We start from the raw sequence: 57,671 nt of genomic DNA, 5'->3' as shown, positions 1-57,671 counted from the left end.
CACCGCGGACGGCACGTTCAAGGTGCTGGGCTTCGACTCGTTGACCGTGGTCGAGTTGCGCAACCGGATCAACGGGGCGACGGGGCTGCGACTGCCCGCCACCCTGGTGTTCAACTACCCGACGCCGGATGCGCTCGCCGCGCACCTCGTCACCGCGCTGTCCGCAGACCGCCTGGCCGGGACATTCGAGGAACTCGACAGGTGGGCGGCGAACCTGCCCACGCTGGCCAGGGATGAGGCCACGCGGGCGCAGATCACCACCCGGCTACAGGCGATCTTGCAGAGCCTGGCGGACGTGTCCGGCGGAACCGGCGGCGGCTCCGTGCCGGACCGGCTCAGATCGGCCACGGACGACGAGCTTTTCCAACTCCTCGACAACGATCTCGAACTTCCCTGATGCCTCAGCCGGAGCCTTCGCAACTTCCTGGAGGGAAACGCCACATGTCGAATGAAGAGAAGCTCCGGGAGTACTTGCGGCGTGCGCTCGTGGATCTGCACCAGGCGCGCGAGCGGCTGCACGAGGCGGAGTCGGGAGAGCGGGAACCCATCGCGATCGTGGCGATGGGCTGCCGGTACCCGGGTGGGGTGCAGGACCCGGAAGGGCTGTGGAAACTGGTCGCCTCCGGTGGCGACGCCATCGGTGAATTCCCCGCTGATCGTGGTTGGCACCTCGACGAGCTCTACGATCCCGACCCGGATCAGCCCGGAACCTGCTACACCCGGCACGGCGGCTTCCTCCACGACGCCGGCGAGTTCGACGCGGGATTCTTCGACATCAGCCCCCGTGAGGCGCTCGCGATGGACCCGCAGCAGCGGCTGCTGCTGGAAATCTCCTGGGAGACCGTCGAATCCGCTGGGATGGACCCGAGGTCCTTGCGGGGGAGCCGCACCGGGGTGTTCGCGGGATTGATGTACGAGGGCTATGACACCGGCGCCCACCGGGCAGGAGAAGGTGTCGAAGGCTATCTCGGAACCGGCAATGCGGGAAGCGTCGCCTCTGGTCGGGTTGCGTATGCGTTCGGGTTCGAGGGCCCAGCGGTGACGGTAGACACGGCGTGCTCGTCGTCGTTGGTGGCGCTGCATTTGGCGTGTCAGTCGTTGCGGCAGGGCGAGTGTGATCTGGCGCTGGCCGGTGGAGTGACGGTGATGTCGACGCCGGAGAGGTTCGTGGAGTTCTCCCGTCAGCGTGGTCTCGCACCGGATGGGCGGTGTAAGTCGTTCGCGGCGGCTGCGGATGGAACCGGTTGGGGTGAGGGTGCCGGTTTGGTGTTGCTGGAGCGGCTGTCAGACGCCAGGCGGAACGGGCATCGGGTACTGGCGGTTGTTCGTGGTAGCGCGGTGAATCAGGACGGTGCGTCGAACGGATTGACGGCCCCGAACGGGCTGGCCCAGGAGCGGGTCATTCAGCAGGTGCTCACGAGTGCGGGGCTGTCGGCGTCCGATGTGGACGCTGTGGAGGCGCATGGAACGGGTACGCGGCTTGGTGATCCGATCGAGGCGCAGGCTCTGATAGCCGCCTATGGACAGGATCGGGACCGGGACCGGCCGCTGTGGTTGGGGTCGGTCAAGTCCAACATCGGTCATACGCAGGCGGCTGCGGGCGTCGCTGGTGTGATCAAGATGGTCATGGCGATGCGGCACGGGGAGCTGCCGCGCACGTTGCACGTGGACGAGCCGAATTCGCACGTGGACTGGTCGGCTGGTGCGGTCCGACTCCTGACCGAGAACATCCGCTGGCCAGGGACGGGTACGCGCCGCGCTGGAGTGTCGTCGTTCGGGGTAAGCGGTACCAACGCACACGTCATCCTCGAACACGACCCGCTCGCCGTGACCGAGAACGAGGAAGCAGCGCAGTCCCCAGCACCTGGGATCGTGCCCTGGGCGTTGTCCGGGCGGTCGTCGACGGCGCTGCGGGCCCAGGCCGAACGGCTGCGCGAGCTGTGCGAGCAGACCGATCCCGACCCCGTCGATGTCGGTTTCTCACTGGCCGCCACGCGCACGGCTTGGGAGCACCGAGCGGTGGTGCTTGGTCGGGACAGCGCTACGTTGCGCTCCGGGCTTGGCGTTGTTGCCAGCGGTGAACCAGCGGTCGATGTCGTTGAGGGGAGCGTCCTGGACGGCGAGGTCGTCTTCGTCTTCCCCGGTCAGGGCTGGCAGTGGGCCGGTATGGCAGTCGACCTGCTGGACGCTTCGCCGACGTTCGCGCGCCACATGGACGAGTGCGCCACCGCGCTGCGGAGGTACGTGGACTGGTCGTTGGTCGACGTGCTGCGCGGAGCGGAGAACTCCCCACCGCTGGACCGGGTGGACGTGCTCCAGCCCGCGTCCTTCGCGGTGATGGTGTCGCTCGCCGAGGTGTGGCGTTCCTACGGGGTGAGGCCGGCGGCCGTCGTCGGCCACAGTCAAGGCGAAATCGCCGCGGCCTGCGCAGCCGGGGTGCTGCCGCTGGAGGATGCGGCCAGGCTTGTCGCATTGCGCAGCAGAGCGTTGAAGGGACTTTCGGGGCGGGGTGGCATGGCGTCGCTGGCCTGCCCTGCGGATGAGGTCGCGGCATTGTTCGCGGGATCGGGCGGCCGTCTGGAAGTTGCGGCGATCAACGGCCCGCGATCGGTCGTGGTGTCCGGCGATCTGGAAGCGGTGGACGAACTGCTGGCAGAGTGCGCTGAAAAGGACATGCGTGCACGCCGTATCCCCGTCGACTACGCCTCGCATTCAGCGCACGTGGAGGTGGTTCGGAGCCCGGTGCTGGCGGCCGCCGCCGGGGTGCGACACCGGGACGGCCAGGTGCCGTGGTGGTCGACGGTGATCGGCGACTGGGTGGATCCGGCCAGGCTGGACGGCGAGTATTGGTATCGGAACCTCCGGCAGCCGGTCCGGTTCGAACACGCCGTGCAGGGCCTGGTCGAGCGGGGATTCGGCCTGTTCATCGAAATGAGTGCGCATCCGGTGCTGACCACGGCGGTCGAGGAAACCGGTGCGGAGTCGGAGACCGCCGTGGCCGCGGTAGGTACCTTGCGACGTGACTCGGGCGGCCTCCGGAGGTTGTTGCATTCGCTGGCCGAGGCGTACGTGCGCGGCGCCACCGTGGACTGGGCCGTGGCGTTCGGGGGCGCGGGCCGACGGCTGGACCTGCCGACCTACCCGTTCCAGCGCCAGCGGTACTGGCTGGACAAGGGAGCTGCCTCCGACGAGGCTCGTGCGGTCTCGGACCCGGCGGCGGGCTGGTTCTGGCAAGCCGTGGCGCGCCAAGACCTGAAAAGCGTGTCCGATGCCCTCGATCTCGACGCCGACGCACCGCTGAGCGCAACACTTCCAGCCCTGTCCGTCTGGCACCGTCAGGAACGAGAAAGGGTCTTGGCAGACGGTTGGCGGTACCGAGTCGACTGGGTACGGGTGGCCCCGCAGCCGGTCCGGAGAACGCGGGAAACCTGGCTCCTGGTCGTTCCCCCGGGCGGCATCGAGGAAGCGCTGGTCGAACGGCTGACGGATGCGTTGAACACGCGAGGGATCAGCACCCTGCGCCTCGACGTGCCACCGGCGGCGACCAGTGGCGAACTCGCAACCGAACTCCGCGCCGCAGCCGACGGTGACCCGGTGAAGGCAATCCTGTCGCTCACCGCGTTGGACGAGCGACCCCACCCCGAATGCAAGGACGTCCCGAGCGGGATTGCCTTGCTGCTGTGAAGCCGACCTCAGAATTCCTCTGTGGACCATCACGCGTGGTGCGGTCAAGGCAGGCCCCGCAGATCGGCTGCTGCGGGCGCAAGCATGGGGTCTGGGGCGAGTAGCCGCACTCGAACACCCCGAGCGCTGGGGTGGGCTGATCGACCTGCCGGATTCGCTGGACGGCGACGTCCTCACGAGGCTGGGCGAAGCGCTCACCAACGGCTTGGCGGAAGACCAACTGGCGATTCGCCAGTCGGGCGTGCTGGCCCGGCGACTGGTACCCGCCCCGGCGAATCAGCCCGCTGGACGTAAGTGGCGCCCCCGAGGGAGCGCGCTGATCACGGGCGGACTCGGCGCGGTGGGCGCACAGGTGGCGAGGTGGTTGGCCGAAATCGGAGCCGAGCGAATCGTGCTCACCAGTCGACGGGGCAACCAAGCAGCAGGCGCCGCCGAGCTGGAAGCCGAACTCCGGGCCCTTGGAGCGCAAGTGTCCATCGTGGCTTGCGACGTGACCGATCGTGCCGAGATGTCCGCACTACTGGCCGAGTTCGACGTCACCGCGGTGTTCCACGCGGCCGGAGTCGGTCGGCTGCTGCCGTTGGCGGAGACCGACCAGAACGGCCTGGCCGAAATATGCGCGGCGAAGGTCCGCGGCGCTCAGGTGCTGGACGAACTGTGCGACAGCACCGATCTCGATGCCTTCGTCCTGTTCTCCTCGGGTGCCGGGGTATGGGGCGGGGGCGGTCAGGGCGCTTACGGCGCGGCGAACGCATTCTTGGACACACTCGCCGAACAACGCCGAGCACGCGGTCTGCCGGCAACCTCGATCTCCTGGGGCAGTTGGGCCGGCGGCGGCATGGCCGACGGCGCGGCGGGCGAACACCTGCGGCGACGCGGGATACGTCCGATGCCGGCGGCGTCGGCCATCCTGGCTCTGCAGGAAGTACTTGACCAGGATGAGACGTGCGTGTCGATCGCTGATGTGGACTGGGACCGATTCGTTCCCACGTTCGCCGCGACTCGCGCCACCCGGTTGTTCGACGAAGTGCCGGCGGCGAGAAAGGCGATGCCCGCGAATGGGCCGGCAGAACCAGGCGGCTCGCCGTTCGCCCGCAATCTCGCGGAGCTGCCGGAAGCCCAACGACGCCACGAACTGGTGGATCTGGTGTGCGCCCAGGTGGCAACCGTGCTCGGGCACGGCAGTCGCGAGGAAGTCCAGCCCGAGCGGGCGTTCCGCGCGCTCGGGTTCGACTCCCTCATGGCGGTGGATCTGCGCAATCGTTTGACCACCGCCACCGGGTTGCGCCTGCCGACCACAACCGTCTTCGACTACCCGAATCCGGCCGCCTTGGCCGCTCACCTGCTCGAGGAGCTGGTGGGTGATGTCGCGTCGGCTGCGGTGACCGCTGCCAGCGCGCCCGCGAGTGACGAACCGATCGCGATCGTCGCGATGAGCTGCCGGTTTCCGGGTGGCGCGCACTCGCCGGAAGACCTGTGGCGGCTGGTCGCCGCCGGCACGGAGGTGATCGGCGAGTTCCCCTCCGACCGGGGCTGGGATGCGGAAGGCCTTTACGATCCGGATGCTTCCAGGCCTGGAACGACGTATGCGCGGATGGCGGGATTCCTCTACGACGCCGGTGAGTTCGATGCCGACCTGTTCGGCATCAGCCCACGTGAGGCGTTGGCGATGGATCCGCAGCAGCGGTTGGTGCTCGAAATCGCCTGGGAAGCCCTCGAACGGGCCGGAATCGATCCGTTGTCCTTGAAGGGCAGTGGGGTCGGCACGTACATCGGCGCTGGAAGCCGTGGGTACGCGACGGATGTGCGGCAGTTTCCCGAGGAGGCGGAGGGCTACCTGCTGACGGGTACCTCGGCCAGTGTGCTGTCGGGTCGGGTCGCGTATTCGTTTGGTTTCGAGGGTCCTGCGGTGACGGTGGATACGGCTTGTTCGTCGTCGTTGGTGGCGTTGCATCTGGCGTGCCAGTCGTTGCGTTCGGGCGAGTGTGATCTGGCGTTGGCCGGTGGTGTGACCGTGATGTCGACGCCGGAGATGTTCGTGGAGTTCTCCCGTCAGCGCGGTTTGGCGCCGGATGGGCGGTGCAAGTCGTTCGCGGAGAGCGCGGACGGCACCGGCTGGGGCGAAGGCGCGGGCCTGTTGTTGCTGGAGCGGTTGTCGGACGCCCACCGGAATGGGCATCGGGTGTTGGCGGTGGTTCGTGGGTCAGCGGTGAATCAGGACGGCGCCTCGAACGGACTGGCGGCGCCGAACGGTCCGTCGCAGCAGCGGGTGATCAACCAGGCACTCGCGAATGCGGCTCTTTCGGCGTCCGATGTGGATGCGGTGGAGGCACATGGCACCGGGACCAGGCTGGGTGATCCGATCGAGGCGCAGGCATTGATCGCAACGTATGGGCAGGCCCGGGAGCGGGATCGGCCCTTGTGGCTGGGGTCGGTCAAGTCGAACATCGGTCATACGCAGGCCGCGGCGGGTGTTGCCGGTGTGATCAAGATGGTGATGGCCATGCGGCACGGGCAGCTGCCCGCCTCGCTGCACGCGGATGAGCCCACGTCGGAGGTCGATTGGTCGTCGGGGGCGGTCCGGCTCCTCGCCGAACAGGTACCTTGGCCGGAGTCTGACCGTGTTCGTCGGGTGGGGGTTTCGTCGTTCGGGATCAGCGGCACCAACGCACATGTGATCCTCGAACAAGCTACGAATGCGCCAGATAGTACAGCGGAGACGGACAAAACAGAATCCGGATCTACTGTCGATATTCCGGTCGTTCCCTGGTTGGTGTCGGGAAAGACGACGGATTCCCTGCGGGGACAAGCCGAACGAGTCTTGTCTCAGGTCGAGTCCCGGCCGGAGCAGCGTTCGCTGGATGTTGCCTACTCGCTTGCTTCTGGCCGAGCCGCGCTGGATGAACGCGCTGTCGTGCTGGGTGCGGACCGCGGTGAGCTGGTTGCTGGACTGGCGGCGTTGGCCGCCGGTCAGGAGGCTTCTGGGGTGATCAGCGGAACTCGTGCTTCTGCTCGGTTCGGGTTCGTGTTCTCGGGGCAGGGTGGTCAGTGGTTGGGGATGGGCAGAGCGCTCTACTCGAAGTTTCCGGTGTTCGCTGCTGCGTTTGATGAGGCTTGCGCCGAGTTGGAGGCACATCTGGGGGAAGACCGCCGGGTTCGGGATGTGGTCTTCGGTTCCGATGCGCAGCTGCTGGATCAGACGCTGTGGGCGCAGTCGGGTCTGTTCGCGCTGCAAGCCGGCCTCTTGGGGCTGCTGGGTTCGTGGGGCGTTCGGCCGGATGTGGTGATGGGGCATTCGGTCGGGGAGTTGGCCGCCGCGTTTGCGGCTGGCGTGTTGTCGTTGCGGGATGCGGCTCGGTTGGTGGCCGCGCGCGCCCGGTTGATGCAAGCCCTGCCCTCTGACGGCGCGATGTTGGCGGTGGCTGCTGGTGAAGACCTTGTTCGGCCATTGCTGGCCGGTCGGGAGGAGTCCGTGAGCGTCGCCGCGCTCAATGCCCCCGGTTCGGTGGTGTTGTCGGGCGATCGGGAGGTGCTGGCCAGCATCGTCGGCCGGCTGACCGAGCTCCGAGTCCGGACGCGGCGCTTGCGGGTCTCCCATGCTTTTCATTCGCACCGGATGGACCCGATGTTGGGCGAGTTCGCCCAGATCGCCGAGTCTGCGGAGTTCGGTAAGCCAACGACACCGCTTGTGTCGACGTTGACGGGTGAGCTCGACAGAGCCGCGGAAATGAGCACACCAGGGTATTGGGTGCGCCAGGCGCGTGAACCCGTCCGTTTCGCCGACGGTGTCCAGGCCCTGGCAGCGCAGGGCATAGGCACGGTCGTCGAGCTCGGCCCGGACGGAACGCTGGCGGCACTGGTTCGGGAGTGTGCGACCGAGTCCGATCGGGTTGGGCGGATTTCGTCGATCCCACTGATGCGCAGGGAGCGGGACGAGACCCGTTCGGTGATGACAGCCCTGGCGCATCTCCACACCCGTGGTGGTGAGGTGGACTGGCAGGCGTTTTTCGCCGGTACCGGCGCTAGGCAGCTCGAGTTGCCAACGTATGCCTTCCAACGACAGCACTACTGGATCGAGTCCAGTGCGCGGCCAGCACGCGACCGCGCAGACATCGGCGAGGTGGCGGAACAGTTCTGGACCGCGGTTGACCAAGGCGATCTGGCAACGTTGGTCGCCGCTCTGGATCTTGGGGCGGACGACGACACATGCGCATCGTTGAGCGATGTATTGCCGGCGTTGTCCTCCTGGCGAAGCGGACTCCGCAACCGTTCGCTCGTCGATTCCTGCCGGTACCGAATCAGTTGGCATTCCTCTCGGGAGGTGCCGGCCCCGAAGATTTCCGGTACCTGGCTGTTGGTCGTGCCCGGTGCTGCGGATGACGGATTGGTCACGGCTTTGACGAGTTCACTGGTCGGAGGCGGCGCCGAGGTCGTCCGGATCGGCCTGTCCGAAGAGGACCCGCACCGCGAGGACGTCGCACAGCGGCTGGCCAATGCGCTGACGGATGCCGGTCAACTCGGTGGCGTGCTTTCGCTGTTGGGGCTCGATGAATCGCCTGCTCCGGGATTCTCCTGCTTGCCAACTGGTTTCGCGCTGACTGTGCAGCTTCTGCGGGCCTTGCGGAAGGCCGACGTCGAGGCGCCTTTTTGGGCGGTGACGCGCGGCGGCGTCGCGTTGGAAGATGTACGCGTGTCTCCGGAGCAGGCCCTGGTCTGGGGGCTGCTGCGTGTCGCGGGACTGGAGCACCCGGAGTTCTGGGGTGGCTTGATCGACCTGCCATCGGACTGGGACGACCGATTGGGTGCCCGGTTGGCGGGTGTGTTGGCGGATGGTGGCGAGGATCAAGTCGCCATTCGCCGTGGTGGTGTGTTCGTGCGGCGGTTGGAACGCGCTGGTGCGTCGGGTGCCGGGTCGGTGTGGCGTCCTCGGGGGACGGTGTTGGTGACGGGTGGTACGGGCGGTTTGGGGGCGCATGTTGCCCGGTGGTTGGCCGGTGCCGGGGCTGAGCACGTGGTGTTGACCAGCCGTCGAGGAGCGGACGCTCCGGGCGCTGGGGAATTGCGGGCGGAGCTGGAGGCGCTGGGTGCTCGGGTGTCGATTGTGCCCTGCGACGTGGCTGATCGTGACGCAGTGGCTGGAGTGTTGGCAGGGATCGGTGGGGAGTGTCCGCTGACTGCGGTGGTACACGCCGCCGGGGTCGGCGAGGCGGGCGACGTAGTGGAGATGGGTTTGGCGGATTTTGCAGCGGTGTTGTCGGCGAAGGTGCGTGGTGCGGCGAATCTGGACGAGTTGCTGGCCGACTCGGAGCTGGATGCGTTTGTGATGTTCTCCTCGGTGTCGGGGGTGTGGGGAGCCGGCGGACAGGGTGCGTATGCGGCTGCGAACGCCTACTTGGATGCGTTGGCCGAGCAGCGTCGGGCGAGGGGATTGGTCGGGACCGCGGTTGCGTGGGGACCGTGGGCCGGTGACGGCATGGCCGCCGGCGAAACCGGCGCACAGCTGCACCGGATGGGCCTGGCGTCGATGGAACCGAGCGCGGCGCTGCTGGCACTTCAGGGTGCATTGGACCGCGATGAGACCTCCCTCGTCGTGGCCGATGTCGATTGGGCACGGTTCGCCCCAGCCTTCACCTCGGCACGTCGACGCCCGCTGCTGGACACCATCGACGAGGCCCGAGCCGCATTGGAAACCACCGGCGAACAAGCGGGCACAGGCAAACCCGTTGAGCTGACGCAACGCCTGGCCGGACTGTCGCGGAAGGAACGCGACGATGCGGTATTGGATCTGGTGCGGGCGGAGACGGCGGCTGTGCTGGGACGCGACGATGCCACGGCCCTGGCGCCATCGCGGCCGTTCCAGGAACTCGGATTCGACTCCTTGATGGCGGTGGAGCTGCGCAACCGGCTGAACACCGCCACCGGGATCCAGCTGCCCGCCAGCACGATTTTCGACTACCCCAATGCCGAGTCGCTGTCGCGTCACCTCTGCGCCGAGCTTTTCCCAACGGAGACTACCGTGGACTCGGCCCTTGCCGAGCTCGATCGAATCGAGCAGCAGCTCTCGATGCTCACCGGCGAAGCGCGGGCACGGGACCGAATCGCGACACGACTGCGAGCCCTCCACGAGAAGTGGAACAGCGCAGCTGAAGTACCGACCGGAGCCGATGTCCTGAGCACGCTCGATTCGGCGACGCACGACGAGATATTCGAGTTCATCGACAACGAGCTCGACCTGTCCTGAGCAGTTCCTGCGGAACTTCAAGCGCCGAAATCGGGTGGAAATCACAATGGCCAATGAAGAAAAGCTCTTCGGCTATCTGAAGAAGGTAACTGCGGACCTGCATCAGACCCGGCAGCGCCTGCTCGCGGCCGAGAGCCGGAGTCAGGAGCCGATCGCGATCGTCTCGGCGAGCTGCCGACTGCCCGGCGGCGTCGACTCTCCCGAAGCGCTCTGGCAACTCGTGCGCACTGGCACCGACGCCATCTCGGAGTTCCCCGCCGACCGGGGCTGGGATCTCGGCCGGTTGTACGATCCCGACCCGAACCACCAGGGAACGTCGTACACGCGGGCCGGCGGTTTCCTCGCAGGAGCGGGCGATTTCGACCCCGCCATGTTCGGGATTTCGCCGCGTGAGGCGTTGGCGATGGACCCGCAGCAACGGTTGTTGCTGGAGCTGTCCTGGGAGGCCCTCGAACGGGCGGGCATAGACCCGACATCCCTGCGCGGCAGCAAGACCGGTGTCTTCGGTGGTGTCACGCCCCAGGAGTACGGGCCGTCCTTGCAGGAGATGAGCCGAAACGCTGGGGGTTTTGGACTCACCGGGCGGATGGTGAGTGTGGCGTCGGGTCGGGTTGCGTATTCGTTTGGTTTTGAGGGTCCTGCGGTGACGGTGGATACGGCGTGTTCGTCGTCGTTGGTGGCCCTGCATTTGGCGTGTCAGTCGTTGCGTTCCGGCGAATGCGATCTCGCGCTGGCCGGCGGTGTGACGGTGATGGCGACACCGGCGACGTTCGTGGAGTTCTCCCGTCAGCGTGGTTTGGCTCCGGACGGGCGGTGCAAGTCGTTCGCGGCTGCCGCGGATGGCACCGGGTGGGGTGAGGGTGCCGGTCTGGTGTTGCTGGAGCGGTTGTCGGATGCCCGGCGCAATGGGCACGAGGTTCTGGCGGTGGTGCGGGGTAGCGCGGTGAACCAGGACGGCGCGTCGAATGGTTTGACTGCGCCGAATGGTCCGTCGCAGCAGCGGGTGATCACCCAGGCGTTGGCGAGTGCGGGGCTGTCGGTTTCCGATGTGGATGCGGTCGAGGCACATGGGACCGGGACCACGTTGGGTGATCCGATCGAGGCACAGGCCCTGATCGCCACGTACGGGCAGGGCCGGGAGAAGGATCGGCCGTTGTGGTTGGGGTCGGTCAAGTCCAACATCGGTCACACGCAGGCGGCCGCTGGCGTTGCCGGCGTCATCAAGATGGTCTTGGCGATGCGGCACGGGCAGCTGCCCGCCACGTTGCATGTGGATGAGCCCACGTCGGCGGTGGACTGGTCGGCGGGTTCGGTCCGGCTTCTCACGGAGAACACGCCCTGGCCGGACAGTGGTCGTCCTTGCCGGGTGGGGGTGTCGTCGTTCGGGATCAGTGTGATTCTCGAACAGTCTCCAGTCGAGCAGGGCGAACCGGCCGGGCCGGTCGAAGGCGAGCGGGAACCGGATGTAGCCGTCCCCGTGGTGCCTTGGGTGCTGTCGGGTAAGACACCGGAGGCTGCGCGGGCGCAGGCCGAACGGGTGCATTCGCATATCGAGGACCGGCCGGGGCTGTCGCCGGTGGATGTGGCGTATTCGCTAGGAATGACACGCGCGGCGCTGGATGAACGCGCAGTGGTGTTGGGCTCGGACCGTGCCGCGCTCCTGACCGGGTTGAGGGCATTCGCCGACGGCTGCGATGCGCCCGAAGTGGTTTCGGGGTCTGTGGGGCTTGGTGGCCGCGTCGGGTTCGTGTTCTCGGGTCAGGGTGGTCAGTGGCCGGGGATGGGCCGGGGGCTCTACTCGGTGTTTCCGGTGTTCGCCGACGCGTTCGACGAGGCTTGCGCGGAGTTGGATGCACACCTGGGCCAGGAACTGCGGGTTCGGGATGTGGTGTTCGGTTCGCAAGCGTGGTTGCTGGATCGGACGGTGTGGGCGCAGTCGGGTTTGTTCGCGTTGCAGATTGGCTTGCTGCGGCTGCTGGGTTCGTGGGGTGTTCGGCCGGATGTGGTGTTGGGGCACTCGGTGGGTGAGCTGGCTGCGGTGCATGCGGCTGGTGTGTTGTCGTTGTCGGAGGCCGCGCGGTTGGTGGCGGGTCGCGCCCGGTTGATGCAGGCGTTGCCTTCTGGTGGTGCCATGCTCGCGGTCGCTACGGGTGAGTTTCAGGTCGATCCTCTGCTGGATGGGGTGCGGGACCGGATCGGTATCGCGGCGGTGAATGGCCCGGAATCGGTTGTGCTCTCTGGTGACCGCGAGCTGCTCACCGAGATCGCTGATCGGTTGCACGATCAGGGGTGCCGGACCCGGTGGTTGCGGGTGTCGCATGCTTTCCATTCGCCCCATATGGAGCCGATGCTGGAGGAGTTCGCCCAGATCTCCCGAGGCCGCGAATATCACGCACCGGAACTGCCGATCATCTCGACCCTGATCGGTGAGCTGGACGGTGGTCGAGTGATGGGCACTCCCGAGTACTGGGTGCGTCAGGTGCGTGAGCCCGTCCGTTTCGCCGAGGGTGTCCAGGCGCTTGTCGGTCAGGGTGTCGGCACGATTGTCGAATTGGGTCCGGACGGGGCGTTGTCGACGTTGGTCGAGGAGTGTGTGGCGGAATCCGGGCGGGTGGCCGGGATCCCGCTGATGCGCAAGGACCGCGACGAGGCGCGAACCGTGCTGGCAGCTTTGGCGCAGATCCACACCCGTGGTGGTGAGGTGGACTGGCGGTCGTTTTTCGCCGGTACCGGGGCGAAGCAAGTCGACCTGCCCACCTACGCCTTCCAGCGGCAGCGGTACTGGCTGGCATCCACCGGGCGTGCGGGTGACGTGACCGCCGCCGGATTGGCCGAGGCGGACCATCCGCTGCTCGGTGCGGTGGTTGCGTTGGCAGACGGCGAAGGTGTGGTGCTGACCGGTCGGTTGACAGCGGGTTCGCATCCGTGGTTGTCCGATCACCGGGTGCTGGGCGAAATCGTCGTCCCCGGCACCGCGATCGTCGAGCTGGTGTGGCACGTCGGCGAGCGCCTCGGTTGTGGCCGGGTGGAAGAACTGGCTTTGGAAGCGCCCCTGATCCTGCCGGATCATGGAGCGGTCCAGGTTCAGGTGCTGGTGGGACCGCCCGGGGAATCCGGAGCCCGGTCGGTGGCGCTCTACTCCTGTCCTGGCGAGGCGATCGAACCCGAGTGGAAGAAGCACGCGACGGGCGTGCTTCTCCCACCCGTGGCCGCCGAGAACCATGAGCTGACCGCATGGCCCCCGGAGAATGCGACCGAAATCGATGCAGACGGGGTCTACGCATTCCTTGAAGGGCACGGTTTCGCGTACGGACCGGCCTTTAGATGTCTGCGCGGTGCCTGGCGACGAGGCGGGGAGGTGTTCGCCGAAGTCGCATTGCCGGATGACATGCAGGCGGGGGTCGATCGATTCGGCGTCCACCCCGCGTTGCTGGACGCGGTTCTGCATGCCGCCGCAGCCGAGACGTCGGTGGTCCAGAGCGAAGCGCGGGTGCCGTTCTCGTGGCGTGGGGTGGAACTTCGCGCCACTGAAAGCGCGGTGGTGCGGGCGCGCCTCTCGTTGACTTCGGATGACGAACTGTCGTTGGTCGCAGTGGACCCGGCTGGCCGATTCGTGGCCACGGTTGATTCGCTGGTGACCCGACCGATCTCCCGGCAGCAGGTGAGGTCTGGCGCGATCGGTGATTGCCTGTTCGAGGTGGAGTGGCACCGGAAGGCGTTGTTGGGAACAACCGCCGGCGACGACCTTGCCATCGTCGGTGACGGTCCCAGTTGGCCGGAATCGGTGCGCGCAACCGCACGGTTCGCGACCCTGGATGAGTTCCGTGCGGCCGTGGACTCGGACGTTCCTGCCCCGGGTTCGGTGTTGGTCGCAGCTATGTCGGCCGAAGAGGTCGAGGGTGGATCCCTGCCGTCGCGCGCCCAAGAGTCGACCTCCGATCTGCTGGCTCTCGTGCAGTCGTGGCTTGCGGACGAGCGGTTCGCCGAATCCCAGCTCGTGGTCGTCACGCGTGCAGCGGTGTCGGCCGACTCGGATTCGGACGTCGCGGACCTGGTGGGTGCGTCGTCGTGGGGGTTGTTGAGTTCAGCCCAGTCGGAGAACCCGGGTCGCTTCGTGCTGGTGGACGTGGACGGCACACCTGAGTCGTGGCAGGCGTTGCCGGCCGCCGTGCGAGCAGGAGAACCGCAGCTGGCACTTCGGCGCGGCGTGGCGCTGGTGCCTCGGTTGGCGCGACTCACGGTGCGCGAGGAGGGCTCCTCCCCGCAACTCGACACGGACGGGACCGTCCTCATCACGGGTGGCACCGGTGCGTTGGGGGGAGTGGTTGCCCGTCACCTGGTGGAGGAGCACGGGATTCGGCGTTTGGTGTTGGCAGGCCGGCGTGGCTGGAATGCGCCTGGAGTCCACGAGTTGGTGGATGAGCTGGCGCGCGCGGGCGCCGTGGTTGAGGTGGTGGCTTGCGATGTGGCTGACCGCACCGATCTGGAGCACGTGCTGGCCGCCATTCCGGTCGACTGGCCGCTGCGGGGGATCGTGCATACCGCTGGGGTGCTGGCCGACGGAGTGATCGGGTCCTTGTCGGCGGCGGATGTGGGCACGGTGTTTGCCCCGAAGGTGACGGGGGCATGGCATCTGCACGAGTTGACCCGCGATCTGGATCTGTCGTTCTTCGTTCTTTTCTCTTCCTTCTCCGGGATTGCGGGTGCCGCAGGGCAGGCCAACTACGCGGCGGCGAACACGTTCCTGGATGCATTGGCGCGTTATCGCCGGGCGCGTGGGCTGCCTGGGTTGTCGTTGGCGTGGGGACTGTGGGCGCAACCCAGCGGTATGACGAGTGGCTTGGACGCGGCGTCGGTGGAGCGGTTGGCGCGGACGGGCATCGCAGAACTTTCCACGGAGGATGGACTCCGCCTGTTCGATGCCGCGTTCGCGAAGGACCGGGCTTGCGTCGTTGCCGCTCGATTGGACAGGGCGCTGCTGGTCGGGAACGGACGATCGCACGCGATTCCGGCGCTGTTGAGCGCGTTGGTTCCTGTTCGCGGCGGTGTGGCGAGGAAAACAGCCAATTCTCAGGCCGCGGATGAGGACGCACTGTTGGGTTTGGTGCGGGAGCACGTTTCGGCCGTGCTGGGTTATTCGGGTGCGGTCGAGGTTGGGGGCGACCGTGCTTTCCGTGATCTGGGTTTTGATTCGTTGTCTGGCGTGGAGTTGCGGAACCGCCTTGCCGGGGTGCTGGGGGTGCGGTTGCCGGCGACTGCGGTGTTCGACTATCCGACGCCGCGGGCGCTGGCGCGTTTCCTGCATCAGGAACTGGCAGGCGAGGTCGCGTCCACGTCGACGCCGGTGACCAGGGCAGCGAGTGCCGAAGAGGATCTTGTTGCGATTGTCGGGATGGGATGTCGTTTTCCGGGTGGGGTGTCGTCGCCGGAGGAGCTTTGGCGGCTGGTGGCCGGCGGCGTGGATGCGGTGGCTGGGTTCCCAGACGATCGCGGCTGGGATCTCGCGGCGTTGTACGATCCTGATCCCGATCGTCTCGGGACCTCGTATGTGTGTGAGGGCGGGTTTCTGCGGGACGCGGCGGAGTTCGATGCTGACATGTTCGGCATCAGCCCGCGTGAGGCGTTGGCGATGGATCCGCGGAGCGGGCTGGGATCGATCCGTTCTCGTTGCACGGCAGCCGGACCGGTGTGTTCGCGGGCTTGATGTACCACGACTATGGGGCCCGATTCATTACCAGAGCACCGGAGGGCTTCGAAGGGCACCTCGGGACGGGCAATGCGGGGAGCGTGCTGTCGGGTCGGGTTGCGTATTCGTTTGGTTCTGCGGTGACGGTGGATACGGCGTGTTCGTCGTCGTTGGTGGCGTTACACCTGGCGGGTCAAGCACTGCGGGCCGGTGAGTGCGAATTCGCCCTTGCCGGTGGCGTCACGGTGATGTCGACGCCGACGACGTTCGTGGAGTTCTCCCGTCAACGGGGTCTGGCTCCGGATGGGCGGTGCAAGTCGTTCGCGGCGGCCGCGGATGGCACCGGGTGGGGCGAGGGTGCCGGTCTGGTGTTGCTGGAGCGGTTGTCGGATGCCCGGCGCAATGGGCACGAGGTTCTGGCGGTGGTGCGGGGTAGCGCGGTGAACCAGGACGGCGCGTCGAATGGCTTGACTGCGCCAAATGGTCCGTCACAGCAAAGGGTGATCACCCAGGCACTCACGAGTGCCGGGCTGTCCGTGTCCGACGTGGATGCTGTGGAGGCGCATGGGACGGGCACGCGGCTTGGTGATCCGATCGAGGCGCAGGCGTTGATCGCTACGTACGGCCGGGATCGTGATCCCGGTCGGCCGTTGTGGCTGGGGTCGGTGAAGTCGAATATTGGTCACACCCAGGCGGCGGCGGGTGTCGCTGGTGTGATCGATGCGGCAGGGGGAGCTGCCGCGCACGTTGCACGTGGACGAGCCCTCCGCGCAGGTGGACTGGTCTGCGGGCACGGTCCAACTCCTCACGGAGAACACGCCCTGGCCCGACAGCGGTCGTCTTCGCCGGGCGGGCGTGTCATCGTTCGGGATCAGTGGCACCAACGCGCACCTGATCCTTGAACAACCTCCGCGAGAGTCGCAGCGCTCAACAGAGCCGGATTCGGGTTCTGTCCGCGATTTTCCGGTGGTGCCGTGGATGGTGTCGGGCAAAACACCCGAAGCGCTATCCGCCCAGGCAGATGCATTGATGTCCTACTTGAGCAATCGCGTTGATGCTTCCCCGCGAGATATCGGTTATTCGCTTGCGGTGACCCGTCCGGCGTTGGACCACCGCGCTGTCGTGCTGGGTGCGGATCGTGCCGCGTTGCTGCCGGGCTTGAAAGCGCTGGCCGTTAGTAATGACGCTGCCGAGGTGATCACCGGCACTCGTGCCGCTGGGCCGGTCGGATTCGTGTTCTCCGGTCAAGGTGGTCAGTGGCCCGGGATGGGAAGCGGGCTCCACTCGGCGTTTCCGGTGTTCGCCGACGCGTTTGACGAAGCCTGCTGCGAGCTGGATGCGCATCTCGGGCAGATGGCCCGGCTACGAGATGTGTTGTCCGGTTCGGATACGCAACTTCTGGACCAGACCTTGTGGGCGCAGCCGGGCCTGTTCGCGTTGCAAGTCGGACTCTGGGAGTTGTTGGGTTCGTGGGGTGTCCGGCCCGCTGTGGTGCTGGGCCACTCGGTCGGTGAGCTGGCGGCGGCGTTCGCGGCTGGAGTGTTGTCGTTGCGGGATGCGGCTCGGCTGGTGGCGGGCCGTGCCCGGTTGATGCAAGCCCTGCCAACTGGCGGTGCCATGCTCGCTGCGGCTGCTGGAGAGGAGCAGCTGCGCCCGTTGCTGGCCGACTGCGGTGATCGTGTGGGGATCGCCGCGGTCAACGCTCCCGGGTCGGTGGTGCTCTCCGGTGATCGGGATGTGCTCGATGACATTGCCGGTCGGCTGGACGGGCAAGGGATCCGGTCGAGGTGGTTGCGGGTGTCGCATGCGTTTCATTCGCATCGGATGGATCCGATGCTGGCGGAGTTCACCGAAATCGCCCGGAGCGTGGACTACCGGTCGTCAGGGCTGCCGATCGTGTCGACGTTGACGGGTGAGCTCGATGAGGTCGGCATGCCGGCTACGCCGGAGTATTGGGTGCGCCAGGTGCGAGAACCCGTCCGCTTCGCCGACGGTGTTGCTGCGCTCGCGGCTCACGGTGTGAGCACCGTCGTCGAGGTCGGTCCGGATGGGGTGTTGTCGGCGCTGGTGCAGGAGTGCGCGGCCGGATCCGATCAGGGCGGACGGGTGGCCGCGGTTCCGCTCATGCGCAGCAATCGCGACGAGGCGCACACGGTGACAACGGCATTGGCGCAGATCCATGTGCGTGGTGCTGAGGTGGACTGGCGGTCGTTTTTCGCCGGTACCGGGGCAAAGCAGGTCGAGCTGCCCACGTATGCCTTCCAACGACAGCGGTACTGGCTTGACTCACCATCCGAACCGGTCGGGCAATCCGCCGATCCCGCGCGCCAGTCGGGCTTCTGGGAACTCGTCGAGCAGGAAGATGTCAGCGCGCTCAGCGCCGCTCTGCACATTACCGGCGATCACGACGTGCAGGCGTCCCTGGAATCGGTGGTTCCGGTCCTCTCCTCCTGGCATCGCCGGATCCGCAACGAATCCCTGGTGCACCAGTGGCGGTACCGGATTTCCTGGCATGAGCGGGCAGATTTGCCAGACCCCTCGTTGTCGGGGACATGGCTCGTCGTCGTGCCGGAGGGGTGGTCGGCGAGTCGGCAAGTTCTGCGTTTCAACGAGATGTTCGAGGAACGGGGTTGCCCGGCAGTTCTGTTCGAGCTCGCCGGGCACGACGAGGAAGCCCTGGCGCAACGATTCCGCTCGTTGCCTGTTGCGTCAGGGGGAATAAGCGGCGTGTTGTCCTTGCTGGCGCTGGATGAATCGCCGTCCTCGCCGAACGCTGCTTTGCCGAATGGCGCGCTGAACTCGTTGGTACTGCTGCGAGCTCTGCGGGCCGCGGATGTGTCGGCGCCATTGTGGTTGGCGACGTGTGGTGGTGTCGCGGTCGGGGATGTGCCGGTGAACCCGGGGCAGGCGCTGGTGTGGGGACTGGGTCGCGTCGTCGGTCTGGAGCATCCGGCCTGGTGGGGTGGCCTGGTCGACGTGCCGTGCTTGCTCGATGAGGACGCTCGAGAACGCTTGTCGGTCGTGTTGGCAGGTCTTGGCGAGGACGAGATCGCGGTACGTCCCGGTGGTGTGTTCGTGCGGCGGTTGGAACGCGCTGGTGCGTCGGGTGCCGGGTCGGTGTGGCGTCCTCGGGGGACGGTGTTGGTGACGGGTGGTACGGGCGGTTTGGGGGCGCATGTTGCCCGGTGGTTGGCGGGTGCCGGGGCTGAGCATGTGGTGTTGACCAGCCGTCGAGGCGCGGCGGCTCCGGGCGCTGGAGATTTGCGGGCGGAGCTGGAGGCGCTGGGCGCTCGGGTTTCGATCACGGCCTGCGACGTGGCCGATCGTGACGCTTTGGCCGAAGTGTTGGCGACCATTCCGGATGATTGCCCGCTGACCGCGGTGATGCATGCGGCGGGGGTCGTTGAAGTCGGCGACGTGGCGTCGATGTGTTTGACCGACTTCGTTGGGGTGCTGTCGGCGAAGGCAGGTGGTGCGGCGAATCTCGATGAGTTGCTCGCCGATGTCGAGCTGGATGCCTTCGTGCTGTTCTCATCCGTCTCGGGTGTGTGGGGTGCTGGCGGGCAGGGCGCTTATGCGGCGGCGAATGCCTACTTGGATGCGTTGGCGCAGCAGCGTCGGGCAAGGGGGTTGGTGGGGACTGCGGTTGCGTGGGGCCCGTGGGCCGGTGACGGAATGGCCGCAGGTGAAGGCGGTGCACAGCTGCGCCGGGCCGGCCTGGTGCCAATGGCTGCGGATCGGGCGTTGCTGGCACTTCAGGGCGCATTGGATCGTGACGAGACATCCCTGGTCGTGGCCGATATGGCGTGGGAGAGGTTCGCCCCGGTGTTCGCCATGTCCCGTCGGCGTCCGCTGCTCGACGAGCTGCCCGAAGCACAGCAGGCGTTGGCGGATGCGGAGAACACCACTGATGCTGCGGACTCGGCCGTCCCGCTACCGCGGCTCGCGGGCATGGCAGCCGCCGAACGCCGCCGCGCGATGCTGGACCTGGTGCTGGCGGAGGCCTCGATTGTGTTGGGACACAACGGGTCTGACCCAGTTGGTCCCGACCGGGCGTTCCAGGAGCTCGGATTTGATTCGCTGATGGCCGTCGAACTGCGCAACAGGTTGGGCGAGGCAACAGGATTGAGTCTGCCGGCCACGTTGATCTTCGATTATCCGAGCCCATCCGCGCTGGCTGAGCAGCTGGTCGGCGAGCTGGTGGGAGCGCAGCCCGCGACCACCGTCGTGGCCGGGGCCGATCCAGTGGATGATCCGGTTGTCGTGGTCGCGATGGGATGCCGGTATCCGGGCGACGTCTGCTCGCCCGAGGAGCTGTGGCAGCTGGTTTCTGCGGGACGTGATGCGGTATCGACGTTCCCCGTCGATCGGGGTTGGGACTGCAACACGTTGTTCGACCCGGATCCGGATCGGGCAGGCAGTACCTATGTGCGAGAAGGTGCCTTCCTGACCGGTGCTGATCGGTTCGACGCCGGGTTCTTCGGCATCAGCCCTCGCGAGGCGCGCGCAATGGATCCGCAGCAGAGGTTGTTGCTCGAAGTGGCGTGGGAGGTTTTCGAACGAGCAGGAATCGCTCCGCTGTCGTTGCGGGGTAGCAGGACCGGTGTGTTCGCGGGGACCAATGGGCAGGACCACGGTGCGAAAGTGGCTGCCGCGCCGGAGGCGGCGGGTCACCTCCTGACCGGAAACGCCGCGAGTGTCCTGGCCGGCCGGCTTTCCTACACGTTCGGCCTTGAGGGGCCTGCGGTGGCGGTGGATACCGCGTGTTCGTCGTCGTTGGTGGCGTTGCATTTGGCGTGCCAGTCGCTGCGTTCGGGTGAGTGTGATATGGCGTTGGCAGGTGGTGTGACGGTGATGTCGACACCCCTGGCTTTCCTCGAGTTCTCTCGTCAGCGCGGTTTGGCGCCAGATGGTCGGTGCAAGTCGTTTGCGGCCGCTGCGGATGGCACCGGGTGGGGTGAGGGTGCCGGCCTGGTGTTGCTGGAGCGGTTGTCGGATGCTCGTCGGAATGGTCACCGGGTGTTGGCCGTGGTTCGCGGGTCTGCGGTGAATCAGGATGGTGCGTCGAATGGCCTGACTGCGCCGAATGGTCCGTCGCAGCAGCGGGTGATTCGGCAGGCCCTCGCGAATGCGGGGCTGTCGGCGTCCGATGTGGATGTCGTGGAGGCGCACGGGACCGGTACCGGGCTCGGGGATCCGATCGAGGCGCAGGCGCTGATCGCGACATATGGGCAGGAGCGGGATCCTGAGCGGGCCCTGTGGCTGGGGTCGATCAAGTCCAACATCGGCCACACGCAGGCGGCGGCCGGTGTGGCGGGGGTCATCAAGATGGTGCAGGCCATGCGGCACGGGGAGTTGCCTGCGACGTTGCACGTGGACAAGCCCACTCCACAGGTGGACTGGTCTGCCGGGGCCGTTCGGCTCCTCACCGGGAACACGCCCTGGCCCGAGAGCGGCCGTCCTCGTCGAGCGGGGGTGTCGTCGTTCGGGATCAGCGGCACCAACGCACACCTCATCCTCGAACAACCACCGTCGGAACCAGCGGAGATCGACCAATCGGATCGGCGGGTCACTGCGCATCCAGCGGTGATCCCGTGGATGTTGTCGGCTAGGAGTCTCGCAGCGCTGCAGGCCCAAGCGGCTGCGCTGCAGGCCCGGCTGGACCGGGGTCCTGGCGCTTCTCCGCTGGATTTGGGGTATTCACTCGCGACCACTCGTTCTGTGCTGGACGAACGCGCCGTCGTGTGGGGTGCCGATCGGGAGGCACTGCTGTCCAGGCTGGCAGCGCTCGCCGATGGCCGGACGGCGCCGGGGGTGATAACGGGCTCTGCGAATTCCGGTGGCCGCATCGGATTCGTTTTTTCCGGTCAGGGCAGTCAGTGGCTGGGGATGGGAAAGGCGTTGTGCGCGGCTTTCCCGGCGTTCGCGGACGCCTTCGAGGAAGCCTGCGACGCGCTAAGCGCACACCTGGGCGCGGACGTTCGGGGTGTGCTGTTCGGTGCTGATGAGCAGATGCTCGACCGGACGCTGTGGGCGCAGTCGGGGATCTTCGCGGTTCAAGTCGGCCTCCTGGGATTGCTGAGGTCGTGGGGCGTGCGGCCGGCCGCGGTGCTGGGGCACTCGGTCGGCGAGTTGGCTGCGGCGCACGCGGCTGGTGTGTTGTCCTTGCCGGACGCTGCACGGTTGGTTGCGGCTCGGGCCCACCTGATGCAGGCATTGCCCACCGGCGGCGCAATGCTCGCGGTCGCCACCAGCGAGGCGGCGGTCGGACCGCTGCTTTCCGGGGTGTGCGATCGGGTCAGCATCGCTGCGATCAACGGCCCCGAGTCGGTAGTGCTCTCCGGCGACCGCGATGTGCTCGTGGAGCTCGCAGGCGAATTCGATGCCCGAGGGCTTAGGACCAAATGGTTGCGGGTCTCCCATGCTTTCCACTCGCACCGGATGGAACCGATTCTGGACGAGTACGCGGAAACCGCCAGGTGCGTCGAGTTCGGTGAACCGGTGGTGCCGATCGTCTCCGCCGCGACCGGTGCGCTGGACACCACCGGACTGATGTGCGCGGCCGACTACTGGACGCGCCAAGTGCGTGATCCTGTCCGCTTCGGAGACGGTGTCCGGGCGCTCGTCGGCCAAGGCGTGGACACGATCGTCGAGTTCGGCCCGGACGGGGCGTTGTCGGCCCTGGTCGAGCAGTGCTTGGCCGGGTCCGACCAGGCTGGGAGGGTGGCGGCGATCCCGCTGATGCGCAGGGACCGCGATGAGGTCGAGACCGCGGTGGCGGCCCTGGCGCACGTGCACGTCCGCGGTGGTGCGGTGGACTGGTCGGCTTGCTTCGCCGGCACCGGCGCCCGCACCGTCGAGTTGCCCACCTACGCCTTCCAACGCCAGCGGTACTGGCTGGCCGGGCAAGCGGACGGGCGCGGCGGCGATGTGGTTGCCGACCCGGTCGACGCGCGCTTCTGGGAGTTGGTCGAGCGCGCCGATCCGGAACCGTTGGTGGATGAACTCTGCATCGACCGGGACCAGCCCTTCCGGGAGGTGCTGCCCGTTCTGGCTTCCTGGCGCGAGAAACAACGCCAGGAGGCCCTCGCGGATTCCTGGCGCTACCAGGTGCGCTGGAGGTCCGTCGAGGTGCCGTCCGCAGCCGCCCTCCGGGGCGTGTGGCTGGTGGTGCTTCCAGCTGACGTGCCCCGAGATCAACCGGCGGTCGTCATCGACGCGCTGATCGCGCGCGGCGCCGAGGTCGCGGTCCTGGAATTGACCGAGCAGGACCTCCAACGCAGTGCGCTTGTGGACAAGGTGCGCGCCGTCATTGCGGACCGCACCGAGGTGACGGGTGTGTTGTCTCTGTTGGCGATGGACGGCATGCCCTGCGCGGCGCATCCGCACCTGTCCCGTGGTGTCGCCGCTACCGTGATCCTGACGCAGGTGTTGGGCGATGCGGGTGTTTCCGCCCCGCTGTGGCTGGCCACGACCGGTGGCGTCGAGGCCGGGACCGAGGACGGTCCGGCCGATCCGGACCACGGCTTGATCTGGGGGCTCGGCAGGGTCGTCGGCCTTGAACATCCGCAGTGGTGGGGTGGCCTGATCGACCTTCCGGAGACACTGGACGAGACGTCCCGGAACGGGTTGGTGGCCGCACTCGCCGGGACGGCGGCCGAAGATCAGCTCGCCGTGCGTTCATCCGGGTTGTTCGTTCGCAGAGTGGTGCGCGCAGCGCGGAACCCCCGGTCAGAGACATGGCGTAGCCGGGGAACGGTCCTCATCACGGGCGGAACAGGCGCGCTCGGTGCCGAGGTCGCACGATGGCTGGCCCGGCGGGGAGCTGAGCACCTGGTGTTGATCAGTCGCCGCGGCCCGGAAGCTCCCGGCGCAGCGGACCTAGGGGCCGAGCTGACTGAACTCGGCGTGAAAGTCACAGTCTTGGCCTGCGATGTGACGGACCGCGACGAGCTGGCGGCGGTGCTGGCGGCCGTTCCCACGGAGTATCCGCTGTCGGCGGTCGTGCACACCGCCGGCGTCGGGACGCCTGCGAACCTGGCCGAGACGACCTTGGCGCAGTTCGCCGACGTGTTGTCGGCCAAGGTCGTCGGCGCGGCGAACCTGGACCGGCTGCTTGGCGGGCAACCGTTGGACGCCTTCGTGCTGTTCTCCTCGATCTCGGGAGTTTGGGGAGCCGGCGGCCAAGGAGCCTATTCGGCCGCCAATGCGTATCTCGATGCCCTTGCCGAGCGCCGACGGGCTTGCGGGCGGCCGGCGACGTGCATCGCCTGGGGTCCGTGGGCGGGTGCGGGCATGGCCGTTCAGGAAGGTAACGAGGCGCATCTCCGCCGAAGGGGCCTGGTACCGATGGAACCGCAGTCGGCCCTCTTCGCGCTGCAACAGGCCCTGTCCCAACGAGAAACCGCCATCACCGTCGCAGATGTGGACTGGGAGCGATTCGCCGCCTCTTTCACCGCGGCCCGCCCGCGACCACTGTTGGAAGAGATCGTGGATCTACGGCCCGACACCGAGACCGAGGAGAAGCACGGTGCCGGCGAGCTGGGGCAGCAGCTGGCCGCACTGCCGCCCGCTGAGCGCGGACACCTGCTGCTGGAGGGGGGGGGACCTTCGCCGAACTGGGCTTCGATTCGCTGACCGCGGTAGAGCTGCGCAACAGGTTGAACGCGGTGACCGGGCTTCGCCTGCCGCCGACGCTGGTTTTCGACCACCCGACGCCGCTGGCGTTGTCCGAACAGTTGGTTCCGGCCCTGGTCGCGGAGCCGGACAACGGCATCGAATCGCTGCTCGCCGAGCTCGACAGGCTGGATACCACGTTGGCGCAAGGGCCTTCGATCCCACTGGAAGACCAGGCCAAGGTGGCGGAGCGCTTGCACGCACTCCTCGCCAAGTGGGACGGGGCGCGTGACGGCACGGCCAGAGCGACGTCACCCCAATCGCTGACGGCGGCCACGGACGACGAAATCTTCGACCTCATCGACCGGAAGTTCCGGCGCTGACCGCCCTTTCCTCGCCTCAGCTCCCCTGATTACTGGAACGGTGTATTTCGATGGCCAATGAAGAAAAGCTCCGCGAGTACCTCAAGCGTGTCGTCGTCGAACTGGAAGAGGCGCACGAACGCCTGCACGAGTTGGAGCGCCAGGAGCACGACCCCATCGCGATCGTGTCGATGGGATGTCGTTATCCCGGTGGCGTCTCCACTCCGGAGGAGCTGTGGCGACTGGTCGTCGACGGAGGAGACGCGATCGCGAACTTCCCCGAAGACCGTGGCTGGAATCTGGACGAGCTGTTCGATCCTGATCCGGGCCGAGCCGGGACCTCCTACGTCCGCGAGGGTGGTTTCCTGCGCGGGGTCGCGGACTTCGATGCCGGGCTCTTCGGGATCAGTCCGCGCGAGGCACAGGCGATGGACCCGCAACAGCGGTTGCTGCTGGAGATCTCGTGGGAGGTGTTCGAGCGCGCCGGCATTGACCCGTTTTCTTTGCGGGGTACCAAGACCGGTGTGTTCGCGGGCCTGATCTACCACGACTACGCGTCGCGGTTTCGCAAGACCCCCGCGGAGTTCGAGGGTTACTTCGCCACCGGCAACGCGGGCAGCGTCGCATCCGGCCGGGTGGCTTACACCTTCGGGTTAGAGGGCCCGGCGGTCACCGTGGACACCGCCTGCTCGTCGTCCCTGGTGGCGCTGCACCTGGCCTGCCAGTCCCTGCGGCTGGGCGAATGCGACCTGGCCCTGGCCGGTGGCATTTCGGTGATGGCCACGCCGGGAGCCTTCGTCGAGTTCAGCCGGCAACGCGCACTCGCCTCGGATGGCCGGTGCAAGCCCTTCGCGGATGCCGCCGACGGCACCGGCTGGGGCGAGGGCGCCGGAATGCTGCTGCTGGAACGGCTGTCGGACGCACGACGAAACGGCCACCCGGTGCTGGCGGCGGTGGTCGGTTCCGCGATCAACCAGGACGGGACGTCCAACGGCCTGACCGCGCCCAGCGGTCCCGCACAGCAGCGAGTGATCCGCCAAGCCCTGGCGAACGCCGGGTTGTCGCCCGCCGAGGTCGATGTGGTCGAGGCGCACGGCACGGGCACGGCCTTGGGCGACCCGATCGAGGCGCAGGCCCTGATCGCCACCTACGGGGCGAACCGGTCGGCGGATCATCCGCTGCTGCTGGGTTCCCTCAAGTCGAACATCGGCCACACCCAGGCTGCCGCCGGTGTGGCCGGGGTGATCAAGTCGGTCCTGGCCATCAGGCACCGGGAGATGCCCCGCAGCCTGCACATCGACCAGCCATCGCAGCACGTGGACTGGTCGGCGGGCGCGGTGCGGCTGCTCACGGACAGCGTTGACTGGCCGGATCTCGGCAGGCCGCGCCGAGCAGGGGTGTCCTCGTTCGGCATGAGCGGTACCAACGCACACCTGATCGTCGAGGAAGTATCCGACGAGCCGGTCTCGGGCAGTACCGAGCCGACCGGGGCATTTCCCTGGCCGCTGTCCGGCAAGACGGAGACGGCATTGCGCGAGCAGGCTGCCGAGTTGCTCTCCGTAGTGACCGAGCACCCGGAGCCGGGACTGGGGGACGTCGGGTACTCGCTGGCCACCGGTCGCGCTGCGATGGAGCACCGGGCTGTCGTGGTTGCCGACGATCGGGACTCTTTCGTCGCCGGACTGACGGCGTTGGCTGCGGGCGTTCCGGCAGCCAACGTGGTGCAGGGCGCGGCCGACTGCAAGGGAAAGGTCGCGTTCGTGTTCCCCGGCCAGGGCTCGCATTGGCAGGGGATGGCGAGGGAACTGTCCGAATCCTCGCCGGTGTTCCGGCGGAAGCTGGCGGAATGCGCGGCGGCTACGGCCCCTTACGTGGACTGGTCGCTGCTCGGCGTCCTTCGCGGTGATCCCGATGCACCCGCGCTGGATCGCGACGACGTGATTCAGCTCGCGCTGTTCGCCATGATGGTGTCGCTGGCCGAACTGTGGCGTTCGTGCGGAGTGGAGCCCGCCGCGGTGGTCGGTCATTCCCAGGGCGAGATCGCCGCCGCCCATGTGGCAGGCGCTTTGTCCTTGACTGATGCGGTGCGCATCATCGCTGCCCGCTGCGATGCGGTGTCGGCGCTGACCGGGAAGGGAGGCATGCTCGCGATTGCCTTGCCGGAAAGCGCGGTGGTGAAGCGAATCGCAGGCCTGCCGGAGCTGACCGTTGCGGCGGTCAACGGACCCGGCTCCACTGTCGTTTCCGGCGAACCGTCGGCTCTGGAGCGTCTGCAGACCGAACTGACCGCGGAAAACGTGCAGACCCGGCGGGTGGGAATTGATTACGCCTCGCATTCGCCGCAGATCGCGCAGGTCCAGGGCCGGCTTCTGGACCGGCTGGGCGAAGTCGGGTCCGAACCTGCTGAGATCGCTTTCTACTCGACGGTCACCGGCGAGCGGACGGACACCGGCCGACTCGACGCCGACTACTGGTACCAGAACCTTCGGCAGCCCGTCCGCTTCCAGCAGACCGTCGCCCGGATGGCAGATCAGGGCTATCGGTTCTTCGTCGAGGTGAGCCCGCACCCGCTGCTCACCGCCGGAATCCAGGAAACGCTGGAAGCCGCGGACGCGGGCGGGGTGGTGGTCGGTTCGCTGCGGCGTGGCGAGGGCGGCTCCCGGCGCTGGCTGACTTCGCTGGCCGAGTGCCAGGTGCGCGGACTGCCGGTGAATTGGGAACAGGTATTCCTCAACACCGGAGCCCGACGCGTGCCGCTGCCGACCTACCCGTTCCAGCGGCAGCGGTACTGGTTGGAGTCCGCCGAGTACGACGCGGGCGATCTCGGTTCGGTGGGCTTGCTCTCCGCCGAGCATCCCCTGCTCGGGGCTGCGGTGACGCTGGCCGATGCGGGCGGGTTCCTGCTGCAAGCTGTCGGTCAAGACCCAGCCCTGGTTGGCCGACCACGTGGTCGGCGGGGCGATCCTGCTGCCCGGCACCGCGTTCGTGGAAATGCTGATACGCGCCGCGGACCAGGTCGGGTGCGATCTGATCGAGGAGTTGTCCCTGACGACTCCGCTGGTTTTGCCCGCGACCGGTGCGGTGCAGGTGCAGATCGCGGTTGGCGGTCCGGACGAGGCCGGGCGCCGCTCGGTCCGCGTGCATTCCTGTCGAGACGACGCCGTGCCGCAGGACTCGTGGACCTGCCACGCGACCGGCACGTTGACCTCCAGCGATCACCAGGACGCCGGCCAGGGCCCCGATGGGATTTGGCCGCCCAACGATGCTGTCGCGGTTCCGCTGGACAGCTTCTACGCCCGCGCAGCTGAGCGGGGCTTCGATTTCGGCCCGGCGTTCCAGGGGTTGCAGGCGGCTTGGAAGCGCGGAGACGAGATCTTCGCCGAGGTCGGCCTGCCCACCGCACACCGCGAAGACGCCGGCAGGTTCGGAATCCACCCTGCTCTGCTGGATGCGGCACTGCAGGCGCTGGGCGCAGCCGAAGAGGATCCGGACGAGGGATGGCTCCCGTTCGCGTGGCAAGGTGTGTCCCTCAAAGCGACGGGCGCACTTTCCCTTCGGGTGCACCTCGTTCCGGCGGGCGCGAATGCGGTGTCGGTGTTCACGACCGACACGACTGGCCAAGCCGTGCTCTCCATCGATTCGCTGGTGCTGCGCCAGATTTCGGACAAGCAGTTGGCAGCGGCCCGTGCGATGGAACACGAGTCCCTGTTCCGGGTCGACTGGAAGCGAATCTCGCCCGGCGCTGCCAAGCCGGTCTCCTGGGCAGTGATCGGCAATGACGAACTCGCCCGAGCCTGCGGCTCGGCACTTGGCACGGAACTCCACCCCGACCTGACCGGGTTGGCTGACCCGCCCCCGGACGTCGTGGTGGTGCCATGCGGTGCGTCTCGCCAGGACTTGGACGTTGCTTCCGAGGCACGTGCCGCGACACAACGCATGCTTGACCTGATCCAGGATTGGTTGGCGGCGGCGCGATTCGCCGGATCTCGCCTGGTGGTTGTGACGTGTGGTGCGGCGTCGACAGGTCCCGCCGAGGGTGTTTCCGACCTGGTGCATGCTGCGTCGTGGGGTTTGTTGCGTTCGGCGCAGTCGGAGAACCCGGACCGATTCGTGTTGGTCGATGTGGACGGAACCGCCGAATCATGGCGTGCGCTCGCGGCGGCCGTGCGTTCCGGAGAACCGCAGCTGGCGTTGCGCGCCGGTGAAGTCCGGGTGCCTCGCCTGGCGCGATGTGTTGCCGCCGAGGACAGCCGGATCCCAGTGCCCGGTGCGGATGGGACGGTGTTGATTTCCGGCGGTACGGGCCTGCTGGGCGGGTTGGTTGCCCGGCATTTGGTGGCGGAGCGCGGTGTCCGCCGCCTGGTGCTCGCGGGGCGACGCGGCTGGAGCGCCCCCGGGGTCACCGACCTGGTGGATGAGTTGGTGGGCCTGGGAGCTGCGGTCGAGGTGGCGAGCTGCGATGTCGGGGATCGGGCCCAGTTGGACCGGCTGCTGACGACGATCTCGGCAGAGTTCCCGCTGCGCGGAGTGGTGCATGCGGCCGGGGCACTTGCCGACGGGGTCGTCGAGTCGCTGACACCAGAGCACGTGGCAAAGGTGTTCGGCCCGAAGGCCGCCGGTGCGTGGCACCTGCACGAGTTGACTCTTGATCTGGATCTCTCGTTCTTCGTGCTCTTCTCCTCGTTCTCCGGCGTGGCGGGGGCTGCGGGTCAGGGAAACTACGCGGCGGCGAACGCGTTCCTGGACGGCCTGGCTCAGCACCGGCGGACGGCGGGGCTGCCTGCGGTGTCGCTGGCTTGGGGCTTGTGGGAGCAGCCCAGCGGGATGACCGGAGCGCTCGATGCGGCGGGCCGTAGCCGCATTGCGCGCACCAATCCGCCGATGTCCGCGCCGGACGGGTTGCGGCTGTTCGAGATGGCGTTTCGCGTTCCGGGCGAATCGCTTCTGGTTCCGGTCCACGTCGACCTGAACGCCCTGCGCGCTGATGCGGCCGACGGCGGTGTGCCTGCGTTGTTGCGCGACCTGGTGCCAGCGCCCGTGCGGCGGAGCGCGGTCAACGAGTCGGCGGACGTCAACGGTCTGGTTGGTCGGCTGCGGAGGCTGCCGGACCTGGATCAGGAAACCCAGCTGTTGGGTTTGGTGCGCGAGCATGTTTCGGCGGTGCTGGGGCATTCGGGTGCGGTCGAGGTCGGGGCCGATCGTGCTTTCCGGGATTTGGGTTTTGATTCGTTGTCCGGTGTGGAGTTTCGGAACCGGCTTGGCGGGGTGCTGGGCGTTCGGTTGCCGGCTACTGCGGTGTTCGACTATCCGACACCGCGGGCGTTGGTTCGGTTCTTGCTCGACAAACTGATTGGTGGCGTGGAGGCTCCGACTCCCGCACCGGCGGCTGTGGCGGCGGTGACTGCTGACGATCCCGTTGTGATCGTGGGGATGGGCTGTCGTTATCCGGGTGGGGTGTCCTCGCCGGAGGAGCTTTGGCGTTTGGTGGCCGGGGGCTTGGATGCGGTGGCGGAGTTCCCGGACGATCGTGGCTGGGATCAGGCGGGGTTGTTCGATCCGGATCCCGATCGTCTTGGGACCTCGTATGTGTGTGAGGGTGGCTTCCTGCGAGATGCGGCAGAGTTCGATGCCGGTTTCTTCGGGATTTCCCCGCGTGAGGCATGGATCCGCAGCAGCGGTTGCTGCTGGAAGTCGCTTGGGAAACCGTGGAGCGGGCGGGGATTGATCCGCTTTCGTTGCGGGGGAGCCGGACCGGCGTGTTCGCGGGGCTGATGCACCACGACTACGGCGCGCGGTTCATCACGAGGGCGCCGGAGGGTTTCGAGGGTTATCTAGGTAATGGCAGCGCGGGAGGCGTGTTTTCGGGTCGGGTTGCGTATTCGTTTGGTTTCGAGGGTCCTGCGGTGACGGTGGATACGGCGTGTTCGTCGTCGTTGGTGGCGCTGCACCTGGCGGGTCAAGCACTGCGGTCTGGTGAGTGTGATCTGGCTCTTGCGGGTGGTGTGACGGTGATGGCCACGCCGGGGATGTTCGTGGAGTTTTCGCGTCAACGGGGCTTGGCGGCGGATGGGCGGTGCAAGTCGTTTGCGGCGGCTGCGGATGGCACCGGTTGGGGAGAAGGCGCGGGCTTGGTGTTGTTGGAGCGGCTGTCGGATGCCCGGCGCAACGGGCACGCGGTTCTGGCGGTCGTGCGGGGTAGCGCGGTGAATCAGGATGGTGCGTCGAATGGTTTGACGGCGCCGAATGGGCCCTCGCAGCAGCGGGTGATCACGCAGGCGTTGGCGAGTGCTGGTTTGTCGGTGTCTGATGTGGACGCCGTGGAGGCGCATGGGACTGGAACCAGGCTTGGTGATCCGATTGAGGCGCAGGCTCTGATGCTACGTACGGCCGGGATCGTGATCCCGGTCGGCCGTTGTGGCTGGGGTCGGTGAAGTCGAATATTGGTCACACCCAGGCGGCGGCGGGTGTCGCTGGTGTGATCAAGATGGTGATGGCGATGCGGCACGGGCAGCTGCCCGCGACGTTGCATGTGGATGAACCTACGTCGGAAGTGGATTGGTCGGCGGGGGATGTCCAGCTCCTCACGGAGAACACCCCCTGGCCCGGCAACAGCCATCCTCGGCGGGTGGGCGTGTCGTCGTTCGGGATCAGCGGCACCAACGCACACGTCATCCTCGAACAAGCCTCGAAAACACCAGACGAGACTGCGGACAAGAGCGGTCCCGATTCGGAATCGACCGTGGACCTTCCAGCGGTCCCGTTGATCGTGTCGGGGAGAACACCGGCAGCGCTCAGCGCTCAGGCGAGCGCATTGTTGTCCTATTTGGGTGAGCGTGGCGATATTTCCACGCTGGATGCGGCGTTTTCGTTGGCTTCCTCCCGGGCCGCGTTGGAGGAGCGGGCGGTGGTGCTGGGAGCGGACCGCGAAACGTTGTTGTCCGGGTTGGAAGCGCTGGCTTCCGGTCGCGAGGCTTCTGGGGTGGTGTCGGGATCCCCGGTCTCTGGCGGGGTTGGGTTCGTGTTCGCCGGTCAGGGCGGACAGTGGTTGGGGATGGGCCGGGGGCTCTACTCGGTTTTTCCGGTGTTCGCTGACGCGTTTGACGAAGCATGTGCCGGACTGGACGCGCATCTGGGGCAGGACGTGGGGGTCCGGGATGTGGTGTTTGGTTCCGACGGGTCCTTGTTGGATCGGACGCTGTGGGCCCAGTCGGGTTTGTTCGCGTTGCAGGTTGGTTTGCTGAGCCTGCTGGGTTCGTGGGGTGTCCGGCCGGGTGTGGTGCTGGGCCATTCGGTCGGCGAGTTCGCGGCGGCGGTTGCGGCGGGAGTGTTGTCGTTGCCGGATGCGGCTCGGATGGTGGCGGGTCGTGCCCGGTTGATGCAGGCGTTGCCTTCTGGCGGTGCCATGTTGGCGGTGGCTGCTGGTGAGGAGCAGCTGCGGCCGTTGTTGGCCGATCGGGTTGATGGTGCGGGTATCGCCGCGGTCAACGCTCCTGAGTCGGTGGTGCTCTCCGGCGATCGGGAGGTGCTTGACGACATCGCCGGCGCGCTGGATGGGCAAGGGATTCGGTGGCGGCGGTTGCGGGTTTCGCATGCGTTTCATTCGTATCGGATGGACCCGATGTTGCAGGAGTTCGCCGAAATCGCACGCAGCGTGGACTACCGGCGTGGCGACCTACCGGTCGTGTCGACGTTGACGGGTGAGCTCGACACCGCAGGTGTGATGGCTACGCCGGAGTATTGGGTGCGTCAGGTTCGAGAGCCCGTCCGCTTCGCCGACGGCGTCCGGGTGCTCGCGCAGCAAGGGGTCGCCACGATCTTCGAACTCGGCCCTGATGCGACGCTGTCGGCCCTGATTCCCGATTGTCATTCGTGGGCTGATCAGGCCATGCCGATTCCGATGCTGCGTAAAGACCGTACGGAAACCGAAACTGTGGTCGCCGCGGTGGCGCGGGCGCACACGCGTGGTGTTCCGGTCGAATGGTCGGCGTATTTCGCCGGCACCGGGGCACGGCGGGTCGAGTTGCCGACGTATGCCTTCCAGCGGCAGCGGTACTGGCTGGAAACATCGGATTACGGCGATGTGACGGGTATCGGCCTGGCTGCGGCGGAGCATCCGTTGCTGGGGGCCGTGGTTGCGCTGGCCGATGGTGATGGGATGGTGCTGACCGGCCGGTTGTCGGTGGGGACGCATCCGTGGCTGGCCCAGCATCGCGTGCTGGGCGAGGTCGTCGTCCCCGGCACCGCCATCCTGGAGATGGCCCTGCACGCAGGGGCGCGTCTCGGCTGTGACCGGGTGGAAGAGCTCACCCTGGAAACACCGCTGGTGGTCCCCGAACGCGCGGCGGGTGCCGGTAGTCGTGGCCCTGCGGGAGGGACCACAGTTTCAATTGAAACTGCGGAAGAACGTGTGCGGACGAACGACGCCATCGAAATCCAGCTGCTGGTGAACGCACCCGACGAAGGCGGTCGGCGAAGGGTGTCGCTGTATTCCCGCCCGGCCGGTGGGTCGAGAGGTGGGGGTTGGACGCGCCACGCCACCGGCGAACTCGTCGTCGGCACCACCGGTGGTAGGGCGGTTCCTGATTGGTCGGCTGAGGGTGCCGAGTCGATTGCTCTCGATGAGTTCTACGTCGCTCTGGCCGGAAACGGGTTCGAGTACGGGCCGTTGTTCCAGGGGCTTCAGGCGGCATGGCGTCGTGGTGACGAGGTTCTCGCCGAAATCGCCCCGCCGGCCGAGGCCGATGCGATGGCGTCGGGATACCTGCTCGACCCAGCGTTGCTGGATGCCGCGCTGCAGGCGTCCGCGCTCGGCGACCGCCCGGAGCAAGGCGGCGCGTGGCTGCCGTTCTCATTCACCGGCGTCGAACTTTCCGCTCCGGCAGGGACGATCAGCAGGGTGCGGCTGGAGACCAGGCGACCCGACGCGATATCGGTGGCCGTGATGGATGAGAGTGGGCGGTTGCTCGCCTCGATCGATTCTCTCAGGCTACGAAGCGTGTCGTCGGGACAGCTGGCGAATCGGGACGCTGTCCGCGACGCGCTGTTCGAGGTGACCTGGGAGCCGGTGGCGACGCAGTCGACGGAACCGGGTCGCTGGGCCCTGCTTGGTGATACTGCCTGCGGTAAAGACGATCTCATCAAACTCGCAACGGATTCCGCCGACCGCTGCGCGGATCTGGCGGCGCTAGCCGAGAAACTTGATTCCAGCGCGCTGGTTCCTGATGTCGTGGTCTACTGCGCCGGAGAACAGGCGGATCCCGGCACCGGCGCAGCCGCACTTGCGGAGACCCAGCAGACGTTGGCTCTGCTCCAAGCGTGGTTGGCTGAGCCGCGGTTGGCCGAGGCACGTCTGGTGGTGGTGACGTGTGCAGCGGTGACGACGGCTCCGAGTGACGGTGCATCAGAGCTGGCACATGCGCCGTTGTGGGGGTTGTTGCGTGCCGCGCAGGTGGAGAACCCGGGGCAGTTTGTGCTGGCGGACGTCGACGGAACCGCCGAATCGTGGCGTGCGTTGCCGAGTGCGTTGGGCTCGATGGAACCGCAGTTGGCCCTGCGGAAGGGCGCGGTGCGAGCGCCCCGCTTGGCTTCGGTCGCCGGGCAGATCGACGTGCCCGCGGTTGTGGCGGATCCCGACCGAACCGTGCTGATTTCGGGCGGCACGGGCCTGTTGGGGGGCGCGGTTGCCCGCCACCTGGTGACCGAACGCGGTGTCCGCCGATTGGTGTTGACGGGCCGTCGTGGCTGGGATGCTCCTGGAATCACCGAGTTGGTGGGTGAGCTGAACGGCCTCGGTGCCGTGGTCGACGTGGTGGCGTGCGACGTCGCGGATCGTGCTGATCTGGAGTCGTTGCTGGCGGCGGTCCCGGCGGAATTTCCGTTGTGCGGCGTGGTGCATGCCGCGGGGGCGCTGGCCGACGGGGTGATCGAGTCGTTGTCACCGGACGACGTGGGAGCGGTGTTCGGCCCGAAGGCGGCGGGGGCGTGGAATCTGCACGAGCTGACTCGTGATACGGACCTGTCGTTCTTCGCGTTGTTCTCCTCGCTTTCCGGTGTTGCCGGCGCTCCTGGTCAGGGCAATTATGCGGCGGCGAACGCGTTCCTGGACGCATTGGCGCATTACCGGCGGTCACAGGGACTGCCTGCGGTGTCGCTGGCCTGGGGCCTGTGGGAGCAGCCGAGCGGGATGACGGAGACGCTCAGCGAGGTCGACCGGAGCAGGATCGCGCGCGCCAACCCGCCGTTGTCCACCAAGGAGGGATTGCGGCTGTTCGATGCCGGGCTGGCGCTGGACCGGGCAGCGGTAGTTCCGGCGAAGTTGGACAGGACTTTCCTGGCCGAGCAGGCGCGGTCGGGCTCGCTGCCCGCATTGTTGACGGCACTGGTACCCCCCATCCGTCGTAATAGGCGGGCTAGCGGAACCGAGCTCGCGGACGAGGGCACCCTGCTCGGGGTGGTGCGGGAGCATGCCGCGGCCGTGCTGGGGTATTCGAGCGCGGCTGACGTCGGGGTCGAGCGCGCTTTCCGGGATCTGGGTTTTGATTCGTTGTCTGGTGTGGAGTTGCGGAACCGCCTTGCCGGGGTGCTGGGGGTGCGGTTGCCGGCGACTGCGGTGTTCGACTATCCGACGCCGAGGGCGCTGGCCCGGTTCCTGCACCAGGAACTGGCAGACGAGATCGCTACGACGCCAGCGCCGGTGACGACGACCAGGGCACCGGTCGCCGAAGACGATCTCGTCGCGATAGTCGGGATGGGATGCCGTTTTCCCGGTCAGGTGTCCTCGCCGGAGGAGCTCTGGCGTTTGGTGGCCGGGGGCGTGGATGCGGTCGCGGACTTCCCAGCCGATCGCGGCTGGGATCTGGCAGGCTTGTTCGATCCGGACCCGGAACGGGCTGGGAAGACCTACGTGCGGGAAGGGGCCTTCCTCACCGACGCCGATCGGTTCGATGCGGGTTTCTTCGGGATTTCCCCGCGTGAGGCGTTGGCGATGGATCCGCAGCAACGGCTGTTGCTGGAGCTGTCCTGGGAGGCCATTGAACGGGCAGGGATCGATCCGGGTTCGCTGAGGGGGAGTCGGACCGGTGTGTTCGCGGGGCTGATGTACCACGACTATGGCGCCCGGTTCGCCAGCCGAGCCCCGGAAGGTTTCGAGGGGTATCTCGGCAATGGCAGTGCTGGGAGTGTCGCGTCGGGCCGGATTGCGTACTCGTTTGGTTTCGAGGGTCCTGCGGTGACCGAATGCGATCTCGCCCTTGCCGGTGGTGTGACGGTGATGTCGACGCCCGGGACGTTTGTGGAATTCTCCCGTCAGCGGGGCCTGGCACCGGACGGGCGGTGCAAGTCGTTCGCGGAGAGCGCGGACGGTACCGGTTGGGGTGAGGGTGCTGGTTTGGTGTTGTTGGAGCGGTTGTCGGATGCTCGGCGGAATGGGCATCGGGTGTTGGCGGTGGTTCGTGGGTCGGCGGTGAATCAGGATGGTGCGTCGAATGGCTTGACCGCGCCGAATGGTCCCTCGCAGCAGCGGGTCATCCAGCAGGCGTTGGCGAGTGCGGGTCTGTCGGTGTCCGATGTGGATGCCGTGGAGGCGCATGGGACCGGGACCAGGTTGGGTGATCCGATTGAGGCGCAGGCTCTGATTGCTACGTATGGGCGCGATCGTGATCCCGGTCGGCCGTTGTGGTTGGGGTCGGTGAAGTCCAACATCGGTCATACGCAGGCGGCGGCGGGTGTTGCCGGTGTGATCAAGATGGTGATGGCGATGCGGCACGGGCAACTTCCGCGCACGCTGCACGTGGATGCACCCTCCTCGCAGGTGGATTGGTCGGCGGGGAGGGTCCAGCTCCTGACGGAGAACACGCCCTGGCCCGACAGTGGTCGCCCCTGTCGGGTGGGGGTGTCGTCGTTCGGGATCAGCGGCACCAACGCGCACGTCATCCTGGAACAGTCCACGGGGCAGATGGATCAGGCAGCGGAGCCGGATTCGAGTCCTGTTCTGGATGTTCCGGTGGTGCCGTGGGTGGTGTCGGGCAAAACACCCGAAGCGCTATCCGCCCAGGCGGCAACGTTGGCGACCTATTTGGACCAAAATGTTGATGTCTCCCCTCTGGACGTTGGGATTTCGCTTGCGGTGACCCGTTCGGCGCTGGATGAGCGGGCGGTGGTGCTGGGGTCGGATCGTGACACGTTGTTGTCTGGCCTGAATGCGCTGGCTGCCGGTCATGAGGCTGCTGGCGTGGTTACGGGACCTGTCGGGATTGGTGGCCGGACCGGGTTTGTGTTCGCCGGTCAAGGCGGTCAGTGGTTGGGGATGGGCCGCCGGTTGTACTCGGAGTTTCCGGCGTTCGCCGGTGCTTTCGACGAAGCATGCGCCGAGCTCGATGCGAACCTGGGGAGGGAAGTCGGGGTTCGGGATGTGGTGTTCGGCTCCGACGAGTCCTTGCTGGATCGGACTTTGTGGGCGCAGTCGGGTTTGTTCGCGTTGCAGGTCGGTCTCTGGGAATTGTTGGGTACGTGGGGTGTTCGGCCCAGCGTAGTGCTGGGGCATTCGGTCGGGGAGCTAGCCGCGGCGTTCGCCGCAGGTGTGCTGTCGATGGCGGAGGCGGCTCGGCTGGTGGCGGGTCGTGCGCGGTTGATGCAGGCGTTGCCTTCTGGCGGTGCCATGCTGGCGGTGTCCGCGACCGAGGCCCGAGTCGGCCCGCTGCTCGATGGGGTGCGGGATCGTGTTGGTGTCGCAGCGGTTAACGCTCCGGGGTCGGTGGTGCTTTCCGGTGACCGGGATGTGCTCGATGGCATTGCCGGTCGGCTGGACGGGCAAGGTATCCGGTCGAGGTGGTTGCGGGTTTCGCACGCGTTTCATTCGCATCGGATGGATCCGATGCTGGCGGAGTTCGCCGAGCTCGCACGGAGCGTGGACTACCGGTCTCCACGGCTGCCGATTGTCTCGACGCTGACCGGAAACCTCGATGACGTGGGCGTGATGGCTACGCCGGAGTATTGGGTGCGCCAGGTGCGAGAGCCCGTCCGCTTCGCCGACGGTGTCCAGGCGCTTGTGGACCAAGGCGTCGACACGATTGTGGAACTCGGTCCGGACGGGGCGTTGTCGAGCTTGGTTCAAGAGTGTGTGGCGGAGTCCGGGCGGGCGACGGGGATTCCGTTGGTGCGGAGAGACCGTGATGAGGTCCGAACGGTGCTGGACGCTTTGGCGCAGACCCACACTCGTGGTGGCGCGGTGGACTGGGGGTCATTTTTCGCTGGTACGAGGGCAACGCAAGTCGACCTTCCCACGTATGCCTTCCAACGACAGCGGTACTGGCTGGAGCCATCGGATTCCGGTGATGTGACCGGTGTTGGCCTGACCGGGGCGGAGCATCCGCTGTTGGGTGCCGTGGTGCCGGTCGCGGGCGGCGATGAGGTGCTGCTGACCGGCAGGCTGTCGGTGGGGACGCATCCGTGGCTGGCGGAACACCGCGTGCTGGGCGAAGTCGTCGTCCCCGGCACCGCGTTGCTGGAGATGGCGTGGCGGGCCGGTAGCCAGGTCGGTTGTGAACGTGTGGAGGAGCTCACCTTGGAGGCACCGCTGGTCCTGCCGGAGCGGGGCGCTGCGGCGGTGCAGTTGGCGGTGGGGGCTCCGGATGAGGCCGGCCGGCGCAGTTTGCAGCTCTATTCCCGAGGCGCTGATGAAGACGGCGACTGGCGGCGGATTGCCTCCGGGCTGTTGGCCCAGGCCAATGCGGTGCCGCCGGCGGATTCGACGGCATGGCCGCCGGACGGCGCCGGGCAGGTCGATCTGGCGGAGTTCTACGAGCGCCTCGCCGAGCGCGGCTTGACCTACGGTCCGGTATTCCAAGGGCTCCGCGCCGCATGGCGGCACGGCGACGATATCTTCGCCGAATTGGCCGGGTCACCAGACGCCTCGGGTTTCGGCATCCACCCGGCGCTGCTGGACGCTGCACTGCACGCGATGGCGCTTGGTGCTTCGCCCGACTCGGAAGCGCGTCTGCCGTTTTCCTGGCGTGGCGCCCAGCTGTACCGCGCTGAAGGAGCAGCGCTTCGGGTACGGCTCTCGCCGCTGGGCTCCGGTGCAGTCTCATTGACGTTGGTGGATGCCACAGGGCGACGAGTCGCTGCGGTGGAATCGCTTTCGACGCGACCGGTCTCCACCGACCAGATCGGTGCCGGTCGCGGCGATCAAGAGCGGCTGCTGCACGTCGAGTGGGTAAGGTCGGCTGAATCTGCGGGGATGTCTCTGACCTCCTGCGCGGTGGTCGGTTTGGGCGAACCGGAGTGGCACGCTGCGCTGAAGACCACTGGTGTCCAAGTCGAGTCCCATGCGGACCTTGCTTCGTTGGCCACCGAGGTTGCCAAGCGGGGTTCAGCTCCTGGTGCGGTCATCGTCCCGTGCCCGCGACCCCGAGCGATGCAGGAGCTGCCGACCGCCGCGCGAAGGGCGACGCAACAGGCGATGGCGATGCTGCAGCAATGGCTTGCCGATGACCGGTTCGTCAGTACGCGCCTGATCCTGCTGACGCATCGGGCGGTCTCCGCAGTTGCTGGAGAAGACGTGCTCGACCTGGTACACGCGCCGCTGTGGGGCTTGGTCCGCAGCGCGCAAGCGGAGCACCCGGACCGATTCGCCTTGATCGATATGGACGACGAGCGAGCATCGCAGACGGCACTCGCCGAAGCGCTGACTGCGGGAGAAGCGCAGCTCGCGGTGCGGTCGGGAGTTGTGCTGGCGCCCCGCCTCGGCCAGGTGAAGGTGAGTGGAGGTGAAGCGTTCAGGTGGGATGAAGGCACCGTGCTGGTCACCGGCGGAACCGGCGGGCTCGGGGCCCTGCTCGCACGCCATCTGGTCAGCGCCCACGGTGTGCGGCACCTGTTGCTCGCAAGTCGCCGTGGTCTGGCGGCGCCCGGAGCGGATGAGCTGGTGGCCGAGCTGGAGCAGGCCGGCGCCGACGTCGCGGTCGTCGCGTGCGACTCGGCAGATCGGGACTCGCTTGCGCGGCTGGTGGCGTCGGTGCCTGCGGAAAACCCGTTGCGGGTGGTGGTGCACGCCGCCGGTGTGCTGGATGACGGTGTGCTGATGTCGATGTCGCCGGAGCGCTTGGACGCGGTGTTGCGGCCCAAAGTGGATGCCGCGTGGTACCTGCACGAGCTGACTCGGGAACTCGGTCTGTCGGCGTTCGTGTTGTTCTCCTCGGTCGCGGGCCTGTTCGGCGGTGCGGGGCAGAGCAATTACGCTGCCGGCAACGCTTTCCTGGATGCCTTGGCGCATTGCCGGCAGGCCCAGGGGCTGCCCGCGCTGTCGCTGGCCTCCGGGCTGTGGGCGAGTATCGATGGAATGGCGGGCGACCTCGCTGCGGCAGATGTGGAGCGGCTGTCGCGGGCAGGCATTGGCCCGCTTTCGGCACCGGGAGGGCTGGCCTTGTTCGACGCTGCCGTTGGCTCGGACGAACCGTTGCTGGCACCGGTGCGACTGGATGTCGAAGCACTGCGTGTGCAGGCCCGATCCGTGCAGACCCGGATTCCGGAAATGCTGCATGGCATGGCAATGGGGCCAAGCCGCCGCACTCCGTTCACTTCCAGGGTTGAGCCGTTGCACGAACGGCTGGCCGGATTGTCGGAGGGCGAACGTCGGCAGCAAGTGCTCCAGCGCGTCCGCGCCGATATCGCGGTGGTACTGGGGCACGGCAGGTCGAGCGATGTGGACATCGAGAAGCCTTTGGCCGAGCTGGGTTTCGACTCGCTGACGGCCATCGAACTCCGCAACCGTCTCGCTACCGCCACCGGACTGCGGCTTCCCGCGACGCTGGCCTTCGACCACGGCACTGCGGCGGCACTCGCCCAGCACGTGTGCGCGCAGCTAGGCACCGCGACCGCGCCGGCACCGAGGCGAACCGACGACAACGACGCCACGGAGCCCGTGAGGTCGCTCTTCCAACAGGCGTATGCGGCTGGCCGGATACTTGACGGGATGGATTTGGTGAAGGTCGCTGCCCAGTTGCGACCGGTGTTCGGTTCGCCTGGCGAGCTGGAATCCCTGCCGAAACCCGTCCAGCTTTCCCGTGGTCCCGAAGAGCTTGCCTTGGTGTGCATGCCGGCGCTGATCGGGATGCCGCCCGCACAGCAGTACGCGCGGATCGCCGCCGGGTTCCGCGATGTGCGGGACGTTTCGGTGATCCCGATGCCTGGATTCATTGCGGGAGAACCGCTGCCGTCCGCCATCGAGGTGGCGGTTCGGACGCAGGCGGAGGCGGTGCTGCAGGAATTCGCCGGGGGCTCGTTCGTACTGGTCGGGCATTCCTCCGGGGGCTGGCTGGCGCACGAGGTAGCCGGTGAGCTGGAGCGTCGCGGGGTCGTCCCGGCCGGGGTCGTACTGCTGGACACCTACATCCCCGGTGAGATCACGCCGAGGTTCTCCGTGGCGATGGCCCACCGGACGTATGAGAAGCTCGCGACTTTCACGGACATGCAGGATGTCGGTATCACCGCGATGGGCGGGTACTTCCGGATGTTCACCGAGTGGACTCCGACGCCGATCGGTGCTCCGACGCTGTTCGTGCGGACCGAAGATTGCGTCGCAGACCCTGAAGGGCGGCCGTGGACAGATGACTCCTGGCGGCCAGGGTGGACTCTCGCGGATGCCACGGTCCAGGTGCCGGGCGACCACTTCTCGATGATGGACGAGCACGCCGGGTCCACCGCACAGGCAGTCGCGAGTTGGCTTGACAAACTCAACCAGCGCACCGCTCGGCAACGCTGACGGGCGTCCTTTTAGGACCTTCTGGGCGGCACCGGCCACCCCGGCGGTGCCGCCTTCCGTGGTCCAGGCTCGCCGATCTTGACGGCGCACGATGCGCGGCACGCGCGCTGATCGTGATTCCGCTGCCGCTCGTGGCCATCGGCCTGGCGAATCATGTCCTTTCGGGCAACGTCAAACGAATTCGTCCGAGCCCGCATTCCGAGGTGAGGGGCACCCTTGGGTGGCTGAGCCGCTCAAGGGTGCCCCTCACCTCGAAATTCGTCCGATTTGGGCGGTGGACGCAACCCCGGTGGGCGTGGTGCGTCTTTCTTGTTGACAGAGCGGTGAGAAGCCGCTGACACACCTGAGAGGAAAAGGGGAGCATGATGCTCAAGCGCCACCGTTTGACGACCGCCATCACCGGCCTTCTGGGGGGAGTACTGCTGGTCAGCGGCTGCGGAACCGCCGCCGCACTTCAGTCCTCGCCGGCGCCCGGGCATGACGCGCGCAATGTTGGTATGGCCTCGGGCGGGGGCGGCGGGGACATCGGCACGTCGAACTGCTCGGAGGCCGATTTCCTCGCCACCGCGACACCGGTGAAAGGCGACCCCGGCAGTTTCATCGTGGCGTACGGGAACCGGTCGGACAAGACCTGCACGATCAACGGCGGCGTGCCGAACCTCAAGGGCGTGGACATGAGCAACTCGCCGATCGAGGACCTGCCGGTCGAGGACGTGCGGCTTCCCGACGCGCCCGAGGAATTCACCCTCCAGCCCGGTCAGAGCGCGTACGCCGGCATTGGCATGGTCCTGGCCGACAGCGGCGACCCGAACGCCCATGTCCTCACCGGGTTCCAGTCCTCGCTGCCGGACCTGTCCGAGGCCCAGCCGGTCAACGTTCTCGGCGACGGCAACGTGAAGTTCGCCGCGAAGTACCTGCGAGTCAGCTCGCTGGTGTCTACCGCAGACGAGCTGCGCTAAAACCCATGTGAGTCCCGCAGATTCGACCTCGCCGTGCGGCGCCTCCGGCGAAGCGTCCGTACGTTTGTCGTTGTGACCAGCGTTGTTCACGTCCGGGCGCAGCGCTGGTACATACTCAGGCGTCTCGGGCGCCTCCAACGGGGCCTGGCATCCGGGGCCGTCGAGTGCGGCGGCGCTGACGCGTTCTCTGTCGGGCGTTGTCACGCCGCCGGCCTCGAACCGGTCCCGCCCCGTCGGAGCCGGTGGTCCAGCGCGGTGTGGCGGCGGCCGGAGCCGACGGTGCGCACCGCCTGCCCGAGGGCCTTTTTCGAACCGACGAGGACCACGACCTTCTTGGCCCGGGTGACCGCCGTGTAGAGCAGGTTGCGCTGCAGCATCATCCAGGCGCTTGTGGTCAAGGGGATCACCACGCACGGGTATTCGCTTCCCTGCGAACGATGGATGGTCACCGCGTAGGCGTGGACCAGTTCGTCGAGTTCTGTGAAGTCGTAGTCGATGTCCTCGTCCTCGTCGGTTCGCACGGTCATGGTCTGTGCTTCGTTGTCGAGGGCGGACACGACGCCCTGCGTGCCGTTGAACACGCCGTTGGCGCCCTTGTCGTAGTTGTTGCGGATCTGCGTGACCTTGTCGCCGACGCGGAAGATCCGTCCGCCGAACCGCCGCTCTGGCAGGCCCTCCCTGGCCGGGGTGATCGCTTCCTGCAACAGCTGGTTCAGCGCGCCTGCACCTGCGGGGCCTCGATGCATCGGGGCGAGGACCTGCACGTCGGTGCGCGGGTTGAACCGGAACTTCCGCGGAATCCGGCGGGCGACGACGTCGACGGTGAGCTCGGCGGTCGGTTCGCTTTCCTCTACGTGGAACAGGAAGAAGTCGGTCAGCCCGTGTGTCAGCGGATAGTCCCCGGCGTTGATTCGGTGCGCGTTGGTCACCACCCCGGACTCGGCGGCCTGCCGGAACACCTCGTTGAGCCGCACGTGTGGAATCGGGGTGCCAGGGGCGAGCAGATCGCGCAGTACCTCACCGGCTCCGACCGACGGGAGCTGGTCGACGTCGCCGACCAGCAGCAGGTGCGCGCCGGGCGCGATCGCCTTGGCCAGTTTGTTGGCTAACAGCAGGTCGAGCATGGACGCCTCGTCGACCACGACGAGGTCGGCGTCCAGCGGGTTGTCCCGGTCGTAGGCGGCGTCCCCGCCCGGCTGGAGTTGGAGCAGGCGGTGCACGGTCGCCGCGTCGTGTCCGGTGAGCTCGGTCAGCCGCTTCGCCGCTCGTCCCGTCGGCGCGGCGAGGATCACCTTGGCCTTTTTCGCCTGAGCTAATGCGATGATCGACCGCACGGTGAAGCTCTTGCCGCAGCCTGGACCTCCGGTGAGCACGGCGACCTTCTCGGTCAGGGCCAGCTTGACGGCGCGCTCCTGCGCCTCGGCGAGTTCGGCACCGGTAGCGCGGCGCAACCAGTCGAGGGCCTTGTGCCAATCGACGTCGGCGAAGACGGGCATCCGGTCCGCGCTGGTGTTCAGCAGCCGGGACAGCTGGTTGGCCAGGGCGACTTCGGCGCGGTGGAAGGGCACGAGGTAGATCGCGACCGTCGGCACCTCGTCGTCATCGGTGGGGATCTCCTCGCGGACCACACCTTCCTCGGTGACGAGTTCGGCGAGGCATTCGATCACCAGCCCGGTGTCGACGGCGAGGATCTTCACCGCCTCGGCGATCAGCTCGTTCTCCGGCAGGTAGCAGTTGCCGTCGCCGGTGGACTCCGACAGCGTGAACTGAAGGCCCGCCTTTACCCGCTGCGGGGAGTCGTGCGGGATTCCCACCGCTTTGGCGATGGTGTCGGCGGTCTTGAAACCGATTCCCCACACGTCGCCTGCCAGCCGGTATGGCTCTTCCTTGACGGTCCGGATCGCGTCGTCGTGGTACTGCTTGTAGATCTTCACCGCCAGCGAGGTCGAGACGCCGACGCCTTGCAGGAAGATCATCACCTCCTTGATCGCCTTCTGCTCCTCCCACGCGTCGGCGATCAGCTTCGTCCGCTTCGGGCCGAGCTTGGGGACCTCGATCAGCCGCGCGGGTTCCTGCTCGATGACGTCGAGCGCGGCGACGCCGAAGTGGTCGACGATCTTCTCGGCGAGTTTGGGGCCGATGCCCTTGATCAGGCCAGACCCCAGGTAGCGGCGGATACCTTGCACGGTCGCAGGCAGCACGGTCGTGTAGTCGTCGACGTGGAACTGCCGCCCGTACTGGGGGTGCGACCCCCACCGGCCGCGCATGCGCAACGCCTCGCCGGGCTGCGCGCCCAGCAGCGCGCCGACGACCGTCACCAGGTCACCGCCCCGGCCGGTGTCGATCCGCGCGACGGTGTAGCCGCTCTCCTCGTTGGCGAACGTGATCCGCTCCAGCGTGCCCTCCAGCACCGCAGTCCACGTGGCCGACTCCCGTCCTTTTTCCACCGACAACACGTATCACGAACGGCTGTCAAGCAAACCGGCGGTCACCACATGCAGCGGCATCTCCCGAACGCCTCGGGCTCCGGCGTCAGCGGGTGGGCGTTCGCGATGCCTTGGTGCGGCCGGTGGGAGTTGTAGATTTTTTCGTCCTCGCGCAGGGCCTGGAGTAGGTGCCGCTGGCTCCAGATCAGGGGAAAGCGCCGGGATAAACCGGCTTGACGGAGGAGATGGAAGAGCTCTACGTCGAATGGCCAGCGACCCACGACGACCCCGAGTCATGCGTCGACGACCTGCGAGGCCGTGGCGAAGCGTTGACAGGGGGCACGTGGGGGCGTGCGATCAGGTCGCGGCGCCGGCTCAGCGCCGTGTCCGGACGCACCAGCAGCCGCGACGGACTGGTTCCGCTCCTCGAGCGCGGTGTCCTCGATCGTCTTTTTCGAGCTCGATGCCGGCCGCGTTCGCGAGGTGGCCAGTCCAGTCGGTCGGCAGTCGTGGTCGCAGTCTGCCTTTTGAACATCTGGTCAATTCAGCTTTGAATGATCGTTCGGCGAGTATTGTCCTGCCCGCCAATTGTTTGCTCGCCGTGCGCCCTGGGACAGGAGCGCGGCGTTCGGGGACGGCGTGCTGGCGAAGGTGTCGATTGGCTCGGACGGCCGGACCAGGATCGCCGACGTCGTGATCGCCACGAGCGTCGGCGATGCCCGGTACTATCTGGAGCACCAGCGAGTGGACAACGACTTCCACGGGCGCGGTGCGCTCCTGATCATGAATCAAGAACTGAGACCGTCAGGGTGAACGTGCCGTCGTGGGGCACTGTGAGGATGTGCATCACACGGCCGGGGTAGGTGATCGAGGAGGCCCTGATCGCGGGCTGCCGCGGCTGTGCCCAGTCGAATCGCAGCACCACCTGGCCGCGGGTGAGCGTCAGCCCCTGCGCGTCGAGTGCGACTTTGTCGGAGTCCCTCACCACCAACGGGATCTGCTCGGTTGCCGGTGCGTTCGCCTGCACCGACCTGGTGATCCGGTCGGGCCGCACGGTCACATCGGTGACGACCGAGCCATTCGCGGTGCGGTAGCGGAACCGGTATGGCTCGCCGCCCAGGAACTCCGCCTGCTGCGGTCCGTTCGCGTCCGGCACCTGGCCCGGGAAGACCGTCGCCCAGCAGGCGTGGTCGTTGTTGTTCATCGACTGGACGACCGTGCCCGCGACCGGGTGCCACAGGAACGTCAGACCGGTGCGGCCCAGCGAGGTCGCGCGCCTCGTGCCGAAGTAGCCGCCGAGGTAGAACTGCGGCCTGCGTAGGAACAGGAAGTCTTGCCCCTGGTCGCTGCGGATCTCGGTGAAGTGCGCCTGTTGGTATGGAAGTTTCGCGATCGCGGCCGTGCGCTGGGCGCGGGTCGGATAGCGCTCGCCGTAGATCGCGTGGGTGAGGATGCGCGGTGAGGTGTCCTGTTTGACGAGTGCGGGCACCGGTGCCGGGTCCTCGGCCCAGGCCGCTCGTGCGGCGGCGAGGTCTTCGCGGCTGGACAGGAACGCGCCCAAGTTCGGCACCACTGGCACGAACTGGTTGTTCAGCGCGGTACGTTCCGGGTCCGGTCGCACGTCGGCGTAGAACCGCGCCGAGGTGCGGGAGTTGGGGGCGACGTTGGCGAACCAGCCGGAGCCGTCGGGTTCGCGCAGCAGGTTGTAGCTGAGCCAGTCGGTGTACTTCCGCGCCATCGTGACGAGGTTGGCGTTGTTGGACTGGCGCCACGCGTCGGCCATCTCCGGCAGCATCACCTCGAAGTTGTAGTTGGTGTCCGCGCCGGTCAACTCGTAGAAGTAGCCCGAAGGACTCTGCCCGTTCGCGGCAAGGCGCGCGAACGCCTCGGTCAACTGCTGCCGCAGCGCGGGGTCGGGGTCCTGGTTCAGCGCGAGCGAGGAGCCGGCGAGCCCGGCGGTAACCTGGTTCGCGTAGTGGATTGTGGGCTGCCAGGCGCTACCGTTGCCCGGGTTGAGGAGCCACGTCATCGCTTTGCGCAGCGCCGAGGTGATCTGCGACTGGCGTTGCGGCAGGATGTTCGCCGCGCGCAGCAGGGCGTTGGTCTTGCTCAGGTACCCCAACCCGAAGCCGGTGGCGGCGAGCCCGTGCTCGGTCGGCGAATACTCCGGCCACGAGCCGTCATCGTGCTGCAACCCTAGGTAGTGTCCGAGCCCGGCGTCGAGCGCGGCGAGCAGAGTCGCGTCGCCCCGGTACGGGTTCCACGTGCGGGATTGCGTGGCGAACCAGGCGAGCGTGTAGACGTGCTCCTGGACGCGGGCGTTGTAGGACACCGCCGGGCTGCGCCACCAGCCTCCGGCGAAGAAGCCGCTCGAGTCCATGTCGGCGACCATCGGCGAGACCGCGGTGAGGTACGACGCGAATCGCTGCTCCTCGGGTGCGAACAGGCGCCGGTTCGGTGTGGTGGGCGGCGGGGCGGGCAGTGCGAGTGCGCGGGTCGGCAGTGCGGCGAGCAGTCCGAGAGCGGCGGCGCCGGTCATCAGGCTGCGACGGCTGAACGTAGTCACGGGCCTACCTCCTTGTGGCCGATCAACCCTCACCCGCTGCGTAGCCGCACGTCAAGATGATAATTCGAATTATTATGGGCTTGACGACGCGTAGGCCGACGACGCAGAATTCCTGCCAATTCGTATTGGCAAGCGGGGGTGCTCGTGGCCCGACGGCTCACCCAGCAGGACATCGCCCGGATGGCAGGAGTCAGCCAGGCCACGGTGTCGCTGGTGCTCAACAACCGGAAGGACGGCAACGTCCGGATCGCGGCGGAGACCCGTGCGCAGGTACTGGAGGTGATTCGGAAGACCGGCTACGTCGCGAACCCGATCGCCCGCAGGATGCGCGATCGGCACAACCGCATCCTCGGCGTGTTCACCTACGAGGCGGTGTTCCCGAGCACCCACGCGAACTTCTACCAGTCGTTCCTCGAAGGCATCGAGGAACAGGCCGAGGAGGTCGGCTGTGACCTGTTGTTGTTCACCAGCGCCAAGGCCACCGGGGAGCGGCGGCGGATTTTCGGCGACGACAGCCGGGTGCGGCTCGCCGACGGCAGTCTGCTGCTCGGTCGCACGGTCGACCGCGACGACCTGACCCAGCTGCTCGCCGAAAGCATCCCGTACGTCTCCATCGGACGACGCGACGACGCGGGCGGTCCGGTGCCGCACGTCGGGGCCGACTACCGCACCGCGGTGCGAGACCTGGTGGACCGCGCGGTCGCGCTCGGCCACCGCGGGTTCGCGTACGTGGGGTCTGGTGGGGGCGCGGAGTCGTCCGCGGATCGGCTGCGAGGCTTCCGCGAAGCCGTTGCCGCACATGGCGTCCAAGGGATGCATGTGGAGACCCCACAGCTCGATCAGCTGCGCGAAGCGGGCGTCACCGCTGTGCTCACCGAAGAGGTGTCGGACGGGGCCGCGCTCGTGCTCGCCGGGCGCGAACGCGGGCTCTCCGTGCCGGGCGACCTCGCCGTGCTCTCGCTCGGTGCCGCTACCCGGTCGGCACCGGACGACGACGTGGCGCTCACCGGTTTCCGCATCCCCAGGCGCGAGATGGGGCGCCGGGCGGTGCAGGCGCTGACCGAGGTGCTCGAAAACGGCACCACACCGCAAGAACTGCTCCCGTGCGAGTTCGTCGAGGGCTCGACGCTGGGCGCACCACGCCTTTGACCAGGAGGAACTGTTGCTCGACCACACCACGGACGTTGTCGTCGTTGGCGGCGGACTCGGCGGTGTCGCCGCCGCACTCGCGTTGCTGCGCGCGGGCCGCCGGGTCGTGCTCACCGAGGAGTACGACTGGCTCGGCGGCCAGCTGACCAGCCAGGCCGTGCCGCCCGACGAGCACAGCTGGGTGGAGCGCTTCGGCGTCACCGCGAGCTACCGGGCGTTACGCGACGGCATCCGCGACTACTACCGCCGCCACTACCCGCTGACCCCGCGCGCACGGGCGTGGCGGGAGCTCAACCCCGGTGCGGGCAACGTGAGCAGGCTCTGCCACGAGCCCCGCGTCGCCGTCGCGGTGATCGACGAGATGCTGGCGCCGTTCCGCGGCAGTGGCAGGCTGACCGTGCTGCAGCCGTACCGGCCGGTGGCCGCGCACAACGACGGCGACCGGATCGTGTCGGTGACCGTTGCGCACCGCGACACCGGTGAACAGATCGAGCTCTCCGCGCCGTACATCCTGGACGCGACGGAGACGGGTGAACTGCTTCCGTTGTCCAGCACGGAGTACGTCACCGGCTTCGAGTCCACTCTGGACACCGGCGAGCCGAGTGCGCCCGACGTCGCGCAGCCGGCGAACATGCAGGCGGTGTCGGTGTGCTTCGTGGTCGACCACGTCGACGGCGACCACACCATCGACAAACCGGCGCGGTACGACTTCTGGCGCGCGTACCAGCCGGACTTCTGGGGCGACCGGATGCTGTCGTTCCGCTCCCCCAACCCGCGCACGCTCGCGATCTCCGAACGTACGTTCACCCCGAACCCGGACGACGACCCGCTCGGCGTCGTGTCGGACCAGCGGCTCAGTGCCGGTGACAGCAATCTGTGGACGTTCCGGCGCATCGCCGCGCGTCGCAACTTCGTCGAGGGTGCCTACGACAGCGACATCTGCCTGGTGAACTGGCCGATCATCGACTACTTCGAGTCGCCGGTGATCGACGTGCCGGACGCCGACGCGCACATCGCCGCGGCGCGGGAACTCTCACGTTCGGTGCTCTACTGGCTACAGACCGAGGCGCCGCGCCCAGACGGCGGCACCGGCTTCCCCGGCCTCCGCCTGCGCGGCGACGTCACCGGCAGCGCGGACGGTCTCGCGCAGGCGCCGTACATCCGCGAGTCCAGGCGCATCAGGGCCGAGCACACGATCGTCGAACAGGACCTCTCGCTCGCCGTGCGCGGCGACAAGGGTGCGGTGCAGCACGCCGACGCCGTGGGTGTCGGCATGTACCGTATCGACCTGCACCCCTCCACCGGTGGCGACAACTACATCGACGTCGCGAGCTGCCCGTTCGAGATCCCGCTCGGCGCGCTGATCCCGCAACGGGTGGAGAACCTGCTACCCGCGGGCAAGAACATCGGCACCACCCACATCACCAACGGTTCCCACCGGCTGCACCCAGTCGAGTGGAACGTCGGCGAGGTCGCGGGCGCGCTCGCTGCCTTCTGCCTGGCGCACCGAGTCACCCCTCGCGCGGTGCGCAATACCCCTGGCCTGCTCGCGGACTTCCAGCAGTGTCTGGAACGCGACGGGGTCGAGCTCCGCTGGCCGGACGTGTCCGGCTACTGACGCAGGGAGACGAAAATGACAAAGCTGTCACGACGACTCACGGCACTCATCGTCGCAGGGCTGTTCGCCCTCACCGGCTGCGGTGGTGGATCAACCGCACAGTCCGGACCGAAGTCGCTGCGCATGACCGTGTGGACTGCCAACGCGGCGCATCTCAAGCTGCTCAACGACATCGCCGCCGAGTACAAGGCCTCGCACCCGGACATCGCCGAGATCAAGTTCGACTCGGTGCCCGCCGACGGCTACACCACCACGCTCACCACCCAGATCGCCGGCGGTAACGCGCCGGACCTGGCCTGGATCCTGGAGGAGTCGGCACCGGACTTCGTGGCGTCCGGTGCGCTCGCCCCGGTGCGCGGCAAGATCGAGAAGGCCGACGAGCTCGTGCCGTCCGCGACGAAGCTGTGGGAGAAGGACGGCGAACTGTACGCCTACCCGTTCTCCACCTCGCCGTTCGGCTTGTTCGTCAACACCGACCTGGTGAAGGGCGCCTCGGCGGACTGGACCTGGGACCAGGCGATCGCGGCTGCCTCTGCGTCGGCGGCCGCCTCCGGCAAGGGCGGCCTGGTACTGCCGGACTTCAAGTACCAGAACTGGGCAGTGCTGTCCTCTATCTGGCGCGGCTGGGGAGCTGATGCGTGGAGCGCGGACGGTCGCTCGTGCGGGTTCTCCAGCAGCGAGATGAACGACGCGATGTCCTTCTTGCACAAGGCCATCTTCACCGACAAGGCGATTCCGGGCCCCGGCACGACGGTGGACTTCTTCGCCGGCGACGCGGCGATGGCGATCGGCCAGATCTCCCGGTCCAGTGCGTTGAAGGACGCGAAGTTCGGCTGGACGCTGCTGCCGCTGCCGGCCGGTCCGAAGGGTGACTACGCGGTGATCGGGCAGGCCGGGATCGGTGTGCTGAAGCAGTCGCACAACGTCGACGCCGCGACGGACTTCCTCGCCTTCCTCACCAACCAGACCAACTCCGCCAAGCTCGCGCAGTTCTTCCCCCCGGCGCGGTCGTCGCTGCTCAACGCGGAGACGCTCGCCAAGAGCAACCCGTTGATCAAGGCCGAGCAACTGCAGTCCGTCGTCGTCGACGGCATCAACAAGGGCGTCGTGAAGCCGAGCCACAAGGGTCAGGAGGAGCTGAACCAGACGATCCGCGCCGCGCTCGACCCGTTGTGGAAGCCGGACGCGAACGTGCAGAACGTGCTGAACGACGTGTGCACCAAGATCAAACCGCTGCTGGAGAACAAGTGACGGCGGTCGCACACTCCACGCGGGCCGTAGCCCGCAAGGGGACGTCGTACTGGACGCAGCGCAGGCGCGACAATCTGGTTGGTTACCTGTTCGTCGCGCCCGCGCTGCTCGGCAGCATCGCGTTCGTGCTGGTGCCGCTGGCCTTGGTCGGCTGGTACAGCCTCAACGAGTGGAACGTGCTCGCCGGCACGTTCGAGTTCGTCGGCGCGCAGAACTACCAACAGCTGCTCGCCGACGAGAAGCTGCGCGACTCGCTGGTGGCGACCACTTGGTTCGCCGCCGGCCTGGTCGTGCTCAACCTGTCACTAGCGCTGCTGCTGGCCGTGCTGCTCAACCAGAAGCTGAGCGGCACCACGGTCTTCCGCACGTTGTTCTTCTCTCCCGTCCTCGTGTCGCTGGTGGCGTGGACGCTGGTGTGGCAGCTGATACTGCAGCCGGAGGGCAGCGTCAACGGACTGCTCGGGTTCTTCGGTGCCGACGGGCCGAACTGGCTGCGCGGTGAGTCGACCGCGATGGTCTCGGTGATCGTCGTGCAGGTGCTCAAGAACGTCGGCCTGAACATGGTGCTGTTCCTCGCGGCGCTGCAAGGCGTGCCGCAGCCGTTGTACGAGGCGGCGAAGATCGACGGGGCGGGTGCCTGGACCCGGTTCCGCCGCATCACCTTGCCGTTGATCAGCCCGACGATCCTGCTCACGTCGATCATCACCATCGTCGGCTCGCTGCAGGTGTTCGCGCAGATCGCGGTGCTCACGCAGGGCGGTCCGGGCACGTCCACGACCGTACTGATCTACTACCTGTACCAGCAGGCGTTCCAGTTCCACCACTTCGGCTACGGCGCGACGATCTCGGTACTGCTGTTCGTCATCGTCGCCGCACTCACCCTGCTGCAGTGGCAGATGCGCCGGAAGTGGGTGCTGCATGAGGCTTAGGGTCAAGATCACGCTATACGGGCTGCTGTGCCTGCTGTGCGTGCCTTTCGTGTTCCCAACCTGGTGGATGATCACCTCGTCGATGAAGCCCATCAGCGAGATCTTCTCCACCTCGCCGCTGCCGTCGGAGTGGACGTTCTCCACCTACCGGCAGGTGTTCGAGATGCAGCCGTTCGCGCAGCAGTACTGGAACAGCCTCTACATCGCGGTGATCGTCACGACAGGCACAATGGCGGTGGCGGCGATGGCCGGATACGCGTTCGCGCGTATCCGGTTCCCGGGCCAGAACGTGCTGTTCGTGGTCGTCCTGATCGGCCTGCTCATCCCGAGCGAGGTCACCATCGTGCCGCTGTTCAAGATGTTCCAGTCGCTCGGCCTGACCAACACGCACTGGCCGCTAATCATCGTGCCGATCTTCGGGGCGCCCTGTGTGCTGGCGATCTTCATCATGCGCCAGTTCTTCATCGCCCTGCCGTCGGAGCTGGAGGAGGCCGCGCGGATGGACGGCCTCGGACGAGCGGGCATCTTCTACCGGGTGGCCCTGCCGCTGTCCCGGCCCGCGCTGGGCGCCGTCGCGATCTTCACGTTCCTGCACTCGTGGAACCTCTACCTGGAGCCGATCGTCTATCTGTCCACACCGGACATGTACACGTTGCCGCAAGCGCTCACGCAGTTCGTCGACAACTACGGCGGCCCGATGTGGAACGTGCAGCTCGCCGCCGCGACCATGACCGCAGTGCCGATTCTCGTCGTGTTCGTGCTGGCGCAGCGGCAGTTCATCGAGGGACTCGCGCACACCGGGGTTAAGGGGTGAGTCCCGCGATCGACCCGGAGATCGCCGCGCTGGTAGACCTCGCCAGACCACCGGTGACGCCAGCGGGAATCGACGCGGTCCGGGCGGGAGGACGCGTCGTCACCGATGCCGAGCTGACGCGCGGTGGCACCGTGACGTTCGCCGATGCCGATGCCGATGGCGTGCCCGTGCTTGTGCTGCGCCCAGCGGGTGTGCCACGTCTTCCGGTGCTGCACCTGCACGGCGGCGGGATGGTCGCGGGCACCCGGCGCACCGACCTGCACGTGCTGGCCGAGTGGGTGTCGGAGCTGGGTGTCGTGCTGGTGTCGCCGGAGTACCGGCTCGCACCCGAGCACCCGCACCCGGCGCCGTCGCAGGACTGCTTCCGGGTGCTGGAGTGGATGTCCCGCAACGGCTTCGGCCCGCCTGTCGTTGCGGGTACATCGGCGGGCGGCGGGCTGGCGGCTGCGGTGACGCTGATGGCCCGCGACCTCGGCGGTCCGCCGATCCGCGGCCAGCTGCTGATGTGCCCGATGCTCGACGACCGGTGCGACACCCCGTCCAGCCACGAGTACCTCGACGGGAACACGTGGGTGCGCGCGTCGACGATCACCGGCTGGGAAGCCCTGCTCGGCGATGCGCGGGGCGGTCCCGACGTCTCACCGTACGCCGCACCGGCACGTGCCACCGACCTCGCCAGGTTGCCACCTACCTACGTCGACATCGGCTCGGCCGACCTGTTCCGCGACGAGGCCATCGACTACGCCCTGCGGCTGTGGCGCGCTGGCGGAGACGCAGAACTGCACGTCTGGCCCGGCGGGTGCCACGGATTCGACCAGCTCGTGCCCGACGCGGCGCTGTCGCGGCGGGCACGAGCCGCCCGCATCGACTGGCTGCGCCGCGTGCTGGAGACTCACAGCTAAACGTTTCGGCATGGCTCGCGGGCGCGCATTCGGAGATGAGGTAGCGGTCGCTGCGGCGTTGCCCGCCGTTACTGGCCTGCGGAGACGACGTACTCGCACTTGAACCTGTTGGCGAAGGCGTAGGGCCTCGTGGTGCGTCTGACCGGGTTCGCTGGTTGTGGGCTGGGGTTTAGTCGGGCCGTCAGGCTGTACGCGTCGCATCCCTCAGCGGGAGTTGTCGGTGCGGGGCCGGGTGATCAGGTCGCGAAGCTCCCCGGATACCGGTGGGGGTCGCCGGGTCCACTTCGGCCTGACCAGGCGTCGATGCCAGGCGAGCGAGGTGCGTGTCGAGACAATCCGGTGGCCGTGGAGTCGCTGGGGGTAGGAGCCGGGGGAGCGCGGCCGGCAGCGCCCGATCCGGCCAGGCCGGCTTCGCCGTAATAGCGGGAGCGCATTCAATCGTCCCCGATCTGTGCCTCTGGATCACGCTGGGGGCGCATCGTGCTGTGATCAGGGGATTGGGGCTGGAGACTTTCGACCCGCACCGCTGGCACCTGGCCTTCGACGTGCTGTGGCGCCTCGGCGGTGACGAGCCGTACCTGTCGGTCATCGGTTGCGGGCTGAAATGGCCTGCTCACATCCAAGATGTCAGCTTGCACCTTGAGGCAACGTTCAGCGGTCGCGCATGCCCTAGCACCTCGGACAATCTGGTCACGACTGATGTCGCTGCTTAGGTTTACCAGCAGTGCGTCGAATCTCACCTTTTCCGGCGTCACCTCTGTCTCTTTGCGATTGGAGTGCCATCATGAGGATGCGAAAGCTGGCTGCGGCCACCCTTCTCACGCTGGGGTTTGCCGGTGGGCTCGCCGCCACCCAGGGTGTGGCGTCCGCCGCCACGTTCGTCCCGGGCGGGGTCTACACGTCGAGTTCGTCCTGCGCCTATGCGGGCAACGTGGGCATGAGGCAGCACCGCTGGGTCGGCTGGTATTGCTTGAAAGAACCTGTACAACCACGGCCGGTACCAACTGTGGGTGCAGCCGCGGTACTGATCCGGTGTGGTGGTGCGGGGGTGCGTCCGTTGTGGACGCACCCCCGTTTCGCTGTGCCGAGGAAGAACGTGCTGTTGTGGACTATGTAGTTGCAGCCGAGTTGGTCCGAGGAGTTGCCTAGACCACGCGGGTGCTGCCGGGTCGCGGAGCGCAGCAGCAGCGCGGCCAAGTTCACCAGCGGCAAGCACGAACCGGCGGACGCTGATCCGCACTACCCGGCCCTGATGACGGGCCTCGCCGGCGACGATGGTCCGGCCGTCGTCGGAGGTGATCAGGCAGGGCGGTCTGCCCGTGCACGTCGAATAGCGCTCGGGCCTCACCGTAGAACGGCTCGAGGTCCTCGTAGGACAATGGCCACGCCTTCGACCGGCCGCCCATGTGCTCGACCTCGGTGAAGTCGCTCGCGCGGAAACGAGGTATGGACGCACCGTAGAAGCGGGTGTTGCCCGCCGACCCAGTAGCACTTACCAGGAGAAAACGGGGCGCCGGTGCGCCCCCGGGGGGCGCGCAGTCCGTAGGCGGATGTCCCGCAGCCGCAGCCCTTCCCGGAACCGATCACCAGGACATCGGTGTCGATCTCATCTGCGTCGTCGAGATAGACCAGCGAGTCCGGGCTCAGCCCGGGGCGGAAGCCGCTCGCCGCGGAGCTTCTGGTACAGGGAACAGGTGCGGGTGCTGCTCCGGGGTGTGTTGAGCGTTGGCCATAAGGGGATCACGCGAGATCTACCGCAACGGCAACCTCGGCGGCGTGAGCCAATGGATCGAATCGGTCAACCAGACCCTGAAAGGGCAACTCGGTCTGGAAGGGCACGGCGGTCGTACCCCGCCGGGGTGTTTACCCGCATTGCGCAACGCCTGCTGGTCCTGGCCGCCGCCATCTGGCACAACTGGACCACCGGCTGATCAGCAAACGATCATTCATCCCTTACGGCCATTAACATCAAATTCACAGAATCAATCATCTAGTGGCCTGACAATCACCACAAAAGACATCAACATCACAACATGTCGTTGTTGTATTAAGAACCGGCCGTGCCCGGTTCTCCCCCTGTGCGACCATAGTTTGCCGGAACCTGCCCGCTCCTGCTGCTCTCCCAAGAATGACACGAGATGACCGGTTGGAGGGACTACCGGGCAATGCCCGTGGGGTTTTCGGGCAGCCGTGAGGCGGTTGTTGATCTGTTTCGGGTTAGGATGCTGTGTTTGAGTGTGTCGAGAAATGCGTCTGTCGTCACGCACTTTGGGGCAATGGCCGTCGGTTTTCGGGCAGTCGTGGCCCTTGTTCGTGTTCGCGCCTCTTGTTGCGCCGTCATGCTGGAATTATTGCCTCGGTCGGACAGCGGGGTGGGCAGATGACCAGCTTGGATGGGAAGAATGACCGGATCAACGCGGTTTTCACCTCGTTGCAGGTCTGTTGGCTGCGTAAACATCTGGAAGGTTGCTTGTCCAACGTGGAACGGGTTCTCGATGGCGCGGTGGATGATCGGGTCATCACGAGGCTGTTCGCTGGCAGTCCCGGCGAGCGCAGTTACGCATCCGAGATCTGCCTGACGCGGGCATCGGTCAAGACTGTCTTCGGCGATCTGCGGTACCGCGGTGGGGTCGTCGTGTTTCACGGCCACGGCACAGGGCTGTTCCACGCCAGCAAGGTGACGTTGGGTGACGAGTGATACGCGCGATGCTGCCTGGTTGGCAAGCGGCGGTGTGTTCTTGCTGTGCGGTGTCCGGGAGCCATTACATGAATGATACGTGTGTTAACAATCTTTCATTGTTTGCGTGGTCTTGGTTAATTGGGGGAGTCCGGTGCGGTCAAGGAAAGGGAAGCACAGTTGGTAGCTGTTGCTGATGCTTTCCAAGCCGGTCTCCGTGGAGGTGTCGGGCTGGTCGATGGCGTTGGGGCAGAAGTTGGCCGGTTGGGTTGCTTTGACGTTGTCCGAGGCGGGTTCGACCGGGCTGGGCTCGGGTGCGTATGCGGGAAGTCGTGCCGCGACAGCCCAATGCCGTCTGGTGGTCATCCAGGCTTTGATGGCCTTGGGCTGATGGGTGGACAGCCCGCCCCAAATCGGCGTGACCGGATCTCCGTCGAGTTGGTCGTGCTGGTCGGGGACGGACTTGATCAGCGATTCGGTGTTGTCGCTACTGTGTTTGGGTTGGAGCAACTGCGTGGCCTGGGTGCCGTTTGGCCGGTAAGCCGGTGCAGCCGACATCGCGATGAGAGTCGGGGAGAGTTGGTGCAGCAGCACCGGGGTCCGGCCATGCGACGCGCAGGTAGTCGTCATTGCTGGGAGACGCTCGAGGCCACGGCCACATCAACCTGCCGCTCGCCGGGATCGAGCATTTCCGCGGCCCGCGACCGGTGTTCCCGCAGAGCCTGGAGATCTCGCTCAGAAGCTCCGGTTCTGTTCTCACGGGCCTGCTTGCTCGGCGACTGTGAGGACTTCTGCACCCGGCAATTGTTGGGCCCACAGCAAAAATCATGCTCAAGGGCTCGCCCTGTAACCGGGGGACGATTGTTTGTGGGTGGTGTGTTGTGGTGCGGGTGCCGGGTGGTTGTCCTCGCCCGGTCGCTGGGTTGTGGTGTGTCGGCGCCCTGGTGGGTCGCGGTGCGGGCATCTAGTGGGGCGGACGGCCTGATTTCGGTTGCTGTTGGTGGTGTTCTGGGTTCTGGCGGTGCTGGGATC

Annotated in this window: 17 protein-coding genes and 9 pseudogenes (1 of these 26 cut by a window edge); 23 read left to right on the top strand and 3 right to left on the bottom strand. The window is 67.0% G+C overall.

Annotated elements, in window-relative coordinates; all coding sequences use genetic code 11:
- From SSPN_RS45160 to SSPN_RS0122745, 15 genes and pseudogenes are all read left to right on the top strand, one after another.
- On the top strand, positions 1-397 hold part of the coding region annotated (locus SSPN_RS45160; RefSeq protein ID WP_010309384.1) for an SDR family NAD(P)-dependent oxidoreductase (this coding region is incomplete at its 5' end). 3,552 nt of the annotated region lie to the left of the window's left edge; 397 of 3,949 annotated nt are visible.
- A gap of 56 nt (positions 398-453) precedes the next feature.
- Positions 454-3,684, top strand: a pseudogene (locus SSPN_RS51660) (type I polyketide synthase); the annotation flags it as partial.
- The gene (locus SSPN_RS45150; RefSeq protein WP_010309377.1) at positions 3,668-9,925 is read left to right on the top strand and encodes a type I polyketide synthase; all 6,258 of its coding nucleotides are present in this window, start codon (positions 3,668-3,670) and stop codon (positions 9,923-9,925) included. The pseudogene SSPN_RS51660 and the gene SSPN_RS45150, both read left to right, overlap by 17 nt.
- A gap of 34 nt (positions 9,926-9,959) precedes the next feature.
- A pseudogene (locus SSPN_RS63315) lies at positions 9,960-13,055 on the top strand (type I polyketide synthase); the annotation flags it as partial.
- Positions 13,053-16,277, top strand: a pseudogene (locus tag SSPN_RS63310) (beta-ketoacyl synthase N-terminal-like domain-containing protein); the annotation flags it as partial. The pseudogenes SSPN_RS63315 and SSPN_RS63310, both read left to right, overlap by 3 nt.
- A 54-nt stretch (positions 16,278-16,331) precedes the next feature.
- Positions 16,332-24,248: a type I polyketide synthase gene (locus SSPN_RS60170; protein WP_049887650.1), complete on the top strand. Its 7,917-nt coding sequence runs from the start codon at positions 16,332-16,334 to the stop codon at positions 24,246-24,248.
- 23 nt (positions 24,249-24,271) lie between these two features.
- Entirely contained in the window at positions 24,272-24,610 is a 339-nt protein-coding gene (locus SSPN_RS49170; RefSeq protein ID WP_029535628.1) for a hypothetical protein, read from the top strand.
- A 50-nt stretch (positions 24,611-24,660) separates the two neighbouring features.
- A pseudogene (locus SSPN_RS63305) lies at positions 24,661-24,708 on the top strand (polyketide synthase docking domain-containing protein); the annotation flags it as partial.
- 72 nt (positions 24,709-24,780) lie between these two features.
- Positions 24,781-25,827: pseudogene (locus tag SSPN_RS63300) on the top strand (beta-ketoacyl synthase N-terminal-like domain-containing protein); the annotation flags it as partial.
- Positions 25,828-25,866: 39 nt separating this feature from the next.
- Positions 25,867-27,231, top strand: a pseudogene (locus tag SSPN_RS63295) (acyltransferase domain-containing protein); the annotation flags it as partial.
- A 244-nt stretch (positions 27,232-27,475) separates the two neighbouring features.
- Positions 27,476-30,687, top strand: a pseudogene (locus SSPN_RS62200) (type I polyketide synthase); the annotation flags it as partial.
- A 33-nt stretch (positions 30,688-30,720) separates the two neighbouring features.
- A complete protein-coding gene (locus SSPN_RS62195; RefSeq protein ID WP_337466369.1) occupies positions 30,721-31,020 on the top strand; it encodes a hypothetical protein in 300 nt (99 codons plus the stop codon).
- A pseudogene (locus SSPN_RS62190) lies at positions 31,017-31,061 on the top strand (hypothetical protein); the annotation flags it as partial. The gene SSPN_RS62195 and the pseudogene SSPN_RS62190, both read left to right, overlap by 4 nt.
- Before the next feature lie 12 nt (positions 31,062-31,073).
- Positions 31,074-41,348: a type I polyketide synthase gene (locus SSPN_RS62185; protein ID WP_337466368.1), complete on the top strand. Its 10,275-nt coding sequence runs from the start codon at positions 31,074-31,076 to the stop codon at positions 41,346-41,348.
- Positions 41,349-41,710: 362 nt separating this feature from the next.
- A complete protein-coding gene (locus SSPN_RS0122745) occupies positions 41,711-42,307 on the top strand; it encodes a DUF4232 domain-containing protein (protein ID WP_010309356.1) in 597 nt (198 codons plus the stop codon).
- 200 nt (positions 42,308-42,507) lie between these two features.
- Here SSPN_RS0122745 and recD2 read toward each other — a convergent pair whose 3' ends face one another.
- Positions 42,508-44,754, bottom strand: coding sequence for an SF1B family DNA helicase RecD2 (recD2, locus tag SSPN_RS0122740; protein WP_202798895.1), 2,247 nt, complete (start codon positions 44,752-44,754; stop codon positions 42,508-42,510).
- Between the two features lie 760 nt (positions 44,755-45,514).
- Positions 45,515-47,299, bottom strand: a complete 1,785-nt coding sequence (locus SSPN_RS0122725; RefSeq protein WP_010309347.1) for a prenyltransferase/squalene oxidase repeat-containing protein — start codon at positions 47,297-47,299, stop codon at positions 45,515-45,517.
- Positions 47,300-47,437: 138 nt separating this feature from the next.
- On the opposite strand from SSPN_RS0122725, the gene SSPN_RS0122720 reads away from it, so the two are divergent.
- The 8 genes and pseudogenes from SSPN_RS0122720 to SSPN_RS0122685 all read left to right on the top strand — a co-directional run bounded on the left by SSPN_RS0122720 (position 47,438) and on the right by SSPN_RS0122685 (position 56,660).
- A complete protein-coding gene (locus SSPN_RS0122720; RefSeq protein WP_010309344.1) occupies positions 47,438-48,448 on the top strand; it encodes a LacI family DNA-binding transcriptional regulator in 1,011 nt (336 codons plus the stop codon).
- A gap of 13 nt (positions 48,449-48,461) precedes the next feature.
- On the top strand, positions 48,462-50,066 hold the full coding sequence (locus SSPN_RS0122715; protein WP_010309341.1) for an FAD-dependent oxidoreductase: 1,605 nt from the start codon (positions 48,462-48,464) through the stop codon (positions 50,064-50,066).
- A gap of 15 nt (positions 50,067-50,081) precedes the next feature.
- A complete protein-coding gene (locus SSPN_RS0122710; protein WP_010309338.1) occupies positions 50,082-51,317 on the top strand; it encodes an ABC transporter substrate-binding protein in 1,236 nt (411 codons plus the stop codon).
- Complete coding sequence (locus SSPN_RS0122705; RefSeq protein ID WP_010309337.1) at positions 51,314-52,246, top strand: carbohydrate ABC transporter permease; 933 nt, start codon at positions 51,314-51,316, stop codon at positions 52,244-52,246. The genes SSPN_RS0122710 and SSPN_RS0122705 overlap by 4 nt, the downstream gene beginning before the upstream one ends.
- Complete coding sequence (locus SSPN_RS0122700; RefSeq protein WP_010309336.1) at positions 52,236-53,060, top strand: carbohydrate ABC transporter permease; 825 nt, start codon at positions 52,236-52,238, stop codon at positions 53,058-53,060. The genes SSPN_RS0122705 and SSPN_RS0122700 overlap by 11 nt, the downstream gene beginning before the upstream one ends.
- Positions 53,057-53,962, top strand: a complete 906-nt coding sequence (locus SSPN_RS0122695) for an alpha/beta hydrolase (RefSeq protein WP_010309334.1) — start codon at positions 53,057-53,059, stop codon at positions 53,960-53,962. Before SSPN_RS0122700 ends, SSPN_RS0122695 begins: the two co-directional genes overlap by 4 nt.
- A 1,755-nt stretch (positions 53,963-55,717) precedes the next feature.
- Positions 55,718-55,928, top strand: a pseudogene (locus SSPN_RS60165) (IS982 family transposase); the annotation flags it as partial.
- A gap of 414 nt (positions 55,929-56,342) precedes the next feature.
- Positions 56,343-56,660, top strand: coding sequence for a hypothetical protein (locus SSPN_RS0122685; RefSeq protein WP_010309330.1), 318 nt, complete (start codon positions 56,343-56,345; stop codon positions 56,658-56,660).
- An 84-nt stretch (positions 56,661-56,744) separates the two neighbouring features.
- Here SSPN_RS0122685 and SSPN_RS0122680 read toward each other — a convergent pair whose 3' ends face one another.
- Positions 56,745-57,233, bottom strand: coding sequence for a transposase (locus tag SSPN_RS0122680; RefSeq protein ID WP_010309328.1), 489 nt, complete (start codon positions 57,231-57,233; stop codon positions 56,745-56,747).
- Positions 57,234-57,671 lie beyond the last annotated feature (438 nt).

The organism is Saccharopolyspora spinosa NRRL 18395 (assembly GCF_000194155.1).
GTDB lineage: Bacteria > Actinomycetota > Actinomycetes > Mycobacteriales > Pseudonocardiaceae > Saccharopolyspora > Saccharopolyspora spinosa.
The sequence above is the reverse complement of the archived record's forward strand: the minus strand, read 5'-3'. Positions and strand labels throughout refer to the sequence as shown.

Coding starts and splice junctions, on each gene's coding strand:
- SSPN_RS60170 (WP_049887650.1), top strand. CDS start 16,332: ATGCGGCAGGGGGAGCTGCCGCGCACGTTGCACGTGGACGAGCCCTCC.
- SSPN_RS0122685 (WP_010309330.1), top strand. CDS start 56,343: ATGACCAGCTTGGATGGGAAGAATGACCGGATCAACGCGGTTTTCACC.
- SSPN_RS0122700 (WP_010309336.1), top strand. CDS start 52,236: ATGAGGCTTAGGGTCAAGATCACGCTATACGGGCTGCTGTGCCTGCTG.
- SSPN_RS0122710 (WP_010309338.1), top strand. CDS start 50,082: ATGACAAAGCTGTCACGACGACTCACGGCACTCATCGTCGCAGGGCTG.
- SSPN_RS0122745 (WP_010309356.1), top strand. CDS start 41,711: ATGATGCTCAAGCGCCACCGTTTGACGACCGCCATCACCGGCCTTCTG.
- SSPN_RS62185 (WP_337466368.1), top strand. CDS start 31,074: ATGGTGATGGCGATGCGGCACGGGCAGCTGCCCGCGACGTTGCATGTG.